Source organism: Massilia sp. UYP11, from assembly GCF_050434805.1.
Classification (GTDB): Bacteria; Pseudomonadota; Gammaproteobacteria; order Burkholderiales; family Burkholderiaceae_D; genus Telluria.
Genome location: NZ_JBNDJE010000010.1, coordinates 1 through 57671 on the forward strand (window position 1 = coordinate 1; position 57671 = coordinate 57671).

At 68.2% G+C, this 57671-nt stretch carries 43 protein-coding genes and 4 tRNA genes (1 of these 47 running past the window's edge); 28 read left to right on the forward strand and 19 right to left on the reverse strand.

Going from position 1 to position 57671, the window contains the following annotated elements; translation table 11 throughout:
* The first annotated feature begins 411 nt into the window (after window positions 1-411).
* Window positions 412-3069: an aminopeptidase N gene (gene pepN, locus ABIB38_RS14670; protein WP_429204924.1), complete on the forward strand. Its 2658-nt coding sequence runs from the start codon at window positions 412-414 to the stop codon at window positions 3067-3069.
* 94 nt (window positions 3070-3163) lie between these two features.
* On the opposite strand, the gene ABIB38_RS14675 is transcribed toward pepN, so the two are convergent.
* Entirely contained in the window at window positions 3164-3637 is a 474-nt protein-coding gene (locus ABIB38_RS14675) for a hypothetical protein (RefSeq protein ID WP_429204925.1), read from the reverse strand.
* A 47-nt stretch (window positions 3638-3684) separates the two neighbouring features.
* Here ABIB38_RS14675 and ABIB38_RS14680 point away from each other — a divergent pair, with 47 nt between their 5' ends.
* Together ABIB38_RS14680 and ABIB38_RS14685 are read left to right on the forward strand one after the other, a co-directional pair.
* A complete protein-coding gene (locus tag ABIB38_RS14680; RefSeq protein ID WP_429204926.1) occupies window positions 3685-4128 on the forward strand; it encodes an acyl-CoA thioesterase in 444 nt (147 codons plus the stop codon).
* Between the two features lie 124 nt (window positions 4129-4252).
* Entirely contained in the window at window positions 4253-5500 is a 1248-nt protein-coding gene (locus tag ABIB38_RS14685; RefSeq protein ID WP_429204927.1) for a DUF1565 domain-containing protein, read from the forward strand.
* Between the two features lie 30 nt (window positions 5501-5530).
* Here ABIB38_RS14685 and arsC read toward each other — a convergent pair whose 3' ends face one another.
* Window positions 5531-5878, reverse strand: a complete 348-nt coding sequence (gene arsC / locus ABIB38_RS14690; RefSeq protein WP_429204928.1) for an arsenate reductase (glutaredoxin) — start codon at window positions 5876-5878, stop codon at window positions 5531-5533.
* A 204-nt stretch (window positions 5879-6082) separates the two neighbouring features.
* On the opposite strand from arsC, the gene ABIB38_RS14695 reads away from it, so the two are divergent.
* Complete coding sequence (locus ABIB38_RS14695; RefSeq protein WP_429204929.1) at window positions 6083-6718, forward strand: 1-acyl-sn-glycerol-3-phosphate acyltransferase; 636 nt, start codon at window positions 6083-6085, stop codon at window positions 6716-6718.
* A gap of 36 nt (window positions 6719-6754) precedes the next feature.
* On the opposite strand, the gene ABIB38_RS14700 is transcribed toward ABIB38_RS14695, so the two are convergent.
* Both ABIB38_RS14700 and ABIB38_RS14705 read right to left on the reverse strand, forming a co-directional pair.
* The gene (locus tag ABIB38_RS14700; protein WP_429204930.1) at window positions 6755-8440 is read right to left on the reverse strand and encodes a SulP family inorganic anion transporter; all 1686 of its coding nucleotides are present in this window, start codon (window positions 8438-8440) and stop codon (window positions 6755-6757) included.
* 94 nt (window positions 8441-8534) lie between these two features.
* Window positions 8535-10034 carry a diguanylate cyclase gene (locus ABIB38_RS14705; protein WP_429204931.1) on the reverse strand — a complete coding sequence of 500 codons (1500 nt, stop codon included), beginning with the start codon at window positions 10032-10034 and terminating at the stop codon, window positions 8535-8537.
* A gap of 166 nt (window positions 10035-10200) precedes the next feature.
* Between ABIB38_RS14705 and ABIB38_RS14710 the strand changes: the two genes are divergently transcribed.
* From ABIB38_RS14710 to ABIB38_RS14725, 4 genes are all read left to right on the forward strand, one after another.
* Window positions 10201-11166: an SDR family oxidoreductase gene (locus ABIB38_RS14710; protein WP_429204933.1), complete on the forward strand. Its 966-nt coding sequence runs from the start codon at window positions 10201-10203 to the stop codon at window positions 11164-11166.
* A gap of 33 nt (window positions 11167-11199) precedes the next feature.
* A complete protein-coding gene (locus tag ABIB38_RS14715) occupies window positions 11200-12294 on the forward strand; it encodes a Ku protein (RefSeq protein WP_429204934.1) in 1095 nt (364 codons plus the stop codon).
* Between the two features lie 2 nt (window positions 12295-12296).
* A complete protein-coding gene (locus ABIB38_RS14720) occupies window positions 12297-12530 on the forward strand; it encodes a hypothetical protein (RefSeq protein WP_429204936.1) in 234 nt (77 codons plus the stop codon).
* A gap of 155 nt (window positions 12531-12685) precedes the next feature.
* Window positions 12686-14149 carry a catalase gene (locus tag ABIB38_RS14725; RefSeq protein WP_429204937.1) on the forward strand — a complete coding sequence of 488 codons (1464 nt, stop codon included), beginning with the start codon at window positions 12686-12688 and terminating at the stop codon, window positions 14147-14149.
* 87 nt (window positions 14150-14236) lie between these two features.
* On the opposite strand, the gene ligD is transcribed toward ABIB38_RS14725, so the two are convergent.
* Complete coding sequence (gene ligD, locus ABIB38_RS14730) at window positions 14237-16831, reverse strand: DNA ligase D (RefSeq protein ID WP_429204938.1); 2595 nt, start codon at window positions 16829-16831, stop codon at window positions 14237-14239.
* A 254-nt stretch (window positions 16832-17085) separates the two neighbouring features.
* On the opposite strand from ligD, the gene ABIB38_RS14735 reads away from it, so the two are divergent.
* Together ABIB38_RS14735 and ABIB38_RS14740 are read left to right on the forward strand one after the other, a co-directional pair.
* Complete coding sequence (locus ABIB38_RS14735) at window positions 17086-17376, forward strand: hypothetical protein (protein ID WP_429204939.1); 291 nt, start codon at window positions 17086-17088, stop codon at window positions 17374-17376.
* A 156-nt stretch (window positions 17377-17532) separates the two neighbouring features.
* Window positions 17533-18474 (forward strand): D-2-hydroxyacid dehydrogenase, encoded by a 942-nt coding sequence (locus tag ABIB38_RS14740; protein WP_429204940.1) that lies wholly within the window; start codon window positions 17533-17535, stop codon window positions 18472-18474.
* Between the two features lie 19 nt (window positions 18475-18493).
* Here ABIB38_RS14740 and ABIB38_RS14745 read toward each other — a convergent pair whose 3' ends face one another.
* Window positions 18494-22369, reverse strand: coding sequence for a two-component regulator propeller domain-containing protein (locus tag ABIB38_RS14745; protein WP_429204942.1), 3876 nt, complete (start codon window positions 22367-22369; stop codon window positions 18494-18496).
* A 109-nt stretch (window positions 22370-22478) separates the two neighbouring features.
* On the opposite strand from ABIB38_RS14745, the gene ABIB38_RS14750 reads away from it, so the two are divergent.
* The 5 genes from ABIB38_RS14750 (at window position 22479) to ABIB38_RS14770 (ending at window position 23934) form a co-directional block, all read left to right on the forward strand.
* Window positions 22479-22555 (forward strand) — tRNA-Arg (locus ABIB38_RS14750).
* 157 nt (window positions 22556-22712) lie between these two features.
* Window positions 22713-22789, forward strand: a tRNA-Arg gene (locus ABIB38_RS14755).
* 196 nt (window positions 22790-22985) lie between these two features.
* The gene (locus ABIB38_RS14760; protein WP_429204944.1) at window positions 22986-23630 is read left to right on the forward strand and encodes an NUDIX hydrolase; all 645 of its coding nucleotides are present in this window, start codon (window positions 22986-22988) and stop codon (window positions 23628-23630) included.
* Between the two features lie 28 nt (window positions 23631-23658).
* Window positions 23659-23735, forward strand: a tRNA-Arg gene (locus tag ABIB38_RS14765).
* 122 nt (window positions 23736-23857) lie between these two features.
* A tRNA-Arg gene (locus tag ABIB38_RS14770) sits at window positions 23858-23934 on the forward strand.
* 455 nt (window positions 23935-24389) lie between these two features.
* On the opposite strand, the gene ABIB38_RS14775 is transcribed toward ABIB38_RS14770, so the two are convergent.
* Genes ABIB38_RS14775 through ABIB38_RS14785 form a run of 3 tightly spaced genes read right to left on the reverse strand, consistent with a single transcriptional unit; the run spans window position 24390 to window position 28715 of the window.
* The gene (locus ABIB38_RS14775; protein ID WP_429204945.1) at window positions 24390-26282 is read right to left on the reverse strand and encodes an ATP-binding protein; all 1893 of its coding nucleotides are present in this window, start codon (window positions 26280-26282) and stop codon (window positions 24390-24392) included.
* Window positions 26282-26863 (reverse strand): YfiR family protein, encoded by a 582-nt coding sequence (locus tag ABIB38_RS14780; RefSeq protein WP_429204947.1) that lies wholly within the window; start codon window positions 26861-26863, stop codon window positions 26282-26284. Before ABIB38_RS14780 ends, ABIB38_RS14775 begins: the two co-directional genes overlap by 1 nt.
* Before the next feature lie 16 nt (window positions 26864-26879).
* Window positions 26880-28715 (reverse strand): TonB-dependent receptor plug domain-containing protein, encoded by a 1836-nt coding sequence (locus ABIB38_RS14785; protein ID WP_429204949.1) that lies wholly within the window; start codon window positions 28713-28715, stop codon window positions 26880-26882.
* A 508-nt stretch (window positions 28716-29223) separates the two neighbouring features.
* Between ABIB38_RS14785 and ABIB38_RS14790 the strand changes: the two genes are divergently transcribed.
* From ABIB38_RS14790 to ABIB38_RS14805, 4 genes are all read left to right on the forward strand, one after another.
* Complete coding sequence (locus ABIB38_RS14790) at window positions 29224-29382, forward strand: hypothetical protein (RefSeq protein ID WP_429204951.1); 159 nt, start codon at window positions 29224-29226, stop codon at window positions 29380-29382.
* A gap of 39 nt (window positions 29383-29421) precedes the next feature.
* Window positions 29422-30258, forward strand: a complete 837-nt coding sequence (locus ABIB38_RS14795; protein WP_429204953.1) for a response regulator — start codon at window positions 29422-29424, stop codon at window positions 30256-30258.
* Between the two features lie 130 nt (window positions 30259-30388).
* Window positions 30389-33442 (forward strand): ATP-binding protein, encoded by a 3054-nt coding sequence (locus ABIB38_RS14800; protein WP_429204955.1) that lies wholly within the window; start codon window positions 30389-30391, stop codon window positions 33440-33442.
* Between the two features lie 223 nt (window positions 33443-33665).
* The gene (locus ABIB38_RS14805; protein ID WP_429204956.1) at window positions 33666-34682 is read left to right on the forward strand and encodes a diguanylate cyclase domain-containing protein; all 1017 of its coding nucleotides are present in this window, start codon (window positions 33666-33668) and stop codon (window positions 34680-34682) included.
* Window positions 34683-34975: 293 nt separating this feature from the next.
* Here the strand turns inward: ABIB38_RS14805 and ABIB38_RS14810 are convergent, their stop codons facing one another.
* Window positions 34976-35392: a hypothetical protein gene (locus ABIB38_RS14810; RefSeq protein ID WP_429204958.1), complete on the reverse strand. Its 417-nt coding sequence runs from the start codon at window positions 35390-35392 to the stop codon at window positions 34976-34978.
* A gap of 215 nt (window positions 35393-35607) precedes the next feature.
* Here ABIB38_RS14810 and ABIB38_RS14815 point away from each other — a divergent pair, with 215 nt between their 5' ends.
* The gene (locus ABIB38_RS14815; RefSeq protein ID WP_429204959.1) at window positions 35608-37260 is read left to right on the forward strand and encodes an ATP-binding response regulator; all 1653 of its coding nucleotides are present in this window, start codon (window positions 35608-35610) and stop codon (window positions 37258-37260) included.
* Window positions 37261-37293: 33 nt separating this feature from the next.
* On the opposite strand, the gene ABIB38_RS14820 is transcribed toward ABIB38_RS14815, so the two are convergent.
* Window positions 37294-37758, reverse strand: a complete 465-nt coding sequence (locus ABIB38_RS14820) for a hemerythrin domain-containing protein (protein ID WP_429204961.1) — start codon at window positions 37756-37758, stop codon at window positions 37294-37296.
* A gap of 193 nt (window positions 37759-37951) precedes the next feature.
* Here ABIB38_RS14820 and ABIB38_RS14825 point away from each other — a divergent pair, with 193 nt between their 5' ends.
* Window positions 37952-38674, forward strand: a complete 723-nt coding sequence (locus ABIB38_RS14825) for a sensor histidine kinase (RefSeq protein WP_429204962.1) — start codon at window positions 37952-37954, stop codon at window positions 38672-38674.
* 160 nt (window positions 38675-38834) lie between these two features.
* On the opposite strand, the gene ABIB38_RS14830 is transcribed toward ABIB38_RS14825, so the two are convergent.
* Window positions 38835-40136 carry an NAD(P)/FAD-dependent oxidoreductase gene (locus ABIB38_RS14830; protein WP_429204964.1) on the reverse strand — a complete coding sequence of 434 codons (1302 nt, stop codon included), beginning with the start codon at window positions 40134-40136 and terminating at the stop codon, window positions 38835-38837.
* Between the two features lie 192 nt (window positions 40137-40328).
* Here ABIB38_RS14830 and ABIB38_RS14835 point away from each other — a divergent pair, with 192 nt between their 5' ends.
* Complete coding sequence (locus ABIB38_RS14835) at window positions 40329-41297, forward strand: IS1595 family transposase (protein WP_429204966.1); 969 nt, start codon at window positions 40329-40331, stop codon at window positions 41295-41297.
* A gap of 23 nt (window positions 41298-41320) precedes the next feature.
* Here ABIB38_RS14835 and ABIB38_RS14840 read toward each other — a convergent pair whose 3' ends face one another.
* Together ABIB38_RS14840 and ABIB38_RS14845 are read right to left on the reverse strand one after the other, a co-directional pair.
* Window positions 41321-42103: a LytR/AlgR family response regulator transcription factor gene (locus tag ABIB38_RS14840; protein ID WP_429204967.1), complete on the reverse strand. Its 783-nt coding sequence runs from the start codon at window positions 42101-42103 to the stop codon at window positions 41321-41323.
* Window positions 42093-43373, reverse strand: coding sequence for a sensor histidine kinase (locus tag ABIB38_RS14845; RefSeq protein ID WP_429204969.1), 1281 nt, complete (start codon window positions 43371-43373; stop codon window positions 42093-42095). The genes ABIB38_RS14840 and ABIB38_RS14845 overlap by 11 nt, the downstream gene beginning before the upstream one ends.
* Before the next feature lie 272 nt (window positions 43374-43645).
* Between ABIB38_RS14845 and ABIB38_RS14850 the strand changes: the two genes are divergently transcribed.
* Both ABIB38_RS14850 and ABIB38_RS14855 read left to right on the forward strand, forming a co-directional pair.
* Window positions 43646-43783: a hypothetical protein gene (locus ABIB38_RS14850; RefSeq protein WP_429204970.1), complete on the forward strand. Its 138-nt coding sequence runs from the start codon at window positions 43646-43648 to the stop codon at window positions 43781-43783.
* Between the two features lie 102 nt (window positions 43784-43885).
* A complete protein-coding gene (locus ABIB38_RS14855) occupies window positions 43886-45130 on the forward strand; it encodes a DEAD/DEAH box helicase (protein ID WP_429204971.1) in 1245 nt (414 codons plus the stop codon).
* Window positions 45131-45148: 18 nt separating this feature from the next.
* Here ABIB38_RS14855 and ABIB38_RS14860 read toward each other — a convergent pair whose 3' ends face one another.
* The 4 genes from ABIB38_RS14860 to ABIB38_RS14875 form a co-directional block, all read right to left on the reverse strand.
* Window positions 45149-45448 (reverse strand): hypothetical protein, encoded by a 300-nt coding sequence (locus ABIB38_RS14860; RefSeq protein ID WP_429204972.1) that lies wholly within the window; start codon window positions 45446-45448, stop codon window positions 45149-45151.
* A 145-nt stretch (window positions 45449-45593) separates the two neighbouring features.
* Window positions 45594-48284 carry a GNAT family N-acetyltransferase gene (locus ABIB38_RS14865; protein ID WP_429204974.1) on the reverse strand — a complete coding sequence of 897 codons (2691 nt, stop codon included), beginning with the start codon at window positions 48282-48284 and terminating at the stop codon, window positions 45594-45596.
* Window positions 48285-48500: 216 nt separating this feature from the next.
* On the reverse strand, window positions 48501-51329 hold the full coding sequence (locus tag ABIB38_RS14870; protein ID WP_429204975.1) for a PAS domain S-box protein: 2829 nt from the start codon (window positions 51327-51329) through the stop codon (window positions 48501-48503).
* A gap of 174 nt (window positions 51330-51503) precedes the next feature.
* The gene (locus tag ABIB38_RS14875) at window positions 51504-53987 is read right to left on the reverse strand and encodes a heavy metal translocating P-type ATPase (protein WP_429204977.1); all 2484 of its coding nucleotides are present in this window, start codon (window positions 53985-53987) and stop codon (window positions 51504-51506) included.
* Between the two features lie 178 nt (window positions 53988-54165).
* Here ABIB38_RS14875 and ABIB38_RS14880 point away from each other — a divergent pair, with 178 nt between their 5' ends.
* Window positions 54166-55710: an aryl-sulfate sulfotransferase gene (locus ABIB38_RS14880; RefSeq protein ID WP_429204979.1), complete on the forward strand. Its 1545-nt coding sequence runs from the start codon at window positions 54166-54168 to the stop codon at window positions 55708-55710.
* A gap of 157 nt (window positions 55711-55867) precedes the next feature.
* Here the strand turns inward: ABIB38_RS14880 and ABIB38_RS14885 are convergent, their stop codons facing one another.
* Entirely contained in the window at window positions 55868-56164 is a 297-nt protein-coding gene (locus tag ABIB38_RS14885; protein WP_429204981.1) for a hypothetical protein, read from the reverse strand.
* Window positions 56165-56539: 375 nt separating this feature from the next.
* Here ABIB38_RS14885 and ABIB38_RS14890 point away from each other — a divergent pair, with 375 nt between their 5' ends.
* From ABIB38_RS14890 to ABIB38_RS14900, 3 genes are all read left to right on the forward strand, one after another.
* Window positions 56540-57031, forward strand: coding sequence for a nuclear transport factor 2 family protein (locus ABIB38_RS14890; RefSeq protein WP_429204983.1), 492 nt, complete (start codon window positions 56540-56542; stop codon window positions 57029-57031).
* Between the two features lie 227 nt (window positions 57032-57258).
* Window positions 57259-57567, forward strand: coding sequence for an iron uptake protein (locus ABIB38_RS14895; RefSeq protein ID WP_429204985.1), 309 nt, complete (start codon window positions 57259-57261; stop codon window positions 57565-57567).
* A gap of 1 nt (window position 57568) precedes the next feature.
* Window positions 57569-57671 carry the start of a PepSY-associated TM helix domain-containing protein gene (locus ABIB38_RS14900; protein WP_429204986.1) on the forward strand. 1577 nt of this gene lie beyond the right edge of the window, so the window shows 103 of its 1680 coding nt (coding positions 1-103); it begins with the start codon at window positions 57569-57571; the stop codon falls past the right edge of the window.

Sequence of the window (57671 nt, forward strand, 5' to 3'; positions counted from 1 at the left end):
CAAATATTCTTGCACGACTGCGAGCTTGAACTGCTCATCGTACTTGGTCATGAAAAACCCCCAAAAGTTGTGTCCAACTTTTGGGGGTCAGTTCACAAGGTCCCGTTTTTTCGCGTATTGACGCCGGTCTCGCATCTGCATGGCGCGAGTACGCAATCTCTCCAACAGGTGTCCAGCGTGGAATGTTAGAGCCTATCCCGGTAGGTGGGGGGAAGCTCAGGGTGATGCATGGCGGGCGTGAGCAAGGCGCGAGGAGGCCGCATGGCGAGCCATGCAACGACAAGCAACGCCGCGCACGCCCGTCAGGCGCGCCAGGAGCGACTCCCACCTACCGGGATAGGCTCTAAGTGCTATTCTTGCGCGATTGACATTTCGCGCACCCAGATGCGCCCACCCGAGAGAGGATATTCAGTGAACTTTCCCGCACACCGCGCGATGGCCGTCGCCATCGCTTCCGCCTGCATCTTCGGCGGCGCCGTCCACGCCGCGCCGGCCCAGCAAGCCCCGGCCCGCGCCGAAACCGCCTTCCTGTCGCAGGACGACGCGTTTGCCCGTTCCGCGCGCATCGCGAACGTGGACTATGTGCTGGACTTTACCCTGACCGGCAAGGAAACCTTCGCCGGCGCCACGACCGTCACCTTCGACCTCAAGGACACGCATTCCGCCGTCACCCTCGACCTGAACAAGGCCACCGTGAAGTCGGTCAGCGTCAACGGCAAGCAGGTAGAGGCGCGCTACAACAACTGGTTCATCACCATCGACCCGGCGCACCTGGCCAAGGGCCGCAACAGCGTCACCGTCGCCTACGAGCGCCTGCACAGCACCAATGGCGAAGGCCTGCACCGCATGGTCGACCCGGCCGATGGCCGGGTATATACGTATTCGCACTTCGAGCCGGTGGCCGCCCAGCAGATGTTCCCGCTGTTCGACCAGCCCGACCTGAAGGCCAGCTACACCGTCACCGTCACCGCGCCGAAGGACTGGCACGTGGTCACCACCACCCGCGAAACGAAGATCACCGATGCCGGCGCCAACCGCCGCTGGACCTTCAAGCCGACGAAGCGCCTGAGCCCGTACAACTTCTCGCTGCATGCCGGCCCTTACCAGGTGTGGGAAGACAATAGCGGCAAGTACCCGATGCGCCTGTTCGCGCGCCAGTCGCTGGCCAAGCAGGTGGTCCCGGCCGACTGGTTCCGCCAGACCAAGGCCGGCATGACCTTCTTCGAAGCATACTTCGGCATCCCCTACCCGTTCGAGAAATACGACCAGCTGATCGTGCCCGACTTCCTGTACGGCGCTATGGAAAACGCCGGCGCCATCACGTTCGCCGAGGCGCGCTTTGGCATGGCCAATATGACGGCCGACCAGAAGCAGTCGATGACCGAAGTGATCATGCACGAGATGGCCCACCAGTGGTTCGGCAACCTGGTCACCATGAAATGGTGGAACGGCCTGTGGCTCAACGAGAGCTTCGCGTCCTTCATGGGCATCCTGGCCACCGCCGAAGCGACCGAGTTCAAGGATTCGTGGCAGAAGTTCTACCAGACCGGCAAGCAGCGCGCCTACATCCAGGACCAGACCGCGAGCACCCACCCGATCGAGGTGCCGGTGCCGTCCTCGAGCAACGCCTTCGACAATATCGACGCCATCACGTATTCGAAAGGCGGCGCCGCCCTCAAGCAGCTGCGCCACCTGCTGGGCGAGGAAGTGTTCCGCAAGGGCGTGCACAACTACCTGGTCAAGTATTCGTGGCAGAACGCCACCCTCGATGACTTCATCAATACGCTGGCCACGACCGCCGGCCGCGACCTCTCCGGCTGGACCAGGGAGTGGCTGTACCACGCCGGCGTGAACACGATCGCCGCCAACTACAGCTGCAGCAACGGCAAGATCCGCGACTTCACCCTCACCCAGACCGCGCCGGGCAAGGATCTGCCGACCCTGCGCGAACAGCGCGTGCAGGTGGCGGCGTTCAAGATCGACGGCGGCAAGCTGTCCCTCGTCAAGAACGTGCCGGTCACCTACAAGGGCGCCCGGACCGCGGTCGAGGACATGGATGGCGCGGCCTGCCCGGACCTGGTCTACCCGAACTACCAGGACTGGGGCTATGCGAAGGTCCAGCTGGATGAGCGCTCGTTCGATACCGCGCGCACCAGGCTGTCGCAGGTCGACGATCCGCTGCTGCGCGCGATGCTGTGGCAAAGCCTGTGGGACAGCGTGCGCGACGCCCAGCTGCCGCTGAACGACTTCATCAACGTGGCCCTGAACAATGCGCCGCAAGAAAAGGACTACACCCTGCTCGGCGACGTGCTGGGCAAGGTCGCCCAGTCGAAGGCCTACCTCGACGCCATGCGCCTCGACAACGGGTATGCGAAAGCGACCTACGCCGCGCTCGAAAAGATGGCCTGGGACGGCGTGCTGGCACACAAGGCCGACGCCGACGTCCAGCGCCGCTGGTTCAGTCTCTACCTGAACGTGGCCTCCAGCCCGGAGGCGCTGGGGCGCCTGGCCGGCATCCTCGACGGCAAGCTCGATGCCGCCGGCCTGCAGCTTACCCAGGAACTGCGCTGGTCGATCATCGCCCGCCTGAACCGCTATGGCCACGCCGGCGCCGACGGTCTGGTCGCGGCGGAGAGCGCGCGCGACAAGTCCGACGCCGGCCAGGTGGCGGCGGTGGCGGCCACCGCGTCGCGTCCGGATCCGAAGGTGAAGGCCGAGTGGGTCGGGCGCATCGAAGACCTCAAGTCGCCGCTGCCGTTCTCGCGCATCCGCACGGCGATGGGCAGCGTGTTCCCGGCCGAGCAGGGCCGGCTGAGCGAGCTCGAGGCCGATGCGCGCCTGGCGCGCCTGCCGGCGCTCGACAAGGCGGCCGGCCCGGTCTACATGCGCGCCTACGCGATCACCATGATCCCGACCGCCTGCACGCCGCACAGCGTGCAGCGCCTGCGCCGCGCCGCCGACCAGATGAAGGACCTGTCGGCGTTCACCCGCCGCTCGCTGCTCGACACCCTGCAGGACGAGCAGCGCTGCGTGGCGATCAAGGCGGCGATGACCGCGCCGAAGAGCTGATCGCGCGTGCGCGCGGACGCGGGCGCGATGCCGCGCCGCACGCCGGGCTGGCCGCTCGCGGCATCGTCTACCGCTTGCGCAAGAACGGCAGGTATTACTGCCGCACGGGCGGCGCCGTGCGGCCCAGCATGTTCGGCGCCGAGGGCGGAGGCGCCGTCCTGTTCGACAAGACCGGCGGCGGCGGGCTCGCCGGCCTCGTACCCTGTCCATCAGGGGCCGAATTTAGGCGCGACTGAGCGCCGCTCGTTGCCGTGCGCGATTGGCCGCACAGCTCCGCCACCCGGCGCCACGCGCCGTCGGCTGCGCTCTGCAGCGGCGGACCTTCGCGCAGCAGCGCGCCCAGGTCGGGCGGCGCGCTGGCGCGCACCCTGACCCCACGTGCGATCGGCACGCACAGCGCGTCGTGCCAGGCTGCCGCATGGCCTTCGGGCGTGGGCAGCGCGCCGCGCAAGCGCACGGCGGCCTCCTCGCACGCGGCGCTGCTGGCGAACTCGCCGCGCAGGCTGCTGCTCTCCAGCGTGACATCGAGGTTCTGTTGCAGGTACAGCAGCAGGATCATCGTGAACATATAATGCCCAGGTCCGCGGCCCCGGCCGCGCTTGCAGAGGAAACACTTTGGACTGGGATTATCCGCAACCGTTCATCCTGCCCGTCGCGCCGCAGGCCGGCGACATCGATGGCTTGAACCACACCAACAACGCCGTCTACGTGCGCTGGTGCGAACAGGCCGGCTGGGCCCACTCGGAGAAGCTGGGCCTGTCGCTGGACGACTACCGGCGCCTCGACCGCGCGATGGCGATCCGGCGCGGCGACTACGACTACCTGTTGGCCACGGTGGAAGGCGAGGCGCTGCGCCTGGCCACCTGGCTGGTCGGCGGCGACGGCAAGCTGACGATGGAGCGCCGCTTCCAGCTGGTGCGCGACAGCGACGGCGCCACCGTGCTGCGCGGACGCTGGGAACTGGTCTGCATCGACATCGCCAGCGGGCGCCCGCGCCGCATGCCGGCCGAGTTCCTGGACATCTATATGCCGGCGCTGGTCGCGGCGCCGACCGTGTAATTCCCGCGTCTGCCAGCATGCGGCGCATTGCGCATGCTCAAGGACGAGTTTGATCGATCCGGCATCCCCCTCGGGTGGGCAGCCTCAGACTGGTCGCGTCACCCGCTCCAATGACGAGGACGCAATGCGCCGGATTTTCCCCGAGGTCTTGACCGCCGTTCGCCTGCCGCTGCACCCGCACATGCGCATGCCCGTGCCCCGCCGCATGCAGCTGGGCGCGTTCTGGCTGCTGGCGGGCCCGCTGATGGCGGGGCAATTGCTGGCCGGCTGCCGGCTGCGCGACGGCGGCCATGAAGAACTCGTGGTGCCCGAACTGGTGCGGACCCATCTCTATCTGGCGCCCAACGGGTCGGACAGCAATCCCGGCACCCGCGCCGAACCCTTCCGCACCCTGGCGCGCGCAGCCCAGGTGGTCACGCCGGGCACGACCGTGCATGTGGCGCCCGGCATCTACTCGGGCGGCGTGCGCACCACCACCAACGGCACGCTCGAAGCGCGCATCATCTTCCAGAGCACCGAGCGCTGGGGCGCCAAGATCGTGCCGCCGCTCGACGCGCGCCAGAGCGCGGCCTGGGACAACCGCGGCAACTACGTCGACATCATCGGCTTCGAGATCGACGGCACCCAGTACCAGAGCGGCATGAAATGGCTGAGCGGCATCTACAACGGCGGCTCGCACAACGGCGTGCACGGCAACCGCATCCACCACATCGGCAACGACGTGCCGTGCGAGCCCAAGGGCGGCGCCGGCATCGGCATCGACAGCTACTACAAGGGCGTGGACGTGGTCGTGACCGGCAACCACGTGCACGACATCGGTCCGCCCGGCTGCCGCTACATGCACGGCATCTACATCAGCACCACGGCCAGCGTGCGCGGCAACGTCGTCTACCGCGTGTCCGGCGCCGGCATCCATTTGTGGCACGACGCCAACCGCGTGACTGTGCGCGGCAATACCGTGGCGGCGTCCGGCACCGGCATCGTGGTCGGCGGCGGCGACTTCTATCACAGCAAGGGGCCGAACGACCACACCCACGTCAGCAACAACATCGTCTACGACAACGACCACGGCATCCTCGAACAAGGGGCGATCGGCCGTCACAACAGCTTCCGCAACAACCTCGTGTATCAGAACGCCGTCGACGACTGGAAGCTGTCACCCGGCCGCGAGCATATGGGCAGCATCAGCGCGCCGCCCCAGTTCGTCGAATACAGCGCCAGCGGCACGCCGGACTTCCGCCTGCGTCCCGGTTCGCCGGCGATCGGCCAGGGCTTGCCGCACGAGTCGGCGCCACCCGGCAGCGGCAATACCGGGTCGCGGCCGATGCGCAAGACCGACATCGGGGCGCTGCCAGCGGCGCCGCCGTCCTAGCGCCAAGCTGCCGGCGCGGCGGCGCGCCGCCTACAGGACTTCGTGCACCCGCGCGAACGGCCGGCACAGGCGCACGCCCTTCGGCGTGACCACGAACGGCCGCTCGATCAGGATCGGATGCGCGGCCATCGCATCGAGCAGGGCCGCATCCGTCACCTCGGGCCGGTCGAGACCCAGCTCGGCGTACAGGGCCTCCTTGCGGCGCACGGCATCGCGCGGCTGCAGCCCGGCGTGCGCGATCAGGTGCGCCAGTTGCGCGCGGGTCGGCGGATTGGCCAGGTAGTCGACCACCTCGGGTTCGTGGCCGGCCTCGCGGATGGCGGCCAGGGTATTGCGCGAAGTCCCGCAGCGCGGGTTGTGATAAATCGTGATATCCATTGTCATCAGGTGTGGTGTCGGCTTGTCAGCGGCTCGACAGCGGCTTGTCGTTCAAACAGCGGCATGATAACCAGAGCGCATACCCGGCACCAGCATTTTTGCTTGTCCCCCTCCCTCGCTCCGGCTAGAATCCCACGCTTGGATTTTGCCGAGCGTCATCAAAGTTCCCATAACAACATGCTATTACGCCCAACCGGAGACCCGATGAGCGATTACCTGCAGCGTCCCGCGGCACTGCCCACCCTGCGTCAGCGCACCGCGCTGCGCGTGCTGCAGCTGTTCGGCTGGAAGCTGTATTTCAAGCCGCTGCCCGGGCCACACGGCATCGCGGTGGTGTACCCGCACACCTCGAACTGGGACTTCCCGATCGGGCTGGTGGCCAAGTGGGCGCTCGACACGCCGTTTCGCTGGCTGGCCAAGGACTCGCTGTTTCGCGGCGCGATGGGCCGCCTGATGCGCTACTGGGGCGGGATCGCCGTCGATCGCCGGGCGCCCATGGGCGCCACGCGCCAGCTGGCCGAGCGGATGCTGAGCGAAAAATGGTGCTGGGTCGGCATCACGCCGGAAGGTACGCGCGGCTACCGCCCGCACTGGAAAAGCGGCTTCTATCATCTGGCGCGCACCGCCAACGTGCCGCTGCTGCTGGTCAGCTTCAACTACAAAAAGAAGGAGCTGCGCGTGACCGAGACGCTCGAACTGTCGGGCGACATCGAGCGCGACATGGAAGCGATCCGCGCCGTCTACCACGACGTCACCGCCCTCTACCCCGAGAACGCGGCCCCGATCGTGCTCGCCACCAGGGACCAGGACGAGGCCGCGGCCCGGCGCACGCGCGCTTGATGTGCCCGCGCCTTCCCCTGCCCGGCGCCGGCCCGGCTAGGCCGGCGCCGGACGTCCCGCGGCGGTCGATCCCGCCAGCCTGTCCCAGGCATTGGCCGCGCTCAGGAACAGCTGCCCGCTGAGCTGGGCCAGCAGTTCGCTGTCGCGCAGCCGGTCCATCACCGGTCCCTTGACTTCGGCCAGGTGCAGGATCACGCCGCGCTGGTGCAGCGACGCGTTCAATTCCAGCAGGCCGAACAGGGCCGAGGTGTCGATCGCATTCACCGCCGACAGCACCAGCACCAGGTGGTGCGTGCCGCCGCGTTGCGCCAACTCCTCGTCGATGCGCTCGTTTACCGCGTCCACGTTCCCGAAGAACAGGCCGGCGTCGATCCGCAGCATCAGCAGGCCGGGCGTGGTCTCGGCCGGATACCGTTCGACGTTGCGGAAGTGTTCGGTGCCGTGGATGCGGCCCAGCACCGCGATGTGCGGCCGGCTGGCGCGCCAGATCAGCGCGCCCATCGACAGCGCCACGCCCACCAGCACGCCCGCCTCCACCCCCAGCACCAGCACGCCGCCGGCGGTGGCCAGCAGCGCCAGCGCGTCCGCGCGGTCGTAGCGCCAGGCGGTGCCCAGGGTCGACCAGTCGAGCATGCCCAGCACCGCCACGATGATGGTCGCGGCCAGCGTCGGCAGCGGCAGCAGCGCCAGCCAGCCGGTGGGCGCCACCAGCGCCAGCGCCAGCAGGCCGGCCGTGATCACGCTTGCCAGCTGGGTGTTGGCGCCGGCCGCGAAATTCACCGCCGAGCGCGAAATGCTGCCGGTGACCGGAAAGCCGCCGGAGAGGGCGCTGCCGACATTGGCCGCGCCGAGGCCAATCAGCTCGCGGTTGCTGTCCAGCTTTTCGCCGCCGCGCTTGAGCGCCAGCGCCTGCGCGCCGGACATGCTGATCAGGAACACCATGAAGCCGGTCAAGAGCGCCGGCTGCAGCAAGGCCTGCCAGTGGCCGCTCGAGGTGGCCAGGTTCAGGCCCGGCAAGCCGGCCGGCACCGCGCCGGTGGTGGCCACGCCCAGGCGCCCCAGCTCCAGCAACGGCACCAGCGCGGTGGCGCCGAGCACGATGACCATCGGCGCCAGCTTGGCCGCGATGTCGGCCACGACGGGCTTGACGCGCAGCCGGCGCAGCAGCGGCGCCAGCCATTCGCGCGCCATCACCAGCAAGGCCAGGGAGCCGAGGCCCAACGCGATGCTGGGCCAGCGCGCGTGCCAATCCGGCGTCGCGCCCTGCGCGATCGGACCGCCGAGCAGGGCGCCCAGCTGGCCCCAGGCGATGACGATCGCCGAGCCGATGGTAAAGCCGCTCATCACCGGCCGCGAAAAGAAATTGGCGAGAAAGCCGATGCGCAGCAGGCCGCAGGCCAGCAGGACCAGGCCCGACATCAACGCCAGCTGGGCCGCCAGCACGCCATACAGGCCGGTGCCGGGCGTGGCCAGCGGCGCCAGCGCGGACGCCGTCATCAGCGAGACGATGGCCATTGGCCCGACCGACTGGGTGCTGCTGGTGCCGAACAGCGCGTACAAGAGCGGCGGGAAAATGCTGGCGTAGATCCCGGCCACGGGCGGCAGCCCGGCCACCAGCGCATAGGCCATGCCCTGCGGGATCATCATCATCGCCACCACGATGCCGGCGCTGATGTCGCCCGGCAGCGCGGCGCGCCGGTACTCGCGCAACCACTGAAGCATGGATTAAGGGCCGGGGAGCGGTGCGCGCCGGCTTGCCTGATTGAAAACACGACAGCCTAGCATAGTTGCCCTGGCGCCGGGGTCCGGACAGCCGCTACTGCATGGCCAGTTCGACGCAGTTGCGGCCGGCCCGCTTGGCGCGCGCCAGCGCGGCAATGGCGCGCACCGCCAGCGCGTCGCCGCTCTCGCCCTCGCCCAACTGCGCCACGCCCAGGCTGATGGTCACGTGGTCGCAACCCGGGATCTCGACCTGCTCGATCGCGGCGCGCAGCTTCTCGGCAATCCTGAGGCCGTCGATCGCACTGGTATGTGGGGCGATCACCAGGAACTCCTCGCCGCCCGAGCGCACCAGGACGTCGCTCGCGCGCAGCAGCGCGCGCGCGGTGGCGGCCACGGTGCGCAGGACCATGTCGCCCACCGGGTGCCCGAAGCTGTCGTTGACCTGGCTGAAGCGGTCGATGTCGAAGCTCACCAGCGCCAGCGGCAGGCGGTAGCGGCGCGCGCGCTTGATCTCCTGCTCGAGCAGGTGCTCGCCGTGGCGGCGGTTGGCGACCTCGGTCAGCGCGTCGGTGGTGGCCAGGTGGGTCACGCGCGCCAGCAGGGCCTCGTTCTCGCGCGTGACCTCCGCCATGCGCAGGCCATGCGACGCCAGGGCGGCCAGGTCGTCCAGCGCCTGCAGCTGCACGCGCGAGAAGGCGCGCGCATGGTCGAACATCAGGCACAGCGAGCCGCGCGGGCCGCCCGGCCCCTGGCCCGGGATCGGCAGGCCGACCACCATGCGCACGCCGAAGCCTTCCAGACGGGCCGCCAGTTCGGGTTCGCCCGCCTTGTCCGGCGCGTCGAGCAGGGTCAATTCGCCGCTGGCGGCGGCCAGCAGGCCGGGGAAGGCGTGGCGCAGCGGCGACTGCAGCAGGCGGCCCTCGACCTCGAGCAGCGCCATCAGGTGCAGGCCCGCCACGCCCTGCTCGGCTTCCAGGTGCAGGTCGCCGTCGCGATGCTGGAACAGCGCCGCATGCACCAGGCCCGGCCAGTCCGCCAGGGCGGCGCACAGGCGCTCGGCGAAGCTCACGCTGTCGTCGGCGTGGTCGAGGGCTTCCTGGCTGGCGCCGCGCAGCGCGAGCAGCGTTTGCAGCTCTTCGGCGGCGGCATTCGTCACTGTCGGCGAAGATGCGGACGCAGATGCAGGCGCAAAGCCGGCGCGCAGGCGCGCGTCCAGCAGCGCGCGGGTCTGCTGCGCGCGCAGCGGGCCGATCGCATAGTCGATCGGACCGAAGGCCATCAGCGCCGGCAGCCAGCGCGCATTGGTGAAGGGGCACAGGACCAGGATCGGCTTGCCGGCGCGCCCGGCCACCAGGGCGCCCAGGCTCGCCAGGTCGATGCCCAGCTCGCAGCGTTCGAGGTCCAGCACCACGAGGTCGGCCGGTTCGCGCGCCAGCAGGCCGAGTGCCTGGTCGGCGCCGGAAGCCACCCGCAGCTGCGTGAACACCCCGGCGCAGGCGCTCTGGAAATCGGCGCGGCGCTGGCCTACCGGGTTCACGAACAGGCAGCTGTAGTCGACGTTCATCTCGTGCGCGCGCGCGCCCTCTTCTCCCATTCCCAACCTCCAGACGTTTCCAGGCATTACCGATCCGCCCCGCGAGCGGGCGTGTTTTGCCAGCGAGTGTGCCATAACCGCGCCGCTGTGTGTGGAACCGCACCGTCGCACCGCGCCGTGCGTCCAATACTCTGAAGACCGAACGCATATTCATGGGAGAAGCACGATGGGACAGCAGGACGACGTGGCAAACAAGCAGAAGGCAATCCAGAGCCGCCAGGACCAGATCGACGCCAGCATGCAGAAGGCCGAAGGCAATGACGAGGCGGTCCAGACCGGCGTCCCGCAGCCCGGCACGCCGATGCCCGCGCAGCACCTGGCCAAGCCCGGCATCGAGGCGCAGATGGAACTCAAGCCGAAATTCATGGCCGACGGCTACAAGGGCAGCGGCAAGCTGGAAGGCATGAGCGCCATCGTGACCGGCGCCGACTCCGGCATCGGCCGCGCGGTCGCGGTGCTGTTCGCGCGCGAGGGCGCCGACGTGGCCGTAATGTACCTGAACGAACACGAGGACGCCGAGGAAACCAGGCGCTGCGTCGAAGCCGAGGGCCGCCGCTGCCTGACCATCCCGGGCGACGTCAAGGACGCCGCCTTCTGCAACGAGGCGGTGGAAAAGGTGGTCGCCGAATTCGGCCGCCTGGACGTGCTGGTGAACAACGCCGCCTTCCAGGAACATGCGAACTCGCTGCTCGACATCACCGACGAGCGACTCGACGAGACCTTCCGCACCAATATCTACGGCTACTTCCACATGGCGCGCGCGGCGTTGCCGCATCTGAAACGCGGCGCGGCGATCATCAACACCGGATCGGTCACGGGCCTCCAGGGATCGAAGAAGCTGCTCGACTATTCGGCCACCAAGGGCGCGATCCACGCCTTCACGATGTCGCTCGCCTCGAGCCTGATCGAACAGGGCATCCGCGTCAATGCGGTGGCGCCGGGCCCGGTCTGGACCCCGCTCAACCCGGCCGACCAGCCGCCCGAACAGCTGAAGGAATTCGGCGCCGCCACCGACTACAAGCGCCCGGCCCAGCCGGAAGAACTGTCGCCGGCCTACGTGTTCCTGGCCTCGCCCGTGTGCTCGGGCTACATCACCGGCATCGTGCTGCCGATTACCGGTTCGGTCGGCTGACCGGCCGGCTTGCAAACGACGAGGAGGGTATCCATGCGCAGCATGTGGAAAGGGGCGATCAGTTTCGGGCTGGTCCACATCCCGGTCGATATGTACGCCGCGGTCGACAGCAAGGGGCTGGATCTGACCATGCTCGACCGGCGCGACTTTTCGCCGGTCGGTTTCAAGCGCTACAACAAAGGCAACGGCAAGGAAGTGGCGTGGGACGACATCGTCAAGGGCTACGAATATGAAGACGGCGAGTACGTCGTCCTGTCCGACGAAGACCTGCGCCGCGCCAACCCCGAGGCGACGCAAACCATCGACATCCAGGCCTTCGTCAATGCCGAGGAAGTACCGCTGATCTACTACGACCAGCCGTACTACCTCGCACCGGGCAAGGGCGGCGCCAAGGTCTACGCCCTGCTGCGCGAGACCCTGCGCGAGGCGGGCAAGATCGGCATCGCGCGCGTCGTCATCCGCGTCAAGCAACACCTGGCGGCGCTGGTGTGCGTGGGCGACACCATCGTGCTCAACACGCTGCGCTATCCGGACGAGATGCGCGACGCGGGCGAACTCAAGATCCCGTCGCCCTCCTCGAAGAGCGCCGCCGTCACGGTCAAGGAACTCAAGATGGCGATGGCGCTGGTCGAGGGCATGAGCGAGGACTGGGAGCCGGAGCAGTATCGCGACACCTACCGCGAGGACGTCCTGGCCCTGGTCAAGAAAAAGATCAAGGCCAAGCAGACCAAGACCATCACCCAGCCCGAGCCCGAGAAGGAAAAACGCACGAGCGGCAAGGTCATCGACCTGGTCGCCCTGCTCCAGGCCAGCCTGGGCAAGAAGCCGGCCAAGGCCGCGCTGGCGGCGCTGGAAGACGACGACGATGACGACGATCCGCCACCGCGCAAGTCGAGAAAACCTGCCGACGACGAGGACGACGACGACGACGAGGTCTCCGCGCCGCGTGCACGCAAGACGGCCGATGCGGGCAGCCGTGCGGGCGCGAGCGGGGCCAGGTCGACGCGGGCGACGGCGAGCAAGACCGCGGCCAAGCCCGTGGCGAAGAAAGCCGCCGCCAAGAAGGCCCCGGTCAAGGCCGCCGCCAAGGCGACCGCCAGGGCGCCGGCGCGCAAGAAGGCGGCGTGAGGATGGGGGAACTGATCGACCTCCTCCAGTGGCCGGCCATGGTGGTCAGCCTCTACGCCGCCTTCCTGATCGGCTCCAAGCGCGCCGAACGCCGGGTGTTCGGGTTCTGGATGTTCATCCTCAGTAACCTGATGTGGATCGCCTGGGGCTGGCACGACGGCGCCTGGGCCCTGATCACGTTGCAGCTGGCGTTGATGGCGATGAATGTCCGGGGCATCTACAAGAACGGCCAGTGAATGCCGGGAGGCGGCCACTGCGCCGCCTCCCGGCAGTGGTTCGTCCTGCCGAATTATAAAAAACTATCATAACTATTAAATCAATTATCTTTTCCTAGTCAAAATTGCTCTGTAGAATCTATATCATTGAAATTCAACGCAATGAGGAGATCAGCATGAGCCAACCCCGCCTGACCACCGCCTCCGGCATCCCGGTCGCCGACAACCAGAACTCGCTGAGCGCCGGCCCGCGCGGCCCGTTGCTGCTCCAGGATTTCCACCTGATCGAAAAGCTGCAGCACTTCAACCGTGAGCGCATCCCCGAGCGCGTCGTCCACGCCAAGGGGTCGGGCGCCTATGGCAGCTTCACCGTCACCCACGACATCACCAGGCTGACCAAGGCGAACCTGTTCGCCCACGTCGGCAAAGAGACCCCGGTGTTCCTGCGCTTCTCGACCGTCGGCGGCGAAAAAGGCAGCGCCGATACCGAACGCGATCCGCGCGGCTTCGCACTGCGCTTTTATACCGAGGAAGGCAACTGGGACCTGGTCGGCAACAACACGCCGGTGTTCTTCATCAAGGACCCGATCAACTTCCCGGACTTCATCCACACGCAGAAGCGCGATCCGCAGACGAACCTGAAGTCGGCCAATATGATGTTCGATTTCTGGAGCAACGCGCCGGAGAGCCTGCACCAGGTCACGATCCTGTTCTCGGATCGCGGCACCCCGGACGGCTACCGCCACATGGACGGTTTCGGCAGCCACACCTTTAGCCTGATCAACGACCAGGGCGAGCGCGTCTACGTGAAGTGGCACTTCAAGACCCGCCAGGGCATCAAGAACCTGAGCGCGCCAGACGCCACCCGCATCGCCGGAAGCGACCCGGATCACGCCCAGCGCGACCTGTTCAATGCGATCGCCGCCAATGACTTCCCGCGCTGGGACGTCCAGGTTCAGGTCGCGACCATCCAGGAACTGGAAGCCTGGAGCGCGCGCACCGGCTGGAATCCGTTCGACCTGACCAAGGTCTGGCCGCACGGCGACTTCCCGCTGCAGCCGGTCGGCGTGCTGGAACTGAACCGCAACCCGCAGAACTACCACGCCGAGGTCGAGCAGGCCGCCTTCTCGCCGGCCAACGTGGTTCCGGGCCTGGGCTACTCGCCCGACAAGATGCTGCAGGGCCGCCTGTTCGGCTACCACGACGCCCAGCTGTACCGCGTCGGCACCAACCACCAGCACCTGCCGGTGAACGCCCCGCGCTGCCCGGTCCACAACCACCAGCGTGACGGTGCGATGGCGATCGCCAACGGCGGCGCCGCGCACAACTACCACAGGCTCAGCAGCGTGGGCGCCGGCGCCACCGGCATGGGTCACGGCGAGCGCGAACTGGCCCTGGAAGGCGATGCCGGCCGCTTCGATTTCCGCGGCCGGGAAGACGATTACACGCAGGCCGGCAACCTGTTCCGCCTGATGGACGCCCAGGCGCGCCAGAACCTGTGCGACAACCTGGCCGGCCCGCTGAGCCAGGTGGACGAGGCCATCCTGCAGCGCCAGTTGCGCCACTTCGACCTGGCCGATCCGGACTACGGAAATGGCGTGCGCGCTTCGCTCAAGGCGCTCGGACGCAACGTCGACTAGCGCCTGCTTTGAACGCGTGGACGGCCACGCCGTCCACCCTGCCCGCCACCCGGACCGCCAGTGCCGGCGTGGCGGCTTTTTTTTGGTTCAGCGCTCGAATCCGAGCGCCTTCATGGCCCGGGTGAGCGTCTTCGCCGCCCTGGCGTAGCCTTCCCACGGCGCGTTGCCCTCGTCCAGCCGCGTGTGCACGTTGGCCACGGTCCACTGCGTGCTCGATTTCAGGTCCGCCAGCTCTTCCCACCGCAGCGGCACCGAGATTCCGAGTCCGGGCCGCACCCGCGCCGACCAGGCGGCGACGGTGGTTGCGCCCTGCCCGTTGCGCAGGTAGTCGATGAAGATCTTGCCGACCCGGTTCTTCGGGCCGCTCTTGAAGGCGAAGCGGTCGGGCAAGGTGTCGGCCATATGGCCGACGATCGCCTGCGAGAACGCCTTCACCGTATCCCAGTCATAGCCGCCCTTGATCGGCACCACCACGTGCAGCCCCTTGCCGCCGCTGGTCTTGAGAAAGGCAGGCAAGCCCAATTCATCGAGGAAGGCATGCATCAGCTGGGCCGCCTCCTGCATCGCCGGCCAGGCGACGCCCTCGCCCGGGTCGAGGTCGAACACCATGCGGTTGGGCTTCTGGTAGCTGCCCTTGAGCGCGTTTTGCGTGTGAATCTCGATCACGTTCCACTGCGCCGACGACAGGATTCCTTGCACGCTCGCTACTTCGAGCATCGGCGAATGGTCGGGGTCGAGCGCAGCGTCCAGGTGGCGCAGGCCCGGCATCTTGCGCACGTCGGCGTGCTTCTGGAAAAACAGCTCGCCGCCCACGCCCTCGGGCGCGCGCACCAGCGATACCGGACGCCCCTTCAGGTGTTCCATCATCAGTTTGCCCACCAGCGCGTAGTAGCGGATCAGGTCGAGCTTGGTCGCGCCGCTTTCCTTGTCGATCACGCGCTCGCCGTTCGTGATCTTCATCGTCGCCGGCAGCCTGTCCGGCGCCGAAACAGGGTCCGGAGCGTCTGTCGCGGATGCTGCTTCCATATGTCTTGCCTTTTCACGTGTAATGCCCCTGGCCGGCTTGTCTTCGCGCAGGCCCTGGAATACCGGGTGGCGCACGGCGCCGGCGCTGGTCCACTCGGAGAAGCTGACCTCGGCCACCAGCACCGGCTTGACCCAGTGGTGCTTGCGGCCGGGGACGGCGCGCGGCGGGAACGGACTCTCGTCGCTGCGCAGCTTCTCCAGCCGCCTGGCGATCGAGGCCAGCGAGGAATGATTGAAGCCCGAGCCGACGTTGCCTGCGTAGCGCAGCACCCCTTCCTCGTCATACGTCCCAAGCAGCAGCGCACCGATGCCGGTACGCGCGCCCTTGGGGTCGGTAAAGCCGCCGATCACGAATTCCTGGCGCAACCCGCACTTGAGCTTGATCCAGTCGGGCGATCGCCGCGACACGTAGCGCGCATCGCGGCGCTTGCCGATCACGCCTTCCAGGCCGATCTTGCAGGCGGCGGCCACCAGCTCATCCGGCTTGCTGCCGAACTCGGCCGAGAAGCGGACCTGGTCCGACTTCTTTTTCGCCAGCAATTTTTCGAGCAAGCCGCGCCGCTCGACCAGCGCCAGCTCGCGCAAGTCGTGGCCGTCGAAGTACGGCACGTCGAACAGGAAGAATTCGATCTGCTCGGCGTGCCTGCCGTCGAAGGCCTGCTGCAGCTTGCCGAAATCGGGCTTGCCGTTCTCGTCGTGGACCACGATCTCGCCGTCGTACCAGCCGTCGGGCAGTGTCATGCGCTCCAGCTCGGCCTTGAGCGGCAACAGCTTGTCGGTCCAGTCATTCGCATTGCGCGTGATCAGGCGCGCGGCGCCGTTCTCGATGCGCGCCAGCATGCGGTAACCGTCGAACTTGACCTCGAACACCCAGTTTTCGGGGTCGGGCGGGGGCGCATCCACCAGCGTGGCCAGCTCGGGAGAAAATTTCTCGGGCAACGCGACCCGGTCCGAGGCCGGCGCGGCCCCGGGTTTGGCGCCGGATTTCTTCTTCGCCGCGGCAGTCGGCCTGGCCGCGGCCTTCTTCGCCGCCGCCCGCTTCTTCGGCGCCGGCGCTTCGTCCTCGCCCGTGCGCAGCGCGTCGATCTTGCGCCGCACCCGCGCCGGCAGCGGCAGATCCTTGACGCTGTCCGGCATCTCGTCGACCAGCGAGAATTCCTCGGACGAGCGTGCGTACTCGTCCTTCTCCTTGATCAGGAGCCACGGCTCCTGCTTCTCGCCGCGGCCCTTCATGCGCACCAGCGTCCAGCGGCCGCGCATCTTGTGGCCGTGCATCTCGAACTTGATGCTGCCCTTGGCGAAGCCCTTGTGCGGGTCTTCCAGCGGCTCCCAGGTCCCCTTGTCCCAGATGATGACTTTGCCGGCGCCATATTGCTTAGCCGGAATCGTTCCTTCGAAATCGGCATACGCGATCGGGTGGTCCTCGACCTGCACCGCCATGCGCTTGTCGTGCGTATCGTAGCTGGGGCCTTTCGGCACCGCCCAGCTCTTCATCGTGCCGTCGAGCTCGAGCCGGAAATCGTAGTGCAGGCGGCTGGCCCAGTGCTTCTGGATAACGAATGTCAATTCATCCATGCCGGGCGTGCCGCCCTCGGCCGGCTCGGGCGTGGTCGTGAAATTGCGCTTGGCTCGATAGACTTTGAGTGCGTCCGGCATCGCGGTACTCCTGGATTCCATTGACGACAGCCTATTCCTGCCCCGCGCTCCAGACTGTACGGCAGCGAACGCTGACCGTGGTCGAAACGACAAATGTAAGCGGATGTAAAACGGGTCAACTGGGCCGTATCGGGGCCCGTTATCAGCTCAGTAACACGAGGACTCAGTAACACGAGGAACCAGTAACACGAGGAACTCCACGGAGCCCCACCCGAGACCAACCGGGTTTCAAATTACCATGAAGGAATGACACCATGAGCAAAATCGCCGCTACCCTGATCGCTGGTCTGTTCGCTACTTCCGTGTTCGCCCAGACCCCTGCCACCGCTCCCCATGCCGACGCACACGCCACCGAGGCCTCCAAAGACGCGGCCAGGGCCGACGCCAAGCATGCGAAAGAAGTCGCCAAGGCCGACGAGAAGGTAGAGAAGGCCCAGGCCGAAGCAAAGGCCGACGTGGCCAAGGCCGAGGCGAAGGCAGCCGAGAAGAAGGCCGAAGCCAAGGCCGACCAGGCTGAAGCGAAGGCCGACAGCGTCGCCCGTTAGTAGTAGCTCCCTCGCTCAGGGCCCTCACCAGAAGCCGGCTCGAGCCTCACCATATCGCGGCGTCCCGCACGCCGCTCCCATGCAAAAGGCAGGCCTCCCTGTCTTTTGCCATGCCTGCTCTACAATAAGACTTTGCCCATAGCCAGAAAGGACATCATGGACCGTATCGTCTTTCTTGACCGCGACAGCCTGCAAGCAAATGTGCGCGTTCCCGGCTTTGCGCATACCTGGCAGGATCACGCGGGCACCAGCCCGGACGAGGTCGTGGAACGCCTGGCCGGCGCCACCGTCGCAATCACCAACAAGGTGGTGCTCCGCGCCGGGGCGATCGCGCAACTGCCCGACCTGAAGCTGGTTGCCGTCGCCGCCACCGGCCTTGACAACGTCGACCTGGCCGCCTGCCGCGAGCGCGGCATCGTGGTCTCGAACGTCCGCGACTACGCGCTGGTCTCGGTGCCGGAGCACTGTTTCACCCTGATGCTGGCGCTGCGCCGCAACCTGCGCGCCTATGCCCTCGACGTCGAGGCCGGCAAATGGGAAACCTCCAGCCGCTTCTGCCTGCTCGACCACCCGATCGGCGACCTGGCCGGCAGCCGCCTGGGCATCGTCGGCTACGGCGCGCTCGGCAAGCGGGTCGCCGGCATCGCGCGCGCCCTTGGCATGCGGGTGGCCGCCACCTCGCGCTCGCCGATCCAGGATCCGGACGTCACCGAACTGGCGCTGGACGAGCTGCTGGCAACCTCCGATATCGTCAGCCTGCACCTGCCGCTCACCGAACAGACCCGTGACCTGATCGGCCGGCGCGAGCTGGGCCTGATGAAGCCGGGCGCGATTCTGATCAATACCGCGCGCGGCGGCCTGGTCGACGAAGCGGCGCTGGCCAACGTACTGATGGAAGGCCGCATTGGCGCCGGCTTCGACGTCCTGAGCACGGAGCCGCCGGCGTCCGCCAATCCCCTGCTGCGCATGCGCCTGCCGAACTTCATCCTGACCCCGCACGTGGCCTGGGCCAGCGCCGGCGCGATGCAGGCGCTGGCCGACGTGCTGGTCGATAACATCGAGGCCTGGCGCGCGGGCGCTCCACGCAACGTGGCCTGAGCGCAGGCCCTGCCTCGCCTCAAGCCGGCGCGTCCGGCGCACGCAGCGGCAGGTCGAGCACGAACAGCGTACCGGCGCCGGGCGTGCTCTCGACCCGGATCGTGCCGCCCAAGAGGCCCGTGACGATGTTGTAGACGATGTTCAGGCCCAGCCCGGTCCCGCCCTGCCCCATGCGGGTCGTGAAGAAAGGATCGAAGATGCGGCCGAGATGGGCCGGCTCGATGCCGCGGCCATCGTCGCGGAAGGTGATGGTCACCCGGCCGTCTTGGGGCACGGCGCCGATCGTCATGGCGCCGCCCGGGCCCTCGAAAGCGTGCAGCATGGCGTTGTTGACGAAATTGATCAGGACCTGGCCGAGCGGGCCCGGGAATCCATCCATCACGATCCCGGCCGGCACGTCGAGCAGCAGGCGGTGTTCGGCCAGGCGCACCGTGCTCATCAGGGTCGCGACGATCTCATGGCAGGCCTGGGCCAGGTCGAAGCGACGGCGCTGGTCGCTGGCCTGGTCCACCGAGACCTGGCGGAAGCTGCTCACCAGTTCGGCCGCATTGTGCAGGCTGCGCACGATCAGGGCCGACGCTTCGTGCGACGCCGCCATGTAGTCTTCGAGGTCGGAGCGCTTGAGCGTGGCGTGCGCGACGCGCGCCGCCACCGCGTGCGTGCGCTCCTGCAGGGTGCTGGCCATCAGCAGGCTGTTGCCGATCGGGGTGTTGAGCTCGTGCGCCACGCCCGCCACCAGCGAACCGAGGGAGGCCAGTTTCTCTTGCGCCGCCAGCTGGGCCTGGGTTTCCTTGAGGCGGTGGTAGGCTTCGGCATTGTCCATCGCCACGCCGACGTAGGCCGCCAGCGTCCCGAGCATGTCGAGGTGGACCTGGCTGTAGGCGTCTGGCTGGCGGCTCTGCACCGTTACCGCGCCCAGCACCCGCTCGCCCGCCGTCACCGGGACGCACAGCAGCGAGCACGGCGCATGAATGGCGTCATCCGACACCGCCACCGCATCGAGCGCATCGACCGCCTGCGGCAGGCACGCAGGCAATTCGGCCAGGACGTCGGCCAGCAGGAACTCGCGGCCTTCGGCCACGCAGCACGACAGCAGGTGGCGCGCCGGATCGAAGCGCAGCTCGCGCGGCGCCATGCGCCGTCCGACCACCACCGCATACGGCAGCTCGAGCGTCTCGCGCTCCGGGCGCCACAGCGCGACCGCGAAGACCGGCGCGTCCATCAGCTCCACCACGTGCCGGTAGAGCGTGCTCATGATGGTTTCGATGTCCAGGTTCGCGGTCAAGGCCCGGCCCATGTCGGACAGCAGCGCGATATTGCGGTGCGCGCGCTCGACTGATTCCTTCTGGCGTTCGACTTCGCGCTTGTCGCGCTCGGCCGCGTCCTTCTGCAGCAGCAGTTCGGCCGTCCGGGCATGGACTTCGCGCGCCAGCAGGCCTTTCTGCTCCACCAGCGCGCGCACCCGCAACCGGTAGGCCAGGTAGGACAGCGCCAGCACCGCGCTTGCCGCCAGCGCGCGGAACCACCAGGTCTTCCAGTACGGCGGCGTGATCGTGATCGCCAGCGTGGCGGCGTCCTGGCTCCACAGGCCGTCCTTGTTGCTGGCCCGGACCCGGAACACATAGCGTCCCGGATCGAGGTTGGTGTAGGTCGCGAAGCGCCGGCTGGCGCCGGTGTCGACCCAGCCCTGGTCGAAGCCTTCGAGCTGGTAGGCATAGCGGTTGGCGTGCGGGTCGGCGTAGTGCAAGGCCGCGAACTCGAGCGTGAACACGGTATCGTGGTGCGACAGCGTGATCTCGCGCCGCGTCGGCAGGTCGGGAAGCGCGCGCGAGCGGTTCAGCACCAGGAGATCGGTGATCGCCACCCTCGGCGCAAACGGGTTGTCGCGCACCTCGGCCGGAAAGAACGAGGTCATGCCGTTGATGCCGCCGAAATGCAGCTGGCCGTTGGCGCCGCGCCAGCCCGCGCCCACGAAGTAGGAGCCGTCGATCAGGCCGTTCCTGGCCGTGTAGCTCTTGGCCTGGCCACTCACCGGATCGACGCGCGTGATGCCGGCCGTGGTGCTGACCCACAGGTTGCCGTCGTCGTCCTCGAGGATGGCGCCGATCGACGGCCCCTCGCCCGCATCGGCGAAGGGATAGAAGCGGAACCAGGCGCGTTCGCCGTCGCGCATCATGCGGTGCAGCCCGCCGGCGGTGCCGATCCACAGGTCGCCCTTGGCCGATTCGTACAGGTAGTTGATCCGGCTGTGGCGCAGGCTGCCCGGATCGGCCGGATCGCTGCGAAAGCGGGTAAAGGTATCGGAGGCGCGGTCGAACCGTTCCAGGCCCGACTCGGTGCCGATCCACACCACGCGGTGCCGGTCTTCCAGCAGCGCGCGGCCGAAGTTGTCGCCCAGGCTGGTCGGGTCGAGCGGATCGTTGCGCCAGCTGCGCGCGGTTTCATGGCCGGGCGCCAGCGCCGACAGGCCGTCCCGCGTCGTGACCCACAAGGTGCCGTCACGGCCGACGCGGATCGCTTGCACGTGATTGGCGCCCGGGCCCGGTCCCAGCGCCACCCGCTTCATGCGCCCGTCCGGCGCGCGCCACAGCAGGCCGGTCGCGGTGCCGATCCAGAGCCGGCCATGGGCCGAGGCCAGCGCCGTAACCCGGTCGCCCAGCATGGCCGAGCGCAGGCGCGTGGCTTGCCGGGTGGCCGGATCGAGCAGCATCAGGCCGTCGCTGACGGTGCCGACCCACAGGCGGCCGTCGCCCGCGTCGGCGATGGCGCGCACCCGCGCGCGACCGATGCCCTCGGTATCGCCGTAGCGCGTAAAGCCGCCGCTGGCCAGGTCGGTGCGATTGATGCCGCCAAAATAAGTGCCGACCCACAGGGTGCCGGTGCGGTCGACCAGCACCGCGGGCACCTGGTTGTCGGACAGGCTGTGCGGGTCCTGGGGCGCATTGCGATAGCTGATGAACTTGCCGCTGGAAGGATCGCGCCATTTGAGGCCCTGCTTCTCGGTGCCGACCCAGAGCTGGGCGCCGCTGTCGTGGTACAGGGTCTTGACGTGCACGTCGCCCATGCCATCGGCCGCGGCCATGCGCTGGCGCCGCGGCGCCCCTTCGTCGAGGCGCCAGGCTTCGAGCCCGGACGCGGTGCCGACCCACAGCGTGTCGCGCGGCCCCATCGACAGCGCGAGCACGGTATTGCGCTTGGCGTCGGCCGGCGGGGCGAGCGCGAAGTGGGTGAAGCGGCCGCTGTCCGGCTCCATCCGGTCCAGCCCATCCGCCGTGCCCACCCACAGCGCGCCCGCATTGTCGAAGGCGAGCGCGTTGACCCGGTCGTCGCGCAGGCTGGCGCGGTCCTCGGGGTCGTGCACATAGCCGCGGTGCCGGCCGGTGGCCGGATCGAAGCGCACCACGCCGTCGCTGGTCGCCAGCCACAGCGCGCCATCCGGTCCCGGCACGATGGCCACCACCGAGCGCAGCACGCTGCGCCCTTCATCTGCCAGCGTGTGGCGCTGGAAGCGGCCGGTGGCCGGATCATGGCGCGCGAGGCCGCCCTTGGTGCCGAACCACAGATGGCCGTGCGGATCCTCGTACGAGGCCGATACGTGGTTGTCGGGGATGCTGCCCGGATCCTTGGTGTCGTTTCGGTACACGGTCATCCGGTAGCCGTCGAAACGGTGCAGCCCGGCCTGGGTGCCGAACCAGATGAAGCCCTGGCGGTCCTGCAAAATATTGATCACCGAATGCTGGGACAGGCCATGGTCGACCGACAGCCGTTCGAAGCGCAGGCTGCGCTGGGCGGCGCCCGCGTCCCCGGGCAGCGCGGCGAGCATGCCCAGAATGCTCAGCAACAGCAGGAAGATGCAGCGACACGAGGTGGCGCGGACAGTGGTGAAACCCGGCATGGCGATCCAGTTGATGATCCTGCCATCCAATCTACCAGAGGAGTTTGCTAAGGTGAAATATTTTGAGACTTCCAGAACCGGCGGCCCGCTGCTATAATGCATGCCTCGGGCGGCTGTAGCTCAGCTGGATAGAGTACTTGGCTACGAACCAAGGGGTCGTGGGTTCGATTCCTGCCAGCCGCACCAGAAAATACAGAGGGCCAGATCACACGATCTGGCCCTTTTTCTTTGCCTGCTGGATTGATCCAGGGCGGTTTTGTACCCCCTTTTTCTCCGCCCGTTACACGGTTCGGCACTGAACCTTTGCCAAGACGTCCACCTCCCGCTATAATGCCTGCATTGGGCGGCTGTAGCTCAGCTGGATAGAGTACTTGGCTACGAACCAAGGGGTCGTGGGTTCGATTCCTGCCAGCCGCACCAACCTTCTTCAGATAAGGGCACTTCGCAAGAAGTGCCCTTATTGCTTTTAGGCCAGCAATGTGCGGGCTTTCAATGCCCGGCTTTCAATGCGCACCCGTCACTTTCGCCCATGAACGACGCCGCCGCTTCTCAGCCTCACCATCAGCCTCACCATCAGCCACAGCATCACCCCCAACCCGATGAGCGCGGCGAACCCGTGCCGATCCGCTCGCCCTCGTTGCCGACCGCACTGGCGTCCTGGCTCGACCCGGCACGGATCGCGACCGTCGTACCGCTCGGCGCCCTGCCTCCGGTCCTGAACGGCGTACCGTTCGCGCCGTGGATCGACGCGCCCGCCACGAATGCGGGGTGGAACGACGTCGCGGGCCAGGCCGATATCGCCGAACCGGCCTTCGACCTGCCGCCGTCGCGCTCCCCGGCCGCCGGCGTCGTGATCGTGGAAGACGATGGCCGCGTGTGGGCGGTGGCGCCCTCGAACCGCTTCGGCGGCTACGACGCGACCTTTCCCAAGGGCCGGGTCGATCCCGGCGTCAACCTGCAAGCCACGGCGATCCGCGAAGCGTTCGAGGAATCCGGCCTGCGGGTCGAGATCCTGGCCCACCTGATCGACAGCGCACGCACCCAGACCCATACGCGCTACTACCTGGCGCGCCGGGTCGGCGGCAATCCGGCGCTGATGGGATGGGAAAGCCAGGCCGTGCACCTGGTCCCGCAAGCGGATTTGCCCGCATTGCTGTGCAATCCTCACGACCGGGCGGTGATCGATGCCCTGGCGCGGGCGCTGGCGCCGGCGACGATGGATAAAAACAAAGATTTTGTCGCCAATCCTTTGCCAAGATGAACAAGCATCGCTATAATGCGTGCCTCGGGCGGCTGTAGCTCAGCTGGATAGAGTACTTGGCTACGAACCAAGGGGTCGTGGGTTCGATTCCTGCCAGCCGCACCAACTGTTTCAAGAGAATGGCTCAGAAGATATTCTGGGCCATTTTTCTTTTCGGAGTTCTGTGTTGGCATCGCAGAATCCTTGCTTGGCGTTTCGTCTGAATGCCGTTATAATGCGTGCCTCGGGCGGCTGTAGCTCAGCTGGATAGAGTACTTGGCTACGAACCAAGGGGTCGTGGGTTCGATTCCTGCCAGCCGCACCAACTGTTTCAAGAGAATGGCTCAGAAGAAATTCTAAGCCATTTTTTCTTGGCTGCTCGCACCGCAGGCGCGCGGGCCCATGTCATCCGCACATCGGGCTCCATGAGCGACTGACGCTCGTCCCTTGCACCCATCCTGCGCCCGTACGCCGCCGATGACGTCCTCATCACTGCGGGAGAAGCAGCGCAAGCCGGCGCCCGCGACCGGTGGACCATCGCCAACGACGACCTCGCGGACTGCGACGATTACCTGCTGGTGAGGCGAACTGCTGTCCGCCGACGGCGCTGGCGCACGGGCCGGCTACCTTGGGCATGATGCCTGGCGGCCTGGGCGCGCCGGGTTTCCCGGCCCGGCGCCGGCGCCCGCAGCAGGGCCGACGCCCCACCCCGCCCCGCCTGCCTGTGGCACGAACGAACAATCGAACGAACGACCGGCAACGTCGCACGTGATTACGTTTTTACGTGCGCGCCTTCTTGACGACGCTGCGCGTGCCCAGGATCTCCTCGATCTGCTCGAAGCGCACCGGCTTGACCATATGGTGGTCGAAGCCGGCCTCGAAGGCCAGCTGGCGGTCTTTTTCCTGGCCCCAGCCGGTCACCGCGATCAACACCGTCAGCGCGCCGCTGGGCAGCTTGCGGATGCCGCGCGCCAGGTCGTAGCCCGACATGTGCGGCAAGCCGATGTCGAGGAAGGCGTAGTCCGGGCAGAAGCGCGCCGCCGCAGCCAGCGCATCCGGGCCGTTGTGGGTGATCACCACGCTATGGCCCATCGCGGTGAGCAAGGCGCCGATGCTGTTGACGAAGTCGACGTTGTCGTCGGCGAGCAAGATGCGATAACTCTCGGTGCTGATGAAGGCGGCCGGGGTCGGCTTGGTCGGCGGCTCCGGGGCGACCACGATCGGCAGGCGCACCAGGAAACGGCTGCCCAGGCCCATGCCTTCGCTATGGGCGGTGATGGTGCCGCCGTGCAGCTCGACCAGCTTGCGCGCCAGCGACAGGCCCACGCCCAGGCCGGCGTTGCTGCGCTCCAGGGTCGAGTCGACCTGGACGAACATCTCGAACACCGAATCGAGCATGTCCGGCGCCAGCCCGATGCCGGTGTCGGCCACTTCGAGCACCAGGGTCTTGTCCTCCACCGCCCCCTTGAGCATCACCTTGCCGCCGCGGTTGGTGTACTTGGCCGCGTTGTTGAGCAGGTTCGACAGGATCTGCGCCAGGCGCGTGGCGTCGCCATGCAGGAATACCGGACGGTCCGGCAGCTCCAGCACCAGCTCATGCCCGTGCAGCTCGATATAGGAGCGCACCACTTCCAGCGCGTCGTTGACGACGGCCTTCAGTTCCACGCGTCCCATCTTGATGGTGAACTTGCCGGTATTGATGCGCGAGACGTCCAGCAGGTCGTCCACCAAGCGCACCATCTGGCGCAGCTGGCGTTCCATGATGTCGGTGGCGCGCTGGGTGGCCTGGGCGTCGCCGCTGCGGATGCGCAGGATGTCGAGGCCGGTGCGGATCGGCGCCAGCGGGTTGCGCAGCTCGTGCGCCAGGGTGGCCAGGAATTCGTCCTTGCGCCGGTCGGCCACGATCAGGGCGCCTTCGGCGCGCTGGCGTACGTCCATCTCGTGTTCGAGCGTGCGGTTGGCCGCCTGCAGCGCGTCCGAGCGGCGCCCGATCTCGGCCAGCATGTCGTTGAAGGCGTCGACCAGCACGCCGATCTCGCCCTTTTCCTTGCCCGGCACGCGCAGCGAGAAGTCGCGGCGCAGCATCACCTGGCGTGCGACATCGGTGACCGCCTCCAGCGGACGCGTGATCGACGCCTGCAGGCGCGAAGCCACCAGGGCCGCGATCACCAGGGCGCCCAGCAGCACACCGCCCAGGATGGCGCCGTAGCTCAGGGCCCGGTCCAGCACGCCGTAGCGCGAACGCAGGTAGACCGTGCCGATCCGTTCGCCGTTCTCGACGATGTCGCGGTACAGCACGACTTCGCCGCGCTCGATGCGGTAGCCGGCCGGCTCGGGCCGCTCCGGCAACTGCGCGCGCACGTCGGGCCGCACATAGGTGGCGAAGCGGGCGCCGTTGGCGGTGTAGACCGCGGCCGCCACGATCTGCGGACGCACGCGCAGCAGGGTCAGGTTCTGGGTGACGTCGGTCGCATCGTTGAACGAGACCGCGGGCGCGGTCACGCTGGCGACGATGTCGGCCTGGGTGGTGAGATCGTCGATCCAGTAACGCTGGAAGGTGCGCAGGTCGAGCAGCAGCATCGCCACGCCCGCGGTGAGCAGGGCCACCACGGTGGTCGCCACCGCCATCAGGATCAGTTTGCTCCTGACGGAGCCGGTATCGTGCATTGGCATCAGGAGGCTCCTTTCTGCACGCGGTTCGCCACCGTCAGCAGGCGCGAACTGAGCTTCACATGCTTCTTTTCCGCCGCGTCGAGCGAGACGTCGAAACGTACGCGCTCATCGACGATCGTAAAATTGATCACGCTGCCGTGCTGCAGGCAGCCTTCGCATTCGGTCACGGTCAGAAAGGCCGGCGAGGAGCGCAGCAGGCGCGCCGTGCGCGCCTCGTCGCGGCCGGCCACGAACAGCACGTGCACCGGCTGGGCCAGCTCCTGCTCGCGCAGCGCGCGCACGGCGATCGTGCGCCCCGCCACCATGCGCCCGGTGGCGATCCGCGCCAGCTCGGCCGCCATATCCTCGGCGCCGACCACGCCCAGGGTGAGGGGCGTGGCGGCGTCGGCGAAGGCTTGCGGCGGGAATTCGGCGTAACCGAGGAATTTATACAGGAAAGCCGCCTTCACGCGCCGCTCGAGCGCCGGCGCCGCGGCCTGGGCGGCCAGCGGCAGCAGGGGCGCGCCGGCCAGCAGCAGGGGCAGCGCCAGGGCCCGGCATGCCCGGCGTCGCTGCGGGCGTTCAGGTTGATTGATTGTCATGGAATTCATTGGCCCATCAAAAACGCAGCGCCGCGCTGGCGAACACCGACCGCTCGATCAGCTGGCGGCTGCCGGCCGCGCCGTATTCGGCGTGGCGTCGGTGCAGCAGGTTACGCCCGACAAGGGCGATCTCGAGATCGGGGCGTAGCTGCCACGCCAACCGCGCGTCGAGCTCATGATAGCTTGGCAGGGCCGTCTGTGGCATGCGCGCGACGTAACGGAGCGCCAGATCGGCCCGCAGGCGCGCGCCCAGGTCGTGCGCGCTGCGCACGGTCCAGGTCACGCGTGGATCGTTGCCAGCAAGAAAACTCAGGCCCGTATCGTCGCGACTACCCGGCTCGCGCCCGATGTCCAGGTCTTGCAGCACCGCGCCCGCCTGCAGGCGCCAGCCACGCGCGGCCTGCCAGTTGGCCCACAGCTCGACGCCGCGCAGCGCGCCCTTGCCCAGGCTTTGCAGGACATAGGCCGCCGGCGGACCGGCGTGCGCCGGGGCCGGTTCCAGCGTGCGCAGGCGCTCGAAATCCGTATAGAAGACGGTTGCCGACCACGACAGCGAAGGCAGGGGCTGGGCGCGATAGCCCAGCTCGGCCACGCGCGCCGTCTCCGCCACCACGTCCGCTCCGCCCGCGATCAGGTAGGCGTTCGGATCGAGCGAGTCGACGGCGTAGAGATCGCGGTCGATGCGCGACGGCGCGCGCACCGTGCGCGACAATGCCGCCCACAGCATCGAGCGCGCATCGACGTCCCATGCCAGGCGCAGGCTGGGCAGCACCTCGCTGCCGGTGTACACATTGTGTTCGATGCGCACGCCGGCGCTCGCGCGCACGTCCTGCGCCACGCTGATGTCGTCCTGGACGAACAGGTGCGACCAGCGCAGGCTGCGGCGCGCCGGGGTAAAGCGCAGCACGGGGCCGTTGTCGATCCGGTCGCGGCTGTAGCGATAGCCGCCGCCCCAGGCCAGGCTGTGGCCATCCAGGCGCAGCAGGTGCTGGGCCTCGACGTCGACCGTGTCCAGGCGCTGGGCGCCGACGTCCTGCTGGTCGCGCCGCGAGTGGTCGAGCCACGCCTGCAGGCGCACGCTCTGGTTCTCGTCGAGCCGGTGCTCGACCCGCCCCAGCAGGTTGGCTCCCGCCATCTTGACGCGCGACTGGTCGCCCCCAGCGCGCAGGCGCCCATCGTAGATGTCGCCACTGATGCTGACGTCGTCGGCGCCGGCCTCCCAGTCCAGACGGAAACCCGCCTGCTGGCGCCGCATGCCGCCGGCATCCGGCCCGCCCGCGTCGCGGGCAAACCCCTCGACCTCCATGCCACGCGCATAGGCGCGCCAATGCGCGCCGCCGGCGAACTGTCCGCCATAGCGCACGCTCGCGCCTTGTTCGCCGCCGCCGGCATGCGCGGTCGCCAGGCCGCCATGGGTCTCGGCGGCGCTGCGGGTGATGACGTTGATGACGCCGTTCACGGCATTCGTGCCCCAGGCGGTGCCGCCGGCGCCGCTGATCACCTCGATGCGCTCCACGTCTTCCAGCGGCACGTCCTGCATTTCCCAGAACACGCCCGAGAACAGCGGCGAATACACGCTGCGGCCGTCGACCATCACCAGCAACTTGTTGGCCAGCGGCGAAACGAAGCCGCGCGTGCTGATCGCATACGATCCGGCGCCGATGCGCGCGACCACCAGGTTGGGCGCCAGGCGTAGCGCCTCGGGCAAGGTGGTGGCGCCGGAACGGGCGATCTCGGCGCCCTGGATCACGTACACCGAGGCCGACGCCCGCCCGAGCGGCTCGTTCTGGCGCGAGACCGAGATCACCACGATGTCGGAAAGCTGTTCGAGAGAATAGTCGGCGAGCGGCATGGCCGGGCCCGGTGGCGGGTCGATTGGCCGTGTCTGCGCCTGCGCAGCGCAGGCGCAAGCGCAGGACAGCAGCGCGATACCGGCGCGAACAAGCAACGAAGAAGATGACATAGTTGCCATCCTAGAACATTTTCACGCACGCACCAAGTGCGTGCACGCTACAGTGCGCACTTGACAATCTTCCTAGGATATTTATTAAGCCTATGACTGGTATTGGAAATATAAATTGGACTGATTTGACGCAATGCAGCATCATTCACCTGTCTCCTCTATTCTCCTCCTAGGAAATAGATTCAGCCCGCCTCTCAGGATGCGGGCTTTTTTTTTGCGCGTCCTCGTGTGTCCGCCGCCATGCATCCGTCAGCGGCGCCGGAGCGCGTGCCCGCCCTTCGTTACGACATGCCGGCGAGATTCGTTACATCCCAGCCACATCCCTGCCACATTCCTGCAACGTTTCCGCCATGACAGGTCGGAGGGGCGGCGCTTGCCCGAACGCGCTGTTGCCGGCATGACCCCGACGATCTGCAACACCATCGGTGCCGTGCATGCCGCAGGCCGCGACTGCGGCCTCAGCGTGTCGATGATGCTCGAACAGTTGGTTAGTTACAAAATCGCGGCTGCATGGCCGCGCACGGTTGGTAAAGCAGGTAACGGGCTTTTGGTGTAGGATGCCCGCCATATTTTCGTTTTTACAACAAGCTTGCCCATGCCCGACCTCGACACCTCCGCCCGGAGTACCGCATCCTACGACTGGTCGGCGACCGCGCTGGGCGATACCGCCCGCTGGCCCCTGCTGCTCCGCCTTTCCAGCGACCTGCTGCTGAACTCCCCGCTCCCCACCCTGCTGGTCTGGGGCGCCGAGACGATCACGGTGTTCAACGAGGCGTATGCCCTGCTGGCCGGCCCCGGCTACGGCCGGGTTCCCGGCGGTTCGGTGCCGCCGGTGCTGCCGCCGCCGCTGGCGGCAGCCGGCAAGGCGCTGGAGGCCGCCTGGCGCGGCGAGGCCGGCGTGGTGCAGGACGCGCCCCTCACCTTCCGCCGCCTCGACGGCAACCAGGAGTCGCGCTTCGACCTGCGCCTGACCCCGCTGCGCGACGAGGCCGGCGCGGTGCGCGGCGTGCAGGTGGCGCTGGCCCCGGCAACCGAGGCGCCGGCACAGGAAGACGCCGGCAGCGGCGCCATGCGCATCCTGGTGGTCGAGGACAATGTCGACTCCCAGTACCTGGTGTGCGAAATGCTCAAGGCCTTCGGCCACGAAGCCGACGGCGTGGCCCATCCCGACGACGCCCTGGCCCTGCTCGCGCGCCAGCGCTACGACGTGCTGTTCTCCGACGTCAGCCTGCCCGGCATGTCGGGTGTCGACCTGGCCACCCGGGCGATCGCGGACGACCCGTCGCTGCGCGTGATCTTCGCCTCGGGCTACGGCGACACCCTGCTGCGCCACCTGTCCTTCCCTTACCAGTCGCTGCAGAAGCCCTACGAGATCGACCAGTTGCAGGACGCCCTGTCGAAGGTCGCGCGCCAGCCGGGCAAATCCGGCTGAAGAAGCGCCGTGAAGCGCGCCTGAAACGCCCACCGGCGCCAGGCGCGCATCAAGCGTGTGCGTCAGACCGGCTTGTCTGGTCTACAATGAAACACATCCTGCCCGATCTCGGGCATTTTGCACACCCGGCATGAACACTCCCTCCGACCTTTCCAGCAGCAACCCGCGCCACGTGTCAGAACAAGACCTGGCAGCCACCCGGCAAGAGCTGCAGCGCGCCAACGAGCGCATGGAAAACATGCTCGAAAGCCTCACCGACGGCTTTTGCGCGGTCGACCGCGACTGGAACATCACCTATATCAACGGCCGCGCGCTGCAGATGGCGGCGCCGCTCAACAAGAGCCGCGACAGCCTGGTCGGCCGCCGGCTGTGGGATGAATTCGAAGACCTGCACGGCACCTCGGTCGCCGCCGACTGCCGGCGCGCGATGGAGCAGCGGATCACCGTCACCAAGGAGTTCTTCTACCGCCGCCTGCAATGCTGGCTCGACATGCGGGTGTACCCTTCGCCCGACGGCCTGACCCTGTACTTCCAGGACATCACGGCGCGCAAGCTCGACCAGCAAGCCCTGATCGACAACAACAACCGGCTGCAGCTCGCGATCGCCGCCGGCCGCCTGGGCGACTGGCGCTGGGACGCGGCGAGCGGCCGCGTCACCTTTGGCGCGCGCGCCGCCGAGATCCTCGGCCTGCCCGAAGGCGTGGCGCTCGCGTGGCCGCTGCTGCGCGAGCGCCTGGTCCAGGACGACCGCTCGCGGGTGCGGCGCGCGGTGCTCGCGGCTTTTTCGCAGGGCAAGGACCTCGACCTCGAATGCCGCCTGCTGCCGCTCGACGGCCACGCCGGCGGCGCCCCGTGCGGCCAGTCGGCCGCGCGCTGCGTGGCCCTGGTCGGCCGCCCCGATCATGGCGGCCCGGCCCAGGGCGGCCGCGTGCTGGGCATGACCGGCATGGCCCAGGACATCAGCGCCCGGCGCGAGGCCGACGACCACCTGCGCCAGAGCGAGGAAGAATTGCGCGCGCTGGCCAACACCATCCCGCAGCTGGCCTGGATGGCCGACCCCAGCGGCGCCATCGTCTGGTTCAACCAGCGCTGGTACGAATACACCGGCATCACCCCGAGCGAATCCACCGGCTGGGGCTGGAAAGCGGTGTACGACCCGGAGGTGCTGCCGGCCGTGCTCGAGCACTGGGACGAATCGGTGCGCACCGGCTTGCCGTTCGAGATGGAATTCCCGATCCGCGGCGCCGACGGCAACTTCCGCTGGTTCCTCACCCGGGTCGAGGCGGTGCACGACCGCGATGGCCGCGTGGTGCGCTGGTTCGGCACCAATACCGACGTCGACCAGGTAAAACGCGCCGAGCAGGCGCTGCGCGAAGAATCGCACGTGCTCGAACTGCTCAACAGCACCGGCACGATCCTGGCGTCGACCCGCGACCTGCGCTCGCTGATGCAGGCCGCCACCGACGCCGCCGCCGGCGTCTGCGGGGCCCGTTTCGGCGCCTTTTTCCACTATGGCGAACAAGGCGCGGGCACGCTGTTTTCGCTGTACACGCTGTCCGGCGCCACCTCGGCCGAGTTCCAGGACGTCGCCGCACCCGGCGCCAGGGCACTGTTCGGCCCGGGCCTGCGGGCCGATGCCCTGGTGCGCATTGGCGACCTTGGCCACGACCCGCTGCATGCGGACAAGGCGCCGCGATTCGGCCTGCCCGCTGGCCATCCGCCGGTGCGCAGCTACCTGTCGGTGCCGGTCACGGCGCGCTCGGGCGAGTTGCTGGGCACGATGTTCTTCGGCCACCCCGAGCCCGGCGTGTTCACCGAGCGCAGCGAGCGCATCGTCAGCGGCATCGCGGCCCAGGCCGCGATCGCGGTCGACAATATCCGCCTGGTGGAAGCCGCCAGCCGCGCGGCCGAGGAGCGCAAGGTGCTGCTCGAGAACGAGCGCGAGGCGCGCGCCGAGGCCGAGCGCACCAGCCAGATGAAGGACGAGTTCCTGGCCACCCTGTCGCACGAGCTGAGGACGCCCTTGTCGGCGATCCTGGGCTGGTCGCAGGTGCTGCGCCGCGGCAGCCGCGACGGCGCCGACCTGCAGCGCGGCCTGTCGACCATCGAACGCAATGCGCGCGCCCAGGCCCAGCTGATCGAAGACCTGCTCGACATGAGTCGCATCACCTCGGGCAAGGTACTGCTCGACATGCAGACCGTGGCCCCGGCCGGCTTCATCGACGCCGCCATCGAAACCGTGCGCCCGGCGGCCGACGCCAAGGGCATCCGCATCGAGCGCCGCTACGAGGGCGAGACGCCGGCGGTGGCGGGCGACCCGGGCCGGCTGCAGCAGGTGATCTGGAACCTGCTGTCGAACGCGATCAAGTTCACCCCGCGCGACGGCCTGGTCACGATCGAGGTCGGCAAGCGCGAAGAACAGGTGGCGATCACGATCCGCGACAACGGCGCCGGCATCGGACCCGAATTCATCACCCACGTGTTCGAACGCTTCCGCCAGGCCGACGCCTCGATGACGCGCAGCCACGGCGGCCTGGGACTGGGCCTGTCGATCGTCAAGCACCTGGTCGAGCAGCACGGCGGCACGGTGCGCGCCGAGAGCGCAGGGGTCGGCCAGGGGGCCAGCTTCACCATCGAGCTGCCGGTGGCCAAGACGGCCGCCGCCGCCGATTCTGCTCGCGCCTCCCGGCGCCAGCCGGCGCCGCCGGCCCCGGCTGGCGCCGAGGGCGGCGCCCAGGCGGGCGAGGTCGCCGTACGCGACCTGCGCGGCACCTCGGTGCTGGTGGTCGACGACGACCGCGATGCGCGCGAGCTGATCGCCCGCATCCTGGCCGATTGCCAGGCCAGCGTGCGCCTGGCCGCCAGCGCGCGCGAAGCCTTCGAGCTGCTGCGCGCCGCCCCGCCCGACCTCCTGATCAGCGACCTCGGCATGCCCGAGGTCGACGGCCTGGAATTCCTGTCCTGGGTGCGCGCGCTCCCGCGCGACGCGGGTGGGCTGGTGCCGGCCATCGCGCTGACCGCCTTCGCCCGTTCCGAAGATCGCCTCAAGGCGCTGGAAGCGGGTTTTTCGGCCCATGTATCGAAGCCGGTCGAGCAGACCGAGCTGATGACCGCGATCGGCATGGTGACCGCGCCGCCCACGGCGCCGCTGGTCAGCGGAGGAAGGCGCATGGTCAACCGTTGAATGATGGGCGATAATGGGCGGCTCATCGAGGGGGCCAATCAAGGGCCGATTAAGGGGGATCAAATGAAACACAGCCATTGTTGGCCGGTCGTTTATGTTCCTACCCCCGCACGCGGCGCTGTCCTACAAGAAATTTTGGTCTGTTTGCTAGACTAATTAGTGATGGGTTCAAGCCCGATTCCACCCAGAAGGGAATCCGCTCCATACGAGAGAAGAGAAAAGCATGCCGAGCAGACAAGACATTTTGAACGCGAAAATCCTGGTAGTGGACGATTCGCCCGACAATATCGAACTGATGGAAGAGATATTGCGCGAAGAAGGCTATTCCTGCGTCAGCTCGACCATGCTGCCGGAACAGGTCTGCCCGCTCCACCGCGAGCACAACTACGACCTGATCCTGCTGGACCTGCAGATGCCGGGCCTGAACGGCTTCCAGGTCATGAAAGGCCTGAAGGAGATCGAGCAGGGCGGCTACCTGCCGGTGCTGGCCCTGACCGCGCAACCGAGCTTCAAGATCGCCGCGCTCGAAGCGGGCGCCCGCGACTTCATCAGCAAGCCCTTCGATTTGCTCGAAGTGCACAAGCGCATCCATAACATGCTCGAGGTGCGGCTGCTGTACAAGGAACTGGCCCAGTATTCCAAGGCGCAACAGGAGCTGGCCCTGCACGACGCCCTCACCGGCCTGCCTAACCGGCGCCTGCTGGAGGACCGCATCGAAACGGCCCTGCAGCACGCCAACCGCAGCCATGCCAAGGCCGCCGTCATGTACCTCGACCTGGATGGCTTCAAGGCGATCAACGACACCTACGGCCATGCCTACGGCGACGAGATCCTCAAGATGGTGTCCCAGCGCCTGCTGTCGAGCTCGCGCAAGGAAGACACCGTCGCGCGTCTCGGTGGCGACGAATTCATGGTGGTGCTGGGCGACGTCCACAGCCTGGCCGACGCGCAGGGACCGGCGTCGAAGCTGGTCGAGGCCCTGTCCGAGCCCTTCTTCATCAACGATCTCACCTTGCGGCTGTCGACGTCGATCGGCATCAGCATCTATCCGGACGACGCCGAATCGGTCGACGCGCTGATCAATATCGCCGACTACGCGCTGTACGAAGCCAAGCGCGCCGGCAAGAACCGCTTCTGCTCGCCGGCGGCGAATCGCCAGGCGGCGGCCAAGACTTCGGCCGCACCGAGTCAGGCGACTTCGCCAAACCCACCGGTCGAACTGGCGGCGCAGCACCGCTGAGCGGCGCCGACGCGGTCGTCACCGCGCATGTCAACGAAGTTTCCCGCCAGCGCGGGAACGACATGCGCGGGCATGTCGCTGTTACCGTCTTCGGCGTCGCCACGCTGCAGCATGCGAGACCGCGATCGACGTCGCTGCCTTCTTAAAAAACCGACTCCCAACCGGCGCAAACGCCAGTGCCCTCACCGCATCCCATGCCCCACCCTTCTTCCCACAGCGCCCGCACAAACAAACAGGCCACGCAACTTACGCCGCGTGGCCTGTCCGCCAATGCCTCGATTCCTGATGCAAGCTTAGCGCTGGTCGGTCGGGCAATCGCGAATCTTGCTCTTTTCTTCGATCGACTGCGCGTGCTGGTGGTCGTGGCCAGGGTCGACCATGTCGGGCGCGACTTCGATGCGGGTAATGCCGGCGTCGACCGAAATCGGGTCGCTGGCCGGGAACGTCATCTCGACCGCGTCGTCGAGCAGCGTTTCCTCGGCCCTTTCCTTGTTGGACACGCCTTCGCAGCCGGACAGCGCATTGATGGCGATGGCGTACCGGACGGCCTCCAGGTTGGCCAGGTCGCCGATCGTCTTCACGCCCAGCGTGTCGGCCAGCGCGGCGGCCTGCTGCTCGCCGATACCGCGCAGCGCCGACAGCGGCGCGTCGGCCAGCTCGCGGAACGTTTTTCCGTGAAATTGTTCATTTACAATGGTGTCGATATTCATAGTATGTCCTCTCTTGTAGGCCAGCGAAACGGTTCGATTCCACTATGGCATAGCCCGGTGCCGACGTATGTGCGGCAGCGAACACCCTCACGGGCCGCACGATTGATTTATTTGCCTAATAGCACTTATGTCGCATGATATGATGGCTTGTTTTACAAGGTATTTACTCTGGCGTAATACAAGACTACACTCCATCTGGTCGAGCAAGCACGGCAATGTTGACGGAATCCATCGTGGCGACAAGCGATAAACCCAAGATCCTGGTGGTCAACGACGACCCCGCCAGCCTGCTGGCACTCACCAGCCTGCTCGACGGGCGCGCCGAAGAAGGAAACTACGCCGTGCTGTCGGCCCGCTCCGGCCAGGAAGCGCTGCGCCAGGTGCTGCTGCACGATTTTGCCGTGATCCTGCTCGACGTGAACATGCCCGGCATGGACGGCTTCGAGACCGCCGAGGCGATCCACCAGCGCCCGCGCTCGGCCGACATCCCGATCATTTTCGTCACCGCCTTCCTGGCCGACGAGCTCGATCGTCTCAAGGCTTACCAGCGCGGCGCCGCCGATTTCCTGTTCACCCCGGTCATTCCGCAGATCCTGCACGCCAAGGTGTCGGTATTCGTCACCCTGGCCATGAAGAACGAGGAACTCAAGCGCCAGGCCGAAAAACTCTCGCAGCATGCGCTCGAGCTGACCGCCACCAACCAGCGCCTGGTGAGCGAGATGGAAGAGCGGCGTGCGGCCGAGAGGAAAAGCCATGCCAAGGACGAGTTCCTCGCCATGCTGGGCCACGAACTGCGCAATCCGCTGTCGGCGATCACCAGCGCTTCCAGCCTGATCGGCCTGCCCGGCGCCGCGCCCGACACGGTGGCGCGCGCCCGCGCCATCATCCAGCGCCAGAGCCAGCACCTGTCGCGCATCGTCGACGACCTGCTCGACCTGTCGCGTGCGATGTCGGGCAAGATTCTGCTGGCGCGCCAGGCCACCGACCTGTCCAGGCTGGTCGCCAGCTGCCTGGAAACCTTCCGCGCCACCGGCCGCATGGCAGGCTACCGCATCGCGGCCGACCTGGCGCCCAGTTGGGTCGACGGCGACCCGACCCGCCTCGAACAGATCGTCTCGAACCTGCTGGACAATGCACTGAAATACACGCCCAACGGCGGCGCCATCGACATCGCCCTGGCGCGCGCCGGCGACGACGTCGTGCTCAGCGTGCGCGACTCGGGCGTCGGCATCCCGCCCGAGCTGCTGCCGCAGGTGTTCGACGTGTTCGTGCAGGGCGCGATCTCGATCGACCGCTCGCAGGGCGGCCTGGGGATCGGCTTGTCGCTGGTGCGGCGCCTGGTCGAGCTGCACGGCGGCAGCGTAGCCGCCGACAGCCCCGGCGCCGGACTCGGCTCCTGCTTCACCATCCGTCTTCCGTGCCCCTGCCAGGCGGAGTCGAGCGGCGCGGCCGAACCATGCGCGCCGGCGCTGGCGCCGCTTGGCGATGCCGGCAAACCATCGATACTGCTGATCGAAGATAATGAAGACGGGCGCGAAATGATGGCGACCATGCTGGCCGCCCATGGCTACCCGGTGTACCAGGCCGGCGACGGCGTACAGGGCGTGAACCAGGCGCATGCCTGCCAACCGCACGCCGCGCTGGTCGACATCGGCCTGCCGGGCATCGACGGCTACGAGGTGGCGCGGCGCCTGCGCGCCGATCCGGCCACGTGCGCGATCCGCCTGATCGCCGTGACCGGCTATGGCCTTCCGGACGACCAGCGGCGCGTGATGGAAGCCGGCTTCGACCAGCACCTGGTCAAGCCGGTGCAGATCGATCGCCTGCTGGAAGCGCTGGCGCCGGCCCCGGCCGGCACCGCCGCCTGAAGCCGCGGCAGTGACAGCGGCGGCGGCACGAGATCAGGCCGTGGCGAGCAGCTCGTCGCGGCGCGCCGCCATCTCTGCGCCCAGGGCGTCCAGGTCGAGCTCGAGCTTGCGCACTTTCGGGAACATGTCCTCTTCTTCCTCGTCGACGTGGTGCTCGATGTACTCGCCCAGCACCGTGACCTTGGCGTCGTACAGGTCGTCGCCCGGCGCCATTTCCTGGATCTGCGAGATCAGGTCCTTGGCCGACGCATGTTCGACCACGGCTTCGTCCAGCATGTCTTCCATTTCCTTCGACACCGCGCGCAGCGCCGGATAGAAGATTTCTTCTTCGATCTGCGTGTGCATGATCAGCTGCTCGCAGATCTCGTCGGCCAGCTTCTTCTTGCTGGTGGTGGCGCGCTCGCCCAGTTCGTCGAATTGCTTGAACAGCGCCTTGACCTCGTCGTGCTGGCTGATCAGTAGTTCGATGGCGTCCTGCTGCTTGGCGTTCTTGGTCATGGTGATACCCCCGTATTCTGTATGGTGTGAGTGGCTCCTGGGCCACGAAGCGAGCATGCGCTGTTGCTGCCGTGCTGACTGTACGGGAGCGCACGCTGTGTGGGAACAACGCCGGGATGCCGCGCAATGCCGGGCGCGCGCCGCCGAATTGCCAACTGTTGTATGATTTGGGAAACATATAACAGAGCCTACGATGACCGAACCGGCACCATCGCCCCCCGACCCGGAACTCGAGCGCCAGGTCGCGGCGCGCACCGCTGAACTCACCGAGATGCTGGCCTGGCTGGCGAACTGCTGGGACCAGGAACGCCGCCAGTTGGCGCGTCAGCTGCACGACAGCCTGGGTTCGTCGATGACGGCCCTGACCATGCACCTGGCCCTGCTGAGCCAAAACCTGCCGGCCGACAGCAAGGCGCACGAACGCGCCGGCCAGATGAAGGCACTGCTGGCCGGCATTATCGAAACCAACCGCAAGATGCAGCTCGAGCTGTGGAACGACAAGCTCGAGTTCCTCGGGCTGCGCGCCGCGCTGGCCGAGCTGGTGCCCGCCTTCGGCGCCGAACGCGGCCTGAAGGCCCGCGCCAGCCTGCCCGACGACGACGGCGCCTGGTCGCGCGAGCACGGCGTGCTGCTGCTGCGCTGCGCCGAGGAAGGCTTGCGCAACGCCGCCGCCCATGCGCAGGCGACCCGCGTGGACGTGATCCTGGACGACGACGGCGAGATGGCCATGCTCACCGTGCGCGACGACGGCGTGGGCCCCTGCGAGAATGCGCTCGAAACATCGTCGAGCGGCTGCCACGGCCTGCGCCTGCTGCGCGAACGCGCGCGCTACCTGGGCGGCAACCTCACTTTGGCGCGTGGCGAGAACGGCGGCGCCGTGCTGCAGATGACCTTGCCGCGCGAGCTGGCGGCCTGAGATGCCATCGGATTGCCGGCGCGACCGAGGTCGCTTCGGCGGCGCGGCAGCCAACCCGACGAACCAGGCAGCCAACCCCACGAACAAGGCAGCCAACCCGACGACCCAATGACAACGGCGGCCACTGGCCGCCGTTGTCATTGGGTCGCACCGACTGCGCTCAGTGCAGCTTGACCAGCGGCGTGCTGCGCCGGATCAGGAAGCGCGCCACCGCCAGCAGCGCAGTGCGGGTGATGCCCATCACCGCCCGGTGGTGCATCAGGTGCAGGCTGGCGTACATCAAGCGCGCCAGCGCGCCCTGCACGAACCAGCTGGCTCCGCGCAGCGACCCCATCAGGCTGCCGACGCTGGTGCTCTGCCCGACCGAGACCAGCGAACCATAGTCGCGGTACGCATAGGGCGAGGCCGAGGGCGCCTGGCCCTTGTCGATGCGCAGGAAGGCCGCCACCAGGTAATCGGCCTGCTGGTGCGCGGCCTGGGCGCGCGGCGGGACCGGCACGCCGTTGCCGTCGATGCAGACGGCGCAGTCGCCCAGCGCCCAGATGTTCGGCACGCCCTTCACCCGCAGCTGGGCGTCGACGTCGAGCCCGCCGCCGCGCGCGGTCGGCAGGCCCAGCTTGGCCAGCAGTTCGGGCGCGCGGATACCGGCGGCCCAGACGCACAGGTCGGCCGGGTAGACGTTGCCGTTGCCGTCGATGACCTTGTCGGCCTCGATCGCGGTGACGCGGCAGTCGGCGACCACCTTGATGCCGCGCTTGGCGAGCAGGTCGTGCGCCGCATTCGAGACCCGTTCGGGCAGCGGCGCCAGGATGCGCGACGCGCCTTCGAGAATGGTGATGCGCACGTCGCGCTTGACGTCCATGCGCGCGAAGCCATAGCGCGCATAGGCCCCCGAGGCTTCGCGCAGCTCGGCGGCCAGTTCGACGCCGGTGGCGCCGCCGCCAATGATGACCACGTCCAGGCCGGACTCCTTGCCTTCTTCGCGCTGCTGCTCGACCGCCAGCATCAGGCGCAGCATGCGCAGGCGGAAGCGCTCGGCGTCCTCGGTCGCGTTCAGCGAAATCGAATGCTCTTCGGCGCCCGGCACGCCGAAATAATTCGAGGTGCTGCCGATCGCGATCACCAGCGCGCCATAGCCCAGCCGGCGCAGCGGCAGCACTTCTTCATTGTCGCTGGCGGCGCGCACCGCGCCGATCTCGATCGCCTGCCCGGCGGCGTCGAGCCCCGTCATTGGACCCAACACGAAATTGAATCCATTGTCGTGGGCCAGCATGGCGTACGACAGACCTTCCTGGTGGATGTCCAGGGTGCCGGCCGCGACTTCGTGCAGCGACGGCTTCCAGATATGATAAAGGCGGCTGTCGACCAGCGTCACCTTGGATGGGCCCAGCTTGCGGCCCAGTTTGCAGGCCAGCTCGAGTCCGCCGGCGCCGCCACCCACGATCACGAAATCGCTACGCAAGTTGCCTCCTTTGCAATGTCCTGCCCGGCAACGACGCCGGGCCCTTCGGACAATGTCGATTTTACTATGCCGGCGTGAATAACGTTGCTATTGTCAATATTCTTGGCGCTGTACTCACTAGCTGTGGATGAGCACTGAACTGCTGAGCTGACCCGCGGTCCAATCCCGGTCGTCATCGATCGGGAGCGTACGATGAAAGCGCCGCAGTTTGCGCAGCTGTTCGCCCAGCTGCCAAAGCTGAACCAGCCGCAGCGTCAGAAGGTGCTCGCGGCCCTGCATCCGGCAGCCGGGCTGGACCGGGTGATCTCCCTCATTGGCGACATCCGATCAACCGGGCGGCGCTGCCCGGATTGCACCTGCGACCGTTGCCACCGGCACGGTCAGGCCAACGACCTGCAACGCTATCGCTGCTGCGCGTGCGGCCGCACCTTCAACGACCTGACCGGCACGCCGCTGGCGCGGCTCAGGCTCAAGGGCAAGTGGCTCGCCTATCTGGAAGCGGTGCTCGATTCCCGCTCGGTCCGCTCTGCGGCCAAGCGTGTCGGCGTGCACCGCAATACGGCCTTTCGCTGGCGTCATCGCTTTCTCGATCGGGTCAAGGACGATCGCCCGGCACGGCTCGGCGGCATTGTCGAGGCCGACGAAATGTTCCTGCTCGAATCGCAAAAGGGTTCACGCAAGCTCGATCGCCAGCCGCGCAAGCGCGGCGGCAGGGCCGCCCTGCGCGGAATCTCGCACCACCTCGACTGCATCCTGGTGGCGCGCGACCGCGGCGGCCAGACCGTCGACGCCGTGACCGGACGCGGCGCCCTGAAAGCGGCGCAGCTGGTCAGGCACCTGCGGCCGAAACTCGACCCGCAGGCGCTGCTGGTGACGGACGCCAACGCCGCCCATGCCGCCTTCGCCCGTGCCCACGGCATCGCGCATCAAGCCGTCAATCTCAGCGCCGGCGAACGGGTCCGCACGGGCGTCGAGGGCGCCATCCATGTGCAGAATGTCAACGCCTACCACCGGCGCTTCAAGGAATGGCTGGCGCGCTTCCATGGCGTGGCGTCGCGCCGGCTATCCAACTACCTGGGCTGGCACTGGGCGCTCGATGGCGGGCGGGTACCATCTGTCGAACAATTGCTGCGCATCGCATGCGGGGTCATCAACACCTAATGGGTACAGCGCCATATTCTTGACTACATATTACGGAACAAGCCCATGAACGACTGGCTGACGGTCAGCGTCTCCGGCCGGTTCCGGAGCCGGATCGTGCCGCGCCCGCTCTCGTCGCGCGCCACGCCGGCCACCGCGCGCAGGTTGACGATGGTCGAGCGGTGCACCTGCTTGAACATGGCCGGGTCGAGCACCTCGAGCAGGTCGCGGATGGGTTTACGCAGCAGCGCTTCGCCATCCTGCGTCATCACCACCGTGTACTTGGCGTCGGACTGGAAATAGGCCACGTCGTCGACCAGGATCAGGCGCGTCTCGGCGCCGCGGCTGGCGGTCAGCCAGACCAGCGGCTGCGCGCGCGGCGCCGGCGGCGCCAGCGCCTGCAGCCGCGTCAGCAGCTCGGCCAGCCGGGCGGGGTCGACCCCGCCGCGCGCCAGGCGCTCGCGCACCCGCGCGACGGTGGCGTTCAGGCGCTCGCGCGCCACCGGCTTGAGCAGGTAGTCGACCGCGCCGCGATCGAACGCGTCGAGCGCATACTGGTCATAGGCGGTAACGAACACGACTTCGGTGCGCAGGCCCGCCGCCAGCAGGTTCGACGCGACTTCCAGGCCGGACAAGCCCGGCATGCGGATGTCGAGGAAGGCGACGGCGGGCCGGTGCGTCTCGATGGCGTCCAGCGCGCTGCCGCCGTCCTCGCACACGGCGACGATGTCCAGCCCGGGCCAGGCCGCGAGCAGCTGCTTGACCAGTTCGTCGCGCAGCAGCGCTTCGTCTTCGGCGACCACGCAGGTGACGGCATCAGGCGGCATGGCGGCCTCCGGCTCCTTGCAGCGCCAGCGGCACCGTGATGGTCGCCGCCACCCCGCTCGGGAAATTGGCGACGATGGCGAAGCTGGCGCCATTGCCGTAGGCCAGGCGCAGGCGCTCGCGCACATTGCGTAGGCCAATGCCGGTGCCGGCGCCTTCGCTCGAAAAGCCGCGGCCGTCGTCGGCCACGGTCACAGCCACCGCCTGCGCCTGTTCGCCGCCCACCGTCCGGGCCAGGATCCAGACCGTGCCGCCGCCCGGTTTCGGCTCCAGCCCGTGCTTGATCGCATTCTCGACCAGGGTCTGCAGCATCATCGGCGGGAACACCAGCCGGCGCAGCTCGTCCGGCACGTCGACCTGCAGCGACAGGCGCGGCCCCATGCGGATCACCAGGATGTCGAGGTAGGCGCGCGCCCGTTCGAGTTCCTCGCCCAGGGTCGACGGCGCATCCTCGGTGCGCGGCAGCGAGTGGCGCAGATACTGGATCAGGTTGCCCAGCATGGCGTCGGCGCGCGCCGGGTCACTGCGGGTGAGCACCTGGGCGCTGGCCAGGGTGTTGTACAGGAAGTGCGGCTCGACCTGGGCGTGCAGCAGGTTCAGGCGCGCCACCGTAAGTTCCTTCTCGGTCACGCTTTCGCGCACCTGATTCGCTTCTGCGCGGCGCCGCTCGGCGATGCGGCGCGCGATGGCGCGCACCACGGCCTCGGCGTTCTCCAGGTTGGTGCCGTGGTCGACCAGAAACCAGTCGGTCCAGGCCGGCGCCTCCGGCTCGCAGATCAGGGTGACACTACCGGCCACGTCGCCATTGGGCGTCACCGTCGCCAGGATCTGGTTGCGCCGCGTCCCGAACGCCTCCAGGCCCCACAGCTGGGTGGCGGCCTTGCCGTAGGGGTCGATGCGCGCCACCTTGGCCCGCACCTGCAGGCTGTCGCGCGCGCTGTCGACGACGGTGGCGCCGGGCAGTTCGCGGATCGCCGCATCGATCATGTCGAAGGCTTCGCCCGCTTCGAGCGCAATCTCGATCTGGCGCCGCTGGCGGTTCGACAGTGTGCTGGCGTCCAGGTGACCAATGACCAGGCGCACCCGGCGCATGTGCGAAAACACTTCCAGCAGCACCCAGGCGCACAGGGCGAAGCCGAGCAGCGGGCCGGTGGCGCCGAGGTCGACGTCGACCCGCTCGAGCCAGGTCTCGTTGAGGGTGATGCACAGGGCGAGGTAGACCGCCAGCCAGGCCAGCAGCAGGCGAAACACGTGGAACAGGCTTGCAAACATGATGTGCTTTCCATTGTGGTGAATGGCCCCAGCATAGGCAAACCATTCATTGCAAGACAGCATTATGCGACGGAGTCAGGGTTGGGCCGATGAAACCGGGATCGGGCGGCATGGAACCGGAACCGGTGGAGCCAACTATTGCTTTCCGGGACCGCGCGCCGGCGTGCCGTACGGTTTCTGAGCGACACGTCGCCGCCGGCCATGCCGAACGCGCGCGCCTTGCCCGACGCGGCGGGCGTATGATGGGCTTCCACCATCGGGAGGAGTCCATCATGTCGTCACGCCGAATTCTCGCCGCTGCACTGACCGCGAGCTGCCTGCTGCTCGGCGGCTGCCGCGAACACAACGAGCCGGTCAAGCCGATCGCCGACCTGAGCCTGGGCCTGTCGAGCCAGCCGGCGCGCGCCTGATCCGCCGGCGCCGGCCAGCGGCCGGCCGCCATGCTATCGCCATGCCGGCCCCGGCAGGGTAGACTACGCCCTGTTCATTTTCGTCCCAAGGTTTACCCACCCATGTCGTTCGCATCCCTCGGCCTGATCGACCAGATCGTCCGCACCCTCGAGGCCCTCGCCTACCACACCCCCACCGCCGTCCAGGAACAGGCGATTCCCGCCGTGCTGGCCGGGCGCGACGTGATGGCCGCGGCCCAGACCGGCACCGGCAAGACCGCCGGCTTCACCCTGCCGATCCTCCAGCGCCTGGCCAAGAGCGGCGCCGTGGGCAGCAATGCGGTGCGCGCGCTGATCCTGGTGCCGACCCGCGAGCTGGCCGAGCAGGTGCACGAAAGCGTGCGCACCTATGCCGAAGGCCTGCCACTGCGCACCATGGTCGCGTACGGCGGCGTGAGCATCAATCCGCAGATGATGGCACTACGCAAGGGCGTGGACGTGATGGTCGCCACGCCCGGCCGCCTGCTCGACCTGCAGCGCCAGAACGCGGTGCGCTTCAACGAAGTCAAGACCCTGGTGCTCGACGAAGCCGACCGCATGCTCGACCTGGGCTTCGCGCGCGAGCTGGACGGCCTCATGAAACTGCTGCCCAGGAAGCGCCAGACCCTGCTGTTCTCGGCCACCTTCTCGGACCAGATCCGCGCGCTGTCGAACCAGATGCTGCACGATCCGGTGCGCATCGAGGCCACGCCGCGCAATACCACGGTGGCCGCGGTGAAGCAGTGGATCATCCCGGTCGACAAGAAACGCAAACCCGAGCTGTTCGTGCATCTGCTCAAGCGACACGACTGGCCCCAGGTGCTGGCCTTCGCCCGCACCCGCAAGGGCGTGGACGAACTGGTGTCCCTGCTCGAAGCGAAACGCATCACGGCCGACTCGATCCACGGCGACAAGCCGCAACCGGCCCGCCTGCGCGCGCTCGAGCGCTTCAAGGCGGGCGAGGTGCGGGTGCTGGTCGCGACCGACGTCGCCGCGCGCGGCATCGACATCGACGACCTGCCGGCCGTGATCAACGTCGACCTGCCGATCGTGGCCGAAGACTATGTGCACCGCACCGGCCGCACCGGCCGCGCCGGCGCCTCCGGCGAGGCGCTGTCGCTGGTATGCGCCGACGAGGTCGAGCAGCTGGCGGCGATCGAGGTGCTCACCCGGCAAACGCTCGAACGGGTCGAGGAACCGGGCTTCGCGCCCGATCACCGGGTGCCGCTGACCGATGCGAAGGGGCAGATCGTCAAGAAACCAAAGAAGCCCAAGAAGCCGAAGGGCGATGCGGCGGTGGTCAGCGAGGACGTGCGGTTCCGGCGCTGATTGGCCACATCGCCTTCTTCAATCGATCACGCCGGCAAGAGCGCGCCGCCGGCCCAGCCTGCGCTCGACCGATGCCCCGGCCGCATACAGCAGGATGAAGGCCGGCGTCATGAACAGGCCGTAGGCGTCGGGCCACGAGATCACCTCCAGCGCGCGGCCCAGGCCCAGCCAGTGCGCCAGCGACAGCTGGGCCGCGATCGGCAGCTCCAGGTAGGTGAACTGCGCCTGGTAGTCGAATTTGCCCAGCGAGACGATGCCGAGACAGGCCGGGATGAACACGGCGTAGGGAGCGCAAAAGAAGAGACCGAGGCGGGACATCGTGATCGATACGAAGTTCGGGTAGCAAATGCTATGGCGGATCGTCACGACGTGACAGGGCGGCAAGTACGGCTTGGATTGGGCGCTACGATACCACCGTGGCCGCGTAAAAAATTCACCCTTTGTCACGAAACGGCGGAAAACCCTAACGTAATGCAAGGCGCATTTTGCGGATGCCTTCTTCGCCGTCGGTCGTCACCTCGAAACCCAGCTTTTTCACCATGGCGACGATGCGCGAATTCTGCGGCAGCGCCTCGCCCACGATCTCACAGGTGCCGCGCGCACGGCAGTAGCCGATCAGCTTTTCCATCATGATCCGCCCCAGCCCCATGCCCTTGAGGTCGGAGCGCACGGTGACGGCGAATTCGGCGCTGGTGTTGTCCGGGTCGGCCACCACCCGGCCCACCGCCAGCGTCTCGTTCACGCCTTCGGCATTCGTGCGGGTGGCGATGAAGGCCATCTCGCGGTCGTAGTCGATCTGGGTGAAGCGCGCCAGCTGCGACGGCTGCAGCTCGCGGATGCGCACGAACATGCGGTAGCGGATGTCGTCCGGCGTGAGCGCATCGAAGAACGCGAGGTGGGCCGGGCCGTCTTCCGGACGGATCGGGCGCAAGAGCAGCGGCGCGCCATTCCAGGCGATCGTCTCCTCGAGCTCGCGCGGATAGGGACGGATCGCCAGGCGGTCGAGCGTGCTGCCCGAGCAGTCGGCCAGCGCCAGGCGCATCCGCGCATCGAGCACGGTCGCCCCGCGGCTGTCGGCCAGCAGCGGGTTGATGTCGAGTTCGACGATCTCGGGGATGTCGGACACCAGGCGCGAGACCTGGATCAGCACCGCCAGGATCGCATCCAGGTTGGCCGGCGGACGGTTGCGGTAGCCGGCCAGCAGGCGCGCCACGCGCGTGCGGTCGACCAGGTCGCGCGCCAGCACCAGGTTCAGCGGCGGCAGGGCCACCGAGTGGTCGTCGGTGACTTCCACCGCCACCCCGCCCTGGCCGAACACCAGCACCGGACCGAACACCGGATCGGTGGCGGCGCCCACGATCAGCTCATGGCCATTGGCGCGCCGGCACATGGCCTGCACCGAAAACCCGTCGAAGCGCGCCTGGGGGAACAGTTGGTCCAGGCGCTTCTTCATGCGCTGGGCGCCATCGCGCACCGCGTCGTCGGAATCGAGGTCGAGGGTCACGCCGCCGAAGTCCGACTTGTGCATCACGTCGGGGGTCAGGATCTTGACCGCGACCGGGTAACCGATGGCGCGCGCCGCCGCCACCGCGGCCTCGACGTCGGGCGCGGCGCGGGTCTCGACCAGGGCCAGGCCGTAGGCGCGCAGGATGGCCTTGGTCTCGGGATCGGACAGCAGCAGGCGCTTGCTGGCGATCGCCTCGCGCACCAGCGCACGCGCGGCGCTGCGGTCGGGCGCCATCTGGCCGGCCATCGAGGGCGGCACTTCCATCAGGAGGTTCTGGTTGCGGCGGTAGTTCACCAGTTGCAGGAAACCGGCCACGCCGTCTTCGGGCGTGCGGAAGGTGGGCATGCGCGCGTTGGCGGCGATGGTGCGCGCCTCGAGCACCGAAGCGCCGCCCAGCCAGCACGACAGGATCGGGCGCGAGGCGGCGCGCGCCAGCGGCGCGATCGCGTTCGCCACCTCGCGGCTGTCGACGGTGGCGGTGGGCGAATGCACCACCAGCACGGCGTCGACCTGCGGGTCCTTGAGCAGGATCTCGAGGGCGGCCGCGTAGCGCTCGGGCGGCGCGCCGCCCAGCAGGTTGAGCGGCAGGTCGACCGACCTCGCGCTTGCCGTCCCCGGCAGCAGCGCCTCGAGCCGGGCGACCGAGTCGGGCGACAGCGTGGCGGCGCTACCCTTGCCGTAGCGCAGCGCGTCGCGCGCGAGCAAGCCGGGACCGAGACCGTTGCTGACGATGGCCAGCCGCTCGCCATGCAGCGGGCGCGCGTAGGCCAGGGTCTCGACCGCCGCGAACAGCTGCTCGGTGGTATGCACCCGCAGCATGCCGGCGCGCCGCACCGCGGCGTCGAACACGTCGTCCTCGCTGGCCAGGGCCCCGCTCTCGCTGGCCACCGCGCGCACGCCGTCATCGAGATCGCGCGTCTTGAGCACCAGCACCGGCTTGCTGCGCGCCGCGGCGCGCGCGGCCGACATGAACTTGCGCGCATAGCGCAGCTGGTCGACGTAGAGCAGGATGGCGCCGGCAGTGCCGTCGCTGGCCAGGTAATCCAGCACGTCGCCCAGGTCGACGTCGCTCGAGTCGCCCAGCGAGATGAAGTGCGAGAAGCCGATGCCGCGCGTGCGCGCCCAGTCCAGCACGCCCGTCATCAGGGAACCGGATTGCGAGACGAAGGCGATCCGCCCGGGCAGCGCGCCGCTGTGGGCCACGCTGGCGTTCAGGCCGAGGCCGGGCACCAGCAGGCCGGCGCTGTTCGGTCCGAGCAGGCGCAGCAGATAGGGATGGGCCGCATCGAGCGCGGCCTGGCGCAGGCTGCGCCCGCGTCCATCGCGGGCCGTGGCCATGCCGCTGCTGAGCACGACCGCCGCGCGCGTGCCGCGCTCGCCCAGCTGGCGCACCAGCCGCGGCACGGTCGCCGGCGGCGTGCAGATCACGGCCAGCTCGGGCGCCTCGGGCAGGTCGGCCACGCGGTCGTAGCAAGGCAGCGCGCCGACCTGCTGGTACTTGGGGTTGACCGCGTACAGCTTGCCCTTGAAGCCGCCGCCCACCAGGTTGTCGAGCAGGGTCGTGCCCATGCTGCCGGGCCGTTCGGAGGCGCCGATCAGGGCCACCGATGTCGGCGCGAACAGGCGCTGCAGGTTGCGTACGCTCATGCGCGCGGCGCCATCGCGGGCGACAGGGTGGGCAGGCGGCGTGCGGCGTCGGTCATGGTCGGAACCTTTCCATCGGCAAGTATTGGAGCGAAGGATGATGACAAAGTATTGCAACATCGTATCAAAGGTCACCGGCCAACGGCGCGCCTTGTCGTCAAGTCCGGGCTTGCCGCAGAGCCGCGCCGGCGCCGCCGCGCTGACCGGAGGTGACCGCCATCACTGATCGGGCCGCAGCAGTTGATTGCGCTCCTGCGCCACCTTGCGCAGCAGCGCGATCAGCTGTTGCGGGGCGACCGGCTTGGTGAGATGCTCGTCGAAGCCGGCCGCGCGCGAGGCGGCGCGGTCTTCCTGCCGGCCGCGGCCCGTGACCGCCACCAGGTAGGGGCGCGGCTGCCCGGCCGCCAGGATGGCCGCCACTTCGAGTCCGCTCATCTCGGGCATGCCCAGGTCGAGCACGACGATGTCGGCGCCGCGTTCGCGGTACAGCCGCAGCGCCTGGGCGCCGTCATGCGCCACCGTCACGCTCGCGCCTTCGGAGCGCAGCAGCCAGGCCAGCGACTCGGCGGCGTCGCGGTTGTCGTCGGCCACCAGGATGTGCCTGCCGATGACGGCGCCGGCGGCGGCCTGGTCCTCGCCCTGGGCCTCCGGCTCGGCCGCCTCGCACCGCGGCAGGCGCACGATGAAGGCGGCGCCCTGCCCCGGCCCCGCGCTGTCGGCGCAGATGCTGCCGCCATGCAGCTCGACGAAGCCCTTGGCCAGCGACAGCCCGATTCCCAGGCCGCCCTGCGCCAGGTGGCGCGCGCTGCTGACCTGCACGAAGGGATCGAACACGCGCTCGATCATGCCGGCGTCCAGGCCGACGCCATTGTCGGCCACCCACGCCACCGCCTCGCCGCTCTCGCAGCGCAGCCCGATCTCGAGCACCCCGCCGGGCGGCGTGTACTTGGCCGCATTGTTGATCAGGTTCGCGAACACCTGGGTCAGTCGCAGCGCGTCGGCCTCGACCCACAAGGGCTCGTCGACCAGCCTGAGCGCCACCTGGTGGCGCCCGGTCTCGATCAGCGGCATGCTCATCTGCAGGGCGTCGCGCATCAGGCGTGCGAGTTCGACCCGCGCGCGCCGCAGTTCGATCTTGCCGCGCCCGATGCGCGAGACGTCCAGCAGGTCGTCCAAGAGGCGCGCCATCTGGCCGACCTGGCGCCCGACCATGGACGCGATCCATTCGATGCGCTCGGGCGGCAGCGACGTGGCGCGCAGGAGCGAGGCCGCGTTGGCGATCGGCGCCAGCGGGTTGCGCAGCTCGTGCGCCAGGGTGGCGATGTACACGTCCTTGCGTTGATCGGCCTCGCGCAGGCCGTCCATCGCCTGCTCGCGCTCGGTCACGTCCAGCACCAGCGAGAACACGGTCAGGATCTGGCCGGCCTCGTCGACCAGCACCGAGTTGTACCACTCGCAGCACAGCACGCGGCCGTCGCGGGTAAGGTTGCGGTTGCTCGACTTGGCGTGGCGGGTGGGCGAATCGAGCAGGCGCCGGATCATCAGGCCCACCTGGTCGGTGTCGCTCTCGTGGATCAGCGGCAGCGCATCGATGCGGGCGCCGACCACCTCGTGCTGGCGCCAGCCGAACAGCTCCTCGGCGCGGCCGTTCCACTGGGTGATGACCCGCTCGCGGTTCCACTCGATCACGGCCAGCGGCGTGTGCTCGATCAGGTAGCGCGTCTGGTCCAGCGCGCGCCCAAGGGCCGCGCTGGCCTCGGTGCGCTCGGTGATGTCGTCCACCACGATCACCGCCGCCGCCAGCGCCGCCGCGCCCTCGCGCAGCGGCGCGCCGCTCACCGTGTAGGTGCGCCGTACCCCGTTGCGTTCGCTTTCCAGCAGGGCCTCGCGAAAGGTCTCGCCGCCGATCGCGCGCTCCACCGGACCGCGGATCAGCGCCAGCATGGCCGTCATGCCGGACGGCGCTGCGTGCCGCGCCCCGCACTGCACCGGATGCGGCGCATCATCGGCGGCGCCGGGCAAGAAGCAGGCCGCTATCCGGCCGGCCTGGTCGTTGGCCATCACGCAGCGCCCCGCCGCGTCGACGATCACCACCCCGTCCGGCAACTGCCGAAGCACCGTCCCCAGCAGGCTCTGCCAGTGGGCGTGGGCGCGGGTGTCCATCATTTCCCGGAACGTCGCCTGCAGGCGTGCGTGCAGCGCGATATTGTCGATCGCCAGCGCGCCCAGCACCAGCAGCGCGGCGAGCAGGCCGTACAGGCGGCCGGCATGGAAACCGAGGTCGGCCATGCCGCCGTTGAGCAGGCACGACAGTGCGACCTCGAACGTCCAGGCCGCCATCGCCACTGCCAGCCAGGCGTCGAGCACGGTGCGCGGGCGCCTGCGCACGAGGGCCCACGCCGCACCAAACGACAGCGCCAGCACGGCGCCTGCGATCCAGCGATACAACGGCAGCGCGCGCCCCCCGTCCATCAGCGGCGGCAGCCACGACGCGGCGGTCGTCGAGGCCAGCACCAGCAGCGCCGCGACCAGCACGATCAGCAAGGCGCCGAGCCGCATGGAATGGGGCGGAAGCGGGGGCGGAAGCGGGGGCGGAAGTGGGGGCGCAAGCGCCGCCGCGTGGGCGCTACGGATGTAACCGAGCACGAACAGCGGGAACAGCGCAAGCCGGGCGAGGTTCAGCCAGGATGTGGTCTGGCTGTTCCCCCCCAGCACACCCTGGTCGGCGAACAGGCCGGGAAAGGTCAGCAGGTGGGCGCTGGCGACCAGCGCCGTGAGCAGGTAGCCCAGCGCCAGGATGCCGAGCGCGCGCGACCTGCCGGTATGGACATGCCCCAGCAGCAGCATGCCGGTCAGCAGGTTGGCGCCGATCAGCACCGCCCCGTACATCGGGATCAATTCCGGCGCCGGCGCCAGCGGGACGCCGGCGGCCGGCGCCAGCAGCGCGAACACGAGCGCCAGGCAAGCCAGCACCCAGACCACATGGCGCAGCTGGGCGCCGCTCGCCGCCTGTGTCACCAGGTCCGTCGGTTGTTGCTGAAACGCCATTTCGCGTGTCTCTCCCCGTGGAGGATCCGGCGGGGGCAGCGTGGCTAATCGCGGGCTGTCCGGGCGGCGCCTGATTTTATTGTCGTTTCAATAAAATATAGCGCAATTCCAACTGCATAGGGAGGAATTTAATATCCTATCGTCCACAATTGAATACGGCGCGGCGTGAACGAGCTAGGCCGTGGCGCGCGCGGTGACCGGATACCCGGCGCCGTCGATGGCGGCCACGATGCGATCCAGGTCGGCCCGGCTGTCGATGCGCACGCTGGCCTTGTCGAGGTCGATCGTGACCTGGGCGTCGGCGTCGACCGCCTGCACCGATTTGGTGACGCGGCCCACGCAGTGCTTGCAGCTCATGCCTTCCACGGTCAGTTCATACATGGTGTGTTCTCCTGTGTCGGGGGGCGTGTCGGCCCCGGTGGTTGAAATCAGTTCGGATGCGGGCAGGAATGCCGGAGCGGTGGCGGGGGCGGGGGCGGCGGCCGGCGCCGGCGCCCAGCGCCGCAGCAGCAGCGCGTTGGCGACCACGCTGACCGAGCTCAGGGCCATCGCGGCGCCGGCCAGCATCGGATCGAGCAGCCCGAAGGCGGCCAGCGGCAGGCCGATCACGTTATAGATGAAGGCCCAGCCCAGGTTCTGGCGGATCTTGCGGTAGGTGCGGCGCGACACCGCGATGGCGTCGGCCACCAGCCGCGGGTCGCCGCGCATCAGGGTCACGCCGGCGCTGTGCATGGCGACGTCGGTGCCGGTCGCCATCGCCATGCCGACGTCGGCCGCCGCCAGGGCCGGCGCGTCGTTGATGCCGTCGCCGACCATCGCCACCTTGCGTCCGTCCCGGCGCAGGCCGGCGACCACCTGCGCCTTATCCAGCGGCAGCACCTCGGCATGCACCCGTTCGATGCCGAGCGCCTGCGCCACGGCGCGCACGGCGCCCGCGCTGTCGCCGCTGAGCAGGACCGGCTCGATGCCGGCGGCCTTCAGGCGCGCGACGGCGTCCGGCGCGCCCGACTTGATGCGGTCGCCGAAGGCGAGCAGGCCCAGCACCCGCACCCGGCCGTCCCGGCGCTCGGCCAGCCAGGACACGGTGCGCCCGGCCGCTTCGTGCTGCTCGCCGCCCGCCGCCGGCACGCCGAGCTCGTCCATCAGGCGCCGGTTGCCGAGCACGATGGTGGCGCCGTCGATCTCGGCTTCGACCCCGCGGCCCGGCAAGGCGCGCGCGGCGCGCGCCGGCGGCGGCGCCAGGCCCTGGCGCGCCGCCTCCTCGAGCACGGCGCCGGCCAGCGGGTGGGAACTGCCCTGCTGCACGCCGGCGGCCAGCGCCAGCAGCCGCGCCGGGTCGACGCCCTCATGCGCCACCAGCTGCGGCTTGCCCTCGGTCAGGGTGCCGGTCTTGTCGAACACGACGACGTCCAGCGCATGCGCGGTCTCAAGCGCCTCGGCGTCCTTGATCAGGATGCCGTGGCGGGCGCCGGCGCCGGTGCCGACCATGACCGCGGTGGGCGTGGCCAGCCCCAGCGCGCACGGGCAGGCGATCACCAGCACCGCCACCGCATTGAGCAGGGCCGCGCGCCAGTCGCCGCCCGCCAGGCCCCAGCCCAGCAGGGTCGCCAGCGCGATCGCGAGCACGACCGGCACGAACACCGCGCTGACCCGGTCCACCAGGCGCTGGATCGGCGCCTTGACCGCCTGCGCATCCTCGACCATGCGGATGATCTGCGACAGCATGGTCGCCGCGCCGACCGCGGTTACTTCGACCAGCAGCAGGCCGTCGGCATTGACGGCGCCGCCGGCCGCCCGGTCGCCCGGTTCCTTCGGCACCGGCAGGCTCTCGCCGGTCAGCAGCGACTCATCCAGGTGGCTGCGGCCGTCGACCACGACGCCGTCGGCCGGCACCCGCGCACCGGGCTTGACCACCATCAGTTCGCCCACACGCAGCTCGGCCAGCGCCACCGGCACGTCGTTGCCGCCGCGCCGCACCAGCGCCTCGGCGGGCCGCAGCCGGCCCAGCGCATCGAGCGCAGCCAGGGTCTGGCGCTTGGCGCGGCCTTCCAGCCACTTGCCCAGCAGGACCAGGGTGATCACGACCGCCGAGGTCTCGAAATACAGATGCGGCTCGGCGTGGGCGCCCTGCGCGCCCGCGCCGAGCAGCAGGTAGACCGACAGGCCATAGGCGGCGCTGGTGCCGAGCGCCACCAGCAGGTCCATGTTGCCGCTGCCGGCGCGCAGCGCCTTCCAGCCGGCGCGGTAGAAGCGCGCGCCGAGCCAGAACTGGACCGGCGTGGCCAGGGCCAGCTGCAGCCAGCCGGGCAGCACCACTTGATGACCGAACGGCGCGGCCAGCATCGGCAGCACAAGCGGCAGGCAGAGCAGCATGGCAGCGGCCACCGGCCACCAGGCCGGCAGCGTCGCGCCGCCTTGCGCGCGCCGCGCCGGCGCCCCTTCCACGCCATCGGGCAGCGCGACCTGCGCCTCGTAGCCGGCCGCGCGCACGGCGGCCGCCAGGACGCCAGGCGCGGCCTGGCCCTGCACGCTGGCCTTTTCGGTGGCCAGGTTGACGCTGGCGCCGCTCACGCCCGGCACCGCACGCAGCGCCTTCTCGACCCGCGCCACGCACGAGGCGCAGGTCATGCCTTCGATGTGCAGGACAGTCTTGTTCATTTGCTTGTTCCTTGAATCCATACCGAGAGGATAGTCCTTCCCACGATGGGAAGGTCAAGCGTTTCGTATTTAGTTCACTCATCCGGCTTGCGCCGCTCGCAGACACGGGGCTGCCGAACGGAATACAAAGGAGCTGGGCCTCGCTTCGAGGATTCGGCATCGATCCGCGGGAGGATTCATGAATGCGTCGATGAATGCGTCGATGAATGCGCTGATGAAGTCGCCGGCCACGCTATTGCTCTGGATAGTGATGACTGTCCTGTTGTCCGCCTGCGGCAGCGACGATGACGACAAGCCCCAGGCTGAACGCGCCGGGATCGGCGCCATCGCCCAGGCCGCCGGCGCCACGCCGTTCGTGGCGCAGCTGAGCTATACGCTGGACGACTTCGCTCAGGTCGACAGCGTGCACTACACGATCGCCGGCCGTCCAGGCTCGCATTCGCGGCCGGTCGCGGTCACCTACGATCGCGCCTGGCTGGGCCGGCGCGCGGCCTGGGACGCGTCCGGCAAGCGCATCGCCTTCCCCGTCTTCGGCCTGTACGCCAACCACCGCAACGCGCTCACGCTCACCACGCGCTTTCGCGACGGCTCGGCCCACGTGGCGCAAGTGGCGGTGGCCACCGGCCCCTACACCGGTCCGGCCACGGTCTATGCCACGCCCGAGGTGCGCACCGCGCGCGGGGCGGCCTCGCCCGGCGTCGAGTACATGCTGATCAATAACGGCTTCACGACGCCGGTCATCCTCGACAGCGACGGCCAACTGCGCTGGGCCGGCAACGCGCCCGGCAACTCCTTTTCCGCGCTGTTCGGCGACGACGCCTTCTATGTCGGCGACCAGGACGCCCCGCTGCTGCACCAGGTCGGCGTCGACGGCGCCGTGCGCAGCAGCCGTCTGGACGACCCGCGCTTCACCAACTTCCACCATGAACTGGCGCGCGGCAAGACCGGTTTCCTGGCCGAACTCGACGCCCTGGTGGGCGGAGTGGAGCTGGTGGAGTCGATCCTGGCCGAGATCGATATCTCGGGGCGGGTGCTGAAGGAATGGGATATGGGCCAGATCTTCCGCGCGGCGATGCGCGCCGGCGGCGACAATCCCGACGACTTCGTGCGCGACGGTATCGACTGGTTCCACATGAACTCGGCCATCTACGATGCCCACGACAATGCGCTGCTGATCTCGAGCCGCGAGAACTTCGTCGTCAAGCTCGACTACGAGACGGGCGCCATCCGCTGGCTGCTGGGCAACACCAGCAAGCACTGGTACGTCAACTTTCCGTCGCTGCGCGCCCTGGCCCTGCGCGTCACCGAGGGCAAGGCGCCGATCGGCCAGCATTCGCTGTCGGTCACCCCGAACCGCGAACTGCTGCTGTTCGATAACGGCCTCGCCAGCCTCAACCAGCCAGCGGGCGCGCCGGCGGGCGAGAACCGCCGCTACAGCACGCCGTCGCGTTATGCGATCGACGAACAAGCGCGCACCGCGCGCGAAGTCTGGACCTGGGATGTCGACCGTGAGTTACTGTCAGACATTTGCTCGTCAGCCTATGAAACTGCACCGGACAATTACCTGGTGGCGTATTCGTCGCTGGCGGACCGCACCCAGGCGCGGCTGGTGGCGGTAGATGGCGCAGGCCAGATCGCCTTCGACTACGCCTACCCGAGCACGGCCTGCGGCGCGGCGTTCATCGCCCAACCGTTGCGGCTGGAGGAACTGCGCCTGCGCTGAAGGCGGCGGCAGGAACGGCAGCGGTTGGCGACGAAGCGCCGCCGTTCTTGCAGCCGCAGACGCCGCAGACGCCGTAGAAGCCGCCGACGCGGCGAATGCGGCGAATGCGGCAAATGCAGCCCCGCCCGTGCGCACGCGCGTCCCGCGCAGCGGGGCGTCAGCTACCGAATCCAAAGAACACGCCGACCGCCAGCTCCACCCACAGCGCGGCAAATCCCAGCGCCAGCACGCCGACGACGGCGAGCCGTTGCCACGGCCGCCGGCGCGCCATCCGGCGCGCCGTGCGCAGGCAGGCCAGTCCGGCGCCAGAGAGCAATAGCGCGGCGGCGCCGAAATCGCCGGCGGTCCATGCGACTTCGCGCGTGAACTGCATGGCGACCAGCGGCGCCAGCAGGATCATCGCGGTCGCGAGGCCCACCCGCAGCAGATCGACGCACAGCGAGTTCCTTTGCACGAGAGCAGCCTGTGAACCAGCGCCATGCATGGTGTTCTCCTGGAGGTTTCCTGGCGTTCTGCGCGTGGCAGACCGGCGCCGCCCGGCGCGCATGCCATGTTCTAAATCCTACCCCTGTTGCGGCGTGGGCGAAAGCGGCAAGACGCAGCCGCGCTGATTTTCTGGCCACGTCCAGGCCGTCGTCGGCGTTCTTGGGGCGATTCTCTCGCACGCGACGCCTGCCGCCCCGCGTCACAATCTGCAAAAATCTGTTACAAACTTACCTGCAAGAATTTATATAATTGCTATGCCTCCACTTTCACGCCCACCATGCGCTCTCTTTCAGTTTTGCTGCCTGCCCTGCTCTGCCTTGCCGCCTCCCGGCCAGCCGCCGGGGTGGAGCGGGTCCCCCAGGCCGGCGTACCAAAGTCCGCTCTGGCTGGCGCGGCAGGCGCCCGCCCCGCAGCGGGCGATGCGGCCGCAGCCAACCTGGCGGCGCTGCGCGCGGCCGAACAGCAACGCGCCCAGGCCGTCGCCAATCGCGACGTGGCCACGCTGCGCAAGCTGATCAGCGGCGACTACTACCACGTCGAGACCGGCGGCCGCTCGCGCACCAAGACCGAATTCCTGCAACTGCTGAGCCGCGATGAGTTCGAATTGCGTTCCTACGAAGTCGACGACATGGAAATCCGGACGTTCGACAATGGCCGCGCGGCGCTGGTCACCGGGCGTTTCCGGGCCGAGACGCAAGACGCCGGCCGCTTGCGCGGACGCTACGTGCGCATGTGGGTGCTGGGGCCGGATGGCTGGCGCAATACGGTTCAGCAGAACACCGAGATTCGTCTCCCGGCCACCCAGCGCGACGCGCGGTGCGAGGTGCAGCGCTAGTAGCCGCAGCGCCAGGTGCAGCGCGGCTTCCTGGCGCCACGCCAGCAGGACGGGCCGGTCGCGCACCCACACGCGCACGCAGGGGGCCGATGCATGCCCGCCACGATCGCGTTCAACATCGATGTAACCGCTTGTCAACGCGGCGTGATGGCCTTATCATGAGAATGATTCTCATTCCCGCCTCATTGGCGATTCATTCATTCTTGCCACGCCCAGCCAGCGCGACCATGACCTCCTTGACTCTCACGCCTCGCCACATCGCCTCGCGCACAGCGGTGGCCATTCTCGGCGGCTACGCCTTCACCTGGGGCGTCGTCGCCCTGGGCATCGCCCTGTTGTACAGCGCCGGCATGGAATTCCATGATGCCGAGCACCTTTCTTATATCATCGGCTTGCTGGTCTTCCTGAGCGCCTTCCTGGTGGCGTTCGCCGCGCGCGGGCTGCGCCAGGTGGCGCTGGTGCTGGTGGGCGGCGGCGCGCTGATGAGCGCGGTAGCCTGGTGGCTGCAGAGCCTGATCATTGCGTCGGGGGTCTGACATGTTCCCACAGTTGCGTCACACGATGGCCTGGCTGCACACCTGGTTCGGCCTGGCGCTGGGCCTGGTGCTGATGGTCGTGTTCTTCTTCGGCTCGCTGTCCG

Bases quoted from the DNA above. Each gene is read 5' to 3' on its own strand.
- ABIB38_RS14855 (WP_429204971.1), top strand. From the start codon at position 43,886: ATGTCGTTCGCATCCCTCGGCCTGATCGACCAGATCGTCCGCACCCTC.
- ABIB38_RS14875 (WP_429204977.1), bottom strand. From the start codon at position 53,987: ATGAACAAGACTGTCCTGCACATCGAAGGCATGACCTGCGCCTCGTGC.
- ABIB38_RS14865 (WP_429204974.1), bottom strand. From the start codon at position 48,284: ATGAGCGTACGCAACCTGCAGCGCCTGTTCGCGCCGACATCGGTGGCC.
- ABIB38_RS14775 (WP_429204945.1), bottom strand. From the start codon at position 26,282: ATGCCAATGCACGATACCGGCTCCGTCAGGAGCAAACTGATCCTGATG.
- ABIB38_RS14795 (WP_429204953.1), top strand. From the start codon at position 29,422: ATGCCCGACCTCGACACCTCCGCCCGGAGTACCGCATCCTACGACTGG.
- ABIB38_RS14880 (WP_429204979.1), top strand. From the start codon at position 54,166: ATGAATGCGTCGATGAATGCGTCGATGAATGCGCTGATGAAGTCGCCG.
- ABIB38_RS14845 (WP_429204969.1), bottom strand. From the start codon at position 43,373: ATGTTTGCAAGCCTGTTCCACGTGTTTCGCCTGCTGCTGGCCTGGCTG.
- ABIB38_RS14790 (WP_429204951.1), top strand. From the start codon at position 29,224: ATGACCCCGACGATCTGCAACACCATCGGTGCCGTGCATGCCGCAGGC.
- ABIB38_RS14675 (WP_429204925.1), bottom strand. From the start codon at position 3,637: ATGTTCACGATGATCCTGCTGCTGTACCTGCAACAGAACCTCGATGTC.
- ABIB38_RS14715 (WP_429204934.1), top strand. From the start codon at position 11,200: ATGCGCAGCATGTGGAAAGGGGCGATCAGTTTCGGGCTGGTCCACATC.
- ABIB38_RS14780 (WP_429204947.1), bottom strand. From the start codon at position 26,863: ATGACAATCAATCAACCTGAACGCCCGCAGCGACGCCGGGCATGCCGG.
- ABIB38_RS14720 (WP_429204936.1), top strand. From the start codon at position 12,297: ATGGGGGAACTGATCGACCTCCTCCAGTGGCCGGCCATGGTGGTCAGC.
- arsC (WP_429204928.1), bottom strand. From the start codon at position 5,878: ATGGATATCACGATTTATCACAACCCGCGCTGCGGGACTTCGCGCAAT.
- ABIB38_RS14745 (WP_429204942.1), bottom strand. From the start codon at position 22,369: ATGCCGGGTTTCACCACTGTCCGCGCCACCTCGTGTCGCTGCATCTTC.
- ABIB38_RS14820 (WP_429204961.1), bottom strand. From the start codon at position 37,758: ATGACCAAGAACGCCAAGCAGCAGGACGCCATCGAACTACTGATCAGC.
- ABIB38_RS14705 (WP_429204931.1), bottom strand. From the start codon at position 10,034: ATGGGAGAAGAGGGCGCGCGCGCGCACGAGATGAACGTCGACTACAGC.
- ABIB38_RS14800 (WP_429204955.1), top strand. From the start codon at position 30,389: ATGAACACTCCCTCCGACCTTTCCAGCAGCAACCCGCGCCACGTGTCA.
- ABIB38_RS14740 (WP_429204940.1), top strand. From the start codon at position 17,533: ATGGACCGTATCGTCTTTCTTGACCGCGACAGCCTGCAAGCAAATGTG.
- ABIB38_RS14700 (WP_429204930.1), bottom strand. From the start codon at position 8,440: ATGCTTCAGTGGTTGCGCGAGTACCGGCGCGCCGCGCTGCCGGGCGAC.
- ABIB38_RS14835 (WP_429204966.1), top strand. From the start codon at position 40,329: ATGAAAGCGCCGCAGTTTGCGCAGCTGTTCGCCCAGCTGCCAAAGCTG.
- ABIB38_RS14840 (WP_429204967.1), bottom strand. From the start codon at position 42,103: ATGCCGCCTGATGCCGTCACCTGCGTGGTCGCCGAAGACGAAGCGCTG.
- ABIB38_RS14825 (WP_429204962.1), top strand. From the start codon at position 37,952: ATGACCGAACCGGCACCATCGCCCCCCGACCCGGAACTCGAGCGCCAG.
- ABIB38_RS14870 (WP_429204975.1), bottom strand. From the start codon at position 51,329: ATGGCGTTTCAGCAACAACCGACGGACCTGGTGACACAGGCGGCGAGC.
- ABIB38_RS14805 (WP_429204956.1), top strand. From the start codon at position 33,666: ATGCCGAGCAGACAAGACATTTTGAACGCGAAAATCCTGGTAGTGGAC.
- ABIB38_RS14895 (WP_429204985.1), top strand. From the start codon at position 57,259: ATGACCTCCTTGACTCTCACGCCTCGCCACATCGCCTCGCGCACAGCG.
- ABIB38_RS14710 (WP_429204933.1), top strand. From the start codon at position 10,201: ATGGGACAGCAGGACGACGTGGCAAACAAGCAGAAGGCAATCCAGAGC.
- ABIB38_RS14785 (WP_429204949.1), bottom strand. From the start codon at position 28,715: ATGCCGCTCGCCGACTATTCTCTCGAACAGCTTTCCGACATCGTGGTG.
- ABIB38_RS14810 (WP_429204958.1), bottom strand. From the start codon at position 35,392: ATGAATATCGACACCATTGTAAATGAACAATTTCACGGAAAAACGTTC.
- ABIB38_RS14850 (WP_429204970.1), top strand. From the start codon at position 43,646: ATGTCGTCACGCCGAATTCTCGCCGCTGCACTGACCGCGAGCTGCCTG.
- ABIB38_RS14860 (WP_429204972.1), bottom strand. From the start codon at position 45,448: ATGTCCCGCCTCGGTCTCTTCTTTTGCGCTCCCTACGCCGTGTTCATC.
- ABIB38_RS14695 (WP_429204929.1), top strand. From the start codon at position 6,083: ATGAGCGATTACCTGCAGCGTCCCGCGGCACTGCCCACCCTGCGTCAG.
- ligD (WP_429204938.1), bottom strand. From the start codon at position 16,831: ATGCCGGACGCACTCAAAGTCTATCGAGCCAAGCGCAATTTCACGACC.
- ABIB38_RS14735 (WP_429204939.1), top strand. From the start codon at position 17,086: ATGAGCAAAATCGCCGCTACCCTGATCGCTGGTCTGTTCGCTACTTCC.
- ABIB38_RS14725 (WP_429204937.1), top strand. From the start codon at position 12,686: ATGAGCCAACCCCGCCTGACCACCGCCTCCGGCATCCCGGTCGCCGAC.
- ABIB38_RS14815 (WP_429204959.1), top strand. From the start codon at position 35,608: ATGTTGACGGAATCCATCGTGGCGACAAGCGATAAACCCAAGATCCTG.
- ABIB38_RS14685 (WP_429204927.1), top strand. From the start codon at position 4,253: ATGCGCCGGATTTTCCCCGAGGTCTTGACCGCCGTTCGCCTGCCGCTG.